50 protein-coding genes and 1 tRNA gene (2 of these 51 cut by a window edge) are annotated in these 56,082 nt (G+C 69.6%); 20 read left to right on the top strand and 31 right to left on the bottom strand.

Going from position 1 to position 56,082, the window contains the following annotated elements:
- Together VIL67_RS14860 and VIL67_RS14855 are read right to left on the bottom strand one after the other, a co-directional pair.
- Positions 1–1,947 carry the 5' portion of a translocation/assembly module TamB domain-containing protein gene (locus VIL67_RS14860; protein ID WP_332049687.1) on the bottom strand. Its footprint begins 2,172 nt before the window's first position, so the window shows 1,947 of its 4,119 coding nt (coding positions 1–1,947); the start codon lies at positions 1,945–1,947; the stop codon falls past the left edge of the window.
- A gap of 47 nt (positions 1,948–1,994) precedes the next feature.
- The gene (locus VIL67_RS14855) at positions 1,995–3,791 is read right to left on the bottom strand and encodes an autotransporter assembly complex protein TamA (RefSeq protein WP_332049686.1); all 1,797 of its coding nucleotides are present in this window, start codon (positions 3,789–3,791) and stop codon (positions 1,995–1,997) included.
- Positions 3,792–4,185: 394 nt separating this feature from the next.
- Here VIL67_RS14855 and VIL67_RS14850 point away from each other — a divergent pair, with 394 nt between their 5' ends.
- The 4 genes from VIL67_RS14850 to VIL67_RS14835 all read left to right on the top strand — a co-directional run bounded on the left by VIL67_RS14850 (position 4,186) and on the right by VIL67_RS14835 (position 9,962).
- Positions 4,186–6,429: a family 16 glycosylhydrolase gene (locus VIL67_RS14850; RefSeq protein ID WP_332049685.1), complete on the top strand. Its 2,244-nt coding sequence runs from the start codon at positions 4,186–4,188 to the stop codon at positions 6,427–6,429.
- A 178-nt stretch (positions 6,430–6,607) separates the two neighbouring features.
- Positions 6,608–8,017 (top strand): circularly permuted type 2 ATP-grasp protein, encoded by a 1,410-nt coding sequence (locus VIL67_RS14845; protein ID WP_332049706.1) that lies wholly within the window; start codon positions 6,608–6,610, stop codon positions 8,015–8,017.
- Positions 8,014–8,955: an alpha-E domain-containing protein gene (locus VIL67_RS14840; RefSeq protein ID WP_332049684.1), complete on the top strand. Its 942-nt coding sequence runs from the start codon at positions 8,014–8,016 to the stop codon at positions 8,953–8,955. The genes VIL67_RS14845 and VIL67_RS14840 overlap by 4 nt, the downstream gene beginning before the upstream one ends.
- A 14-nt stretch (positions 8,956–8,969) precedes the next feature.
- Positions 8,970–9,962 carry a transglutaminase family protein gene (locus VIL67_RS14835; protein ID WP_332049683.1) on the top strand — a complete coding sequence of 331 codons (993 nt, stop codon included), beginning with the start codon at positions 8,970–8,972 and terminating at the stop codon, positions 9,960–9,962.
- 37 nt (positions 9,963–9,999) lie between these two features.
- On the opposite strand, the gene VIL67_RS14830 is transcribed toward VIL67_RS14835, so the two are convergent.
- A complete protein-coding gene (locus VIL67_RS14830; protein ID WP_332049682.1) occupies positions 10,000–11,169 on the bottom strand; it encodes an FAD-dependent oxidoreductase in 1,170 nt (389 codons plus the stop codon).
- 158 nt (positions 11,170–11,327) lie between these two features.
- Between VIL67_RS14830 and VIL67_RS14825 the strand changes: the two genes are divergently transcribed.
- A complete protein-coding gene (locus VIL67_RS14825) occupies positions 11,328–12,413 on the top strand; it encodes a S1C family serine protease (RefSeq protein ID WP_332049681.1) in 1,086 nt (361 codons plus the stop codon).
- Between the two features lies 1 nt (position 12,414).
- Here the strand turns inward: VIL67_RS14825 and VIL67_RS14820 are convergent.
- Positions 12,415–12,489, bottom strand: a tRNA-Lys gene (locus VIL67_RS14820).
- Between the two features lie 124 nt (positions 12,490–12,613).
- Between VIL67_RS14820 and VIL67_RS14815 the strand changes: the two genes are divergently transcribed.
- Entirely contained in the window at positions 12,614–13,213 is a 600-nt protein-coding gene (locus VIL67_RS14815) for a hypothetical protein (RefSeq protein WP_332049680.1), read from the top strand.
- Here VIL67_RS14815 and tgt read toward each other — a convergent pair.
- Both tgt and queA read right to left on the bottom strand, forming a co-directional pair.
- Positions 13,182–14,303 carry a tRNA guanosine(34) transglycosylase Tgt gene (gene tgt, locus VIL67_RS14810; RefSeq protein ID WP_332049679.1) on the bottom strand — a complete coding sequence of 374 codons (1,122 nt, stop codon included), beginning with the start codon at positions 14,301–14,303 and terminating at the stop codon, positions 13,182–13,184. The genes VIL67_RS14815 and tgt overlap by 32 nt on opposite strands.
- Positions 14,303–15,376 (bottom strand): tRNA preQ1(34) S-adenosylmethionine ribosyltransferase-isomerase QueA, encoded by a 1,074-nt coding sequence (gene queA, locus VIL67_RS14805; protein WP_332049678.1) that lies wholly within the window; start codon positions 15,374–15,376, stop codon positions 14,303–14,305. The genes tgt and queA overlap by 1 nt, the downstream gene beginning before the upstream one ends.
- A 62-nt stretch (positions 15,377–15,438) precedes the next feature.
- Between queA and VIL67_RS14800 the strand changes: the two genes are divergently transcribed.
- Positions 15,439–16,395, top strand: coding sequence for an endonuclease/exonuclease/phosphatase family protein (locus tag VIL67_RS14800; protein WP_332049677.1), 957 nt, complete (start codon positions 15,439–15,441; stop codon positions 16,393–16,395).
- Here VIL67_RS14800 and VIL67_RS14795 read toward each other — a convergent pair.
- From VIL67_RS14795 to gyrA, 5 genes are all read right to left on the bottom strand, one after another.
- The gene (locus tag VIL67_RS14795) at positions 16,367–16,828 is read right to left on the bottom strand and encodes a hypothetical protein (RefSeq protein WP_332049676.1); all 462 of its coding nucleotides are present in this window, start codon (positions 16,826–16,828) and stop codon (positions 16,367–16,369) included. The genes VIL67_RS14800 and VIL67_RS14795 overlap by 29 nt on opposite strands.
- A gap of 8 nt (positions 16,829–16,836) precedes the next feature.
- Positions 16,837–17,298: a peptidylprolyl isomerase gene (locus VIL67_RS14790; protein WP_332049675.1), complete on the bottom strand. Its 462-nt coding sequence runs from the start codon at positions 17,296–17,298 to the stop codon at positions 16,837–16,839.
- Positions 17,298–18,170, bottom strand: a complete 873-nt coding sequence (locus tag VIL67_RS14785) for a peptidylprolyl isomerase (RefSeq protein WP_332049674.1) — start codon at positions 18,168–18,170, stop codon at positions 17,298–17,300. The genes VIL67_RS14790 and VIL67_RS14785 overlap by 1 nt, the downstream gene beginning before the upstream one ends.
- A gap of 34 nt (positions 18,171–18,204) precedes the next feature.
- Entirely contained in the window at positions 18,205–18,699 is a 495-nt protein-coding gene (gene coaD, locus VIL67_RS14780; RefSeq protein ID WP_332049673.1) for a pantetheine-phosphate adenylyltransferase, read from the bottom strand.
- Between the two features lie 100 nt (positions 18,700–18,799).
- Positions 18,800–21,619, bottom strand: a complete 2,820-nt coding sequence (gene gyrA, locus VIL67_RS14775) for a DNA gyrase subunit A (protein ID WP_332049672.1) — start codon at positions 21,617–21,619, stop codon at positions 18,800–18,802.
- A gap of 162 nt (positions 21,620–21,781) precedes the next feature.
- Here gyrA and VIL67_RS14770 point away from each other — a divergent pair, with 162 nt between their 5' ends.
- The 3 genes from VIL67_RS14770 to VIL67_RS14760 all read left to right on the top strand — a co-directional run bounded on the left by VIL67_RS14770 (position 21,782) and on the right by VIL67_RS14760 (position 24,391).
- Positions 21,782–22,834, top strand: coding sequence for a 2OG-Fe(II) oxygenase (locus VIL67_RS14770; RefSeq protein WP_332049671.1), 1,053 nt, complete (start codon positions 21,782–21,784; stop codon positions 22,832–22,834).
- On the top strand, positions 22,831–23,880 hold the full coding sequence (locus VIL67_RS14765; RefSeq protein ID WP_332049670.1) for a 2OG-Fe(II) oxygenase: 1,050 nt from the start codon (positions 22,831–22,833) through the stop codon (positions 23,878–23,880). The genes VIL67_RS14770 and VIL67_RS14765 overlap by 4 nt, the downstream gene beginning before the upstream one ends.
- A gap of 73 nt (positions 23,881–23,953) precedes the next feature.
- On the top strand, positions 23,954–24,391 hold the full coding sequence (locus tag VIL67_RS14760; protein WP_332049669.1) for a DUF3617 domain-containing protein: 438 nt from the start codon (positions 23,954–23,956) through the stop codon (positions 24,389–24,391).
- A gap of 1 nt (position 24,392) precedes the next feature.
- Here VIL67_RS14760 and VIL67_RS14755 read toward each other — a convergent pair whose 3' ends face one another.
- Positions 24,393–26,114: a methyl-accepting chemotaxis protein gene (locus VIL67_RS14755; RefSeq protein ID WP_332049668.1), complete on the bottom strand. Its 1,722-nt coding sequence runs from the start codon at positions 26,112–26,114 to the stop codon at positions 24,393–24,395.
- Between the two features lie 270 nt (positions 26,115–26,384).
- On the opposite strand from VIL67_RS14755, the gene VIL67_RS14750 reads away from it, so the two are divergent.
- On the top strand, positions 26,385–27,578 hold the full coding sequence (locus VIL67_RS14750; protein WP_332049667.1) for a carbohydrate porin: 1,194 nt from the start codon (positions 26,385–26,387) through the stop codon (positions 27,576–27,578).
- Between the two features lie 76 nt (positions 27,579–27,654).
- Here the strand turns inward: VIL67_RS14750 and VIL67_RS14745 are convergent, their stop codons facing one another.
- The 10 genes from VIL67_RS14745 to flbT all read right to left on the bottom strand — a co-directional run bounded on the left by VIL67_RS14745 (position 27,655) and on the right by flbT (position 36,878).
- Positions 27,655–28,137 (bottom strand): single-stranded DNA-binding protein, encoded by a 483-nt coding sequence (locus tag VIL67_RS14745; protein WP_332049666.1) that lies wholly within the window; start codon positions 28,135–28,137, stop codon positions 27,655–27,657.
- Between the two features lie 122 nt (positions 28,138–28,259).
- Positions 28,260–28,658, bottom strand: coding sequence for a hypothetical protein (locus tag VIL67_RS14740; protein WP_332049665.1), 399 nt, complete (start codon positions 28,656–28,658; stop codon positions 28,260–28,262).
- A 41-nt stretch (positions 28,659–28,699) separates the two neighbouring features.
- Entirely contained in the window at positions 28,700–29,386 is a 687-nt protein-coding gene (locus VIL67_RS14735; RefSeq protein WP_332049664.1) for a hypothetical protein, read from the bottom strand.
- A 44-nt stretch (positions 29,387–29,430) separates the two neighbouring features.
- The gene (locus VIL67_RS14730) at positions 29,431–32,160 is read right to left on the bottom strand and encodes an NHL repeat-containing protein (protein WP_332049663.1); all 2,730 of its coding nucleotides are present in this window, start codon (positions 32,158–32,160) and stop codon (positions 29,431–29,433) included.
- Positions 32,161–32,392: 232 nt separating this feature from the next.
- On the bottom strand, positions 32,393–33,226 hold the full coding sequence (locus VIL67_RS14725; RefSeq protein ID WP_332049662.1) for a flagellin N-terminal helical domain-containing protein: 834 nt from the start codon (positions 33,224–33,226) through the stop codon (positions 32,393–32,395).
- 211 nt (positions 33,227–33,437) lie between these two features.
- Positions 33,438–33,728: a flagellar protein FlaG gene (locus VIL67_RS14720; RefSeq protein WP_332049661.1), complete on the bottom strand. Its 291-nt coding sequence runs from the start codon at positions 33,726–33,728 to the stop codon at positions 33,438–33,440.
- Between the two features lie 115 nt (positions 33,729–33,843).
- On the bottom strand, positions 33,844–34,668 hold the full coding sequence (locus VIL67_RS14715; RefSeq protein WP_332049660.1) for a flagellin: 825 nt from the start codon (positions 34,666–34,668) through the stop codon (positions 33,844–33,846).
- A 296-nt stretch (positions 34,669–34,964) separates the two neighbouring features.
- Positions 34,965–35,804 (bottom strand): flagellin, encoded by an 840-nt coding sequence (locus VIL67_RS14710; RefSeq protein WP_332049659.1) that lies wholly within the window; start codon positions 35,802–35,804, stop codon positions 34,965–34,967.
- 290 nt (positions 35,805–36,094) lie between these two features.
- Positions 36,095–36,493 (bottom strand): flagellar biosynthesis regulator FlaF, encoded by a 399-nt coding sequence (gene flaF / locus VIL67_RS14705; protein WP_332049658.1) that lies wholly within the window; start codon positions 36,491–36,493, stop codon positions 36,095–36,097.
- Positions 36,459–36,878, bottom strand: a complete 420-nt coding sequence (flbT, locus tag VIL67_RS14700; protein ID WP_332049657.1) for a flagellar biosynthesis repressor FlbT — start codon at positions 36,876–36,878, stop codon at positions 36,459–36,461. Before flbT ends, flaF begins: the two co-directional genes overlap by 35 nt.
- Before the next feature lie 204 nt (positions 36,879–37,082).
- On the opposite strand from flbT, the gene VIL67_RS14695 reads away from it, so the two are divergent.
- From VIL67_RS14695 to VIL67_RS14680, 4 genes are all read left to right on the top strand, one after another.
- Positions 37,083–38,903 carry a tetratricopeptide repeat protein gene (locus VIL67_RS14695; RefSeq protein WP_332049656.1) on the top strand — a complete coding sequence of 607 codons (1,821 nt, stop codon included), beginning with the start codon at positions 37,083–37,085 and terminating at the stop codon, positions 38,901–38,903.
- A gap of 50 nt (positions 38,904–38,953) precedes the next feature.
- On the top strand, positions 38,954–39,499 hold the full coding sequence (locus tag VIL67_RS14690; RefSeq protein ID WP_332049655.1) for a hypothetical protein: 546 nt from the start codon (positions 38,954–38,956) through the stop codon (positions 39,497–39,499).
- A gap of 121 nt (positions 39,500–39,620) precedes the next feature.
- Positions 39,621–40,490, top strand: coding sequence for an AAA family ATPase (locus VIL67_RS14685; RefSeq protein ID WP_332049654.1), 870 nt, complete (start codon positions 39,621–39,623; stop codon positions 40,488–40,490).
- Between the two features lie 90 nt (positions 40,491–40,580).
- Positions 40,581–41,456: a hypothetical protein gene (locus tag VIL67_RS14680; RefSeq protein WP_332049653.1), complete on the top strand. Its 876-nt coding sequence runs from the start codon at positions 40,581–40,583 to the stop codon at positions 41,454–41,456.
- A 25-nt stretch (positions 41,457–41,481) separates the two neighbouring features.
- On the opposite strand, the gene VIL67_RS14675 is transcribed toward VIL67_RS14680, so the two are convergent.
- Entirely contained in the window at positions 41,482–41,853 is a 372-nt protein-coding gene (locus VIL67_RS14675) for a hypothetical protein (RefSeq protein WP_332049652.1), read from the bottom strand.
- A 19-nt stretch (positions 41,854–41,872) separates the two neighbouring features.
- A complete protein-coding gene (locus VIL67_RS14670; protein WP_332049651.1) occupies positions 41,873–42,685 on the bottom strand; it encodes a universal stress protein in 813 nt (270 codons plus the stop codon).
- A gap of 121 nt (positions 42,686–42,806) precedes the next feature.
- Here VIL67_RS14670 and VIL67_RS14665 point away from each other — a divergent pair, with 121 nt between their 5' ends.
- Positions 42,807–43,451, top strand: coding sequence for a YfbR-like 5'-deoxynucleotidase (locus VIL67_RS14665; protein ID WP_414696214.1), 645 nt, complete (start codon positions 42,807–42,809; stop codon positions 43,449–43,451).
- A gap of 5 nt (positions 43,452–43,456) precedes the next feature.
- Positions 43,457–44,392, top strand: coding sequence for an NUDIX hydrolase (locus tag VIL67_RS14660; protein WP_414696213.1), 936 nt, complete (start codon positions 43,457–43,459; stop codon positions 44,390–44,392).
- A gap of 27 nt (positions 44,393–44,419) precedes the next feature.
- Here VIL67_RS14660 and VIL67_RS14655 read toward each other — a convergent pair whose 3' ends face one another.
- The 3 genes from VIL67_RS14655 to VIL67_RS14645 all read right to left on the bottom strand — a co-directional run bounded on the left by VIL67_RS14655 (position 44,420) and on the right by VIL67_RS14645 (position 46,399).
- Positions 44,420–45,331, bottom strand: a complete 912-nt coding sequence (locus VIL67_RS14655) for a sterol desaturase family protein (protein ID WP_332049649.1) — start codon at positions 45,329–45,331, stop codon at positions 44,420–44,422.
- The gene (locus tag VIL67_RS14650) at positions 45,328–45,726 is read right to left on the bottom strand and encodes a hypothetical protein (protein ID WP_332049648.1); all 399 of its coding nucleotides are present in this window, start codon (positions 45,724–45,726) and stop codon (positions 45,328–45,330) included. Before VIL67_RS14650 ends, VIL67_RS14655 begins: the two co-directional genes overlap by 4 nt.
- A 130-nt stretch (positions 45,727–45,856) precedes the next feature.
- Positions 45,857–46,399, bottom strand: coding sequence for a porin family protein (locus tag VIL67_RS14645; protein ID WP_332049647.1), 543 nt, complete (start codon positions 46,397–46,399; stop codon positions 45,857–45,859).
- Positions 46,400–46,588: 189 nt separating this feature from the next.
- Between VIL67_RS14645 and VIL67_RS14640 the strand changes: the two genes are divergently transcribed.
- The 3 genes from VIL67_RS14640 to VIL67_RS14630 all read left to right on the top strand — a co-directional run bounded on the left by VIL67_RS14640 (position 46,589) and on the right by VIL67_RS14630 (position 50,160).
- Positions 46,589–47,704 (top strand): beta-ketoacyl-ACP synthase III, encoded by a 1,116-nt coding sequence (locus VIL67_RS14640; protein ID WP_332049646.1) that lies wholly within the window; start codon positions 46,589–46,591, stop codon positions 47,702–47,704.
- A gap of 81 nt (positions 47,705–47,785) precedes the next feature.
- Complete coding sequence (locus VIL67_RS14635) at positions 47,786–49,507, top strand: N-acyl-D-amino-acid deacylase family protein (protein ID WP_332049645.1); 1,722 nt, start codon at positions 47,786–47,788, stop codon at positions 49,505–49,507.
- A gap of 47 nt (positions 49,508–49,554) precedes the next feature.
- Positions 49,555–50,160 carry an exopolysaccharide biosynthesis protein gene (locus VIL67_RS14630; RefSeq protein WP_332049644.1) on the top strand — a complete coding sequence of 202 codons (606 nt, stop codon included), beginning with the start codon at positions 49,555–49,557 and terminating at the stop codon, positions 50,158–50,160.
- 21 nt (positions 50,161–50,181) lie between these two features.
- Here VIL67_RS14630 and ppdK read toward each other — a convergent pair whose 3' ends face one another.
- The 4 genes from ppdK to VIL67_RS14610 form a co-directional block, all read right to left on the bottom strand.
- Positions 50,182–52,878, bottom strand: coding sequence for a pyruvate, phosphate dikinase (gene ppdK / locus VIL67_RS14625; RefSeq protein WP_332049643.1), 2,697 nt, complete (start codon positions 52,876–52,878; stop codon positions 50,182–50,184).
- 38 nt (positions 52,879–52,916) lie between these two features.
- Positions 52,917–54,926, bottom strand: coding sequence for a glycine--tRNA ligase subunit beta (glyS, locus tag VIL67_RS14620; RefSeq protein ID WP_332049642.1), 2,010 nt, complete (start codon positions 54,924–54,926; stop codon positions 52,917–52,919).
- A 3-nt stretch (positions 54,927–54,929) separates the two neighbouring features.
- Positions 54,930–55,814 carry a glycine--tRNA ligase subunit alpha gene (locus VIL67_RS14615; protein WP_332049641.1) on the bottom strand — a complete coding sequence of 295 codons (885 nt, stop codon included), beginning with the start codon at positions 55,812–55,814 and terminating at the stop codon, positions 54,930–54,932.
- A gap of 89 nt (positions 55,815–55,903) precedes the next feature.
- Positions 55,904–56,082, bottom strand: partial view of a hypothetical protein gene (locus VIL67_RS14610; RefSeq protein ID WP_332049640.1) — the 3' end only. The gene runs 301 nt beyond the window's last position; the window shows 179 of its 480 coding nt (coding positions 302–480); the start codon falls outside the window, past its right edge — the gene reads right to left on this strand; it ends in the stop codon at positions 55,904–55,906.

Below are 56,082 nucleotides of genomic sequence, written 5' to 3'. Positions count from 1 at the left end.
GCGGGCGGGGCCGTGCTGGCTCTGGGCGGCCAGGGCGATTGCGCCGCTGGACCCGTCAGGCCGCCGCTGGAAGCTGAGGGTCACCTGCGCGTCGCGCAGCGGCAGCCGCGGCACGTCGATCTGGTCCACGCGCGCGGTCAGGTCGGCGCGGGGCTCCCGCAGCGTGCCTGCAATCGCCCCGTCCCCGCGTGCCCGGCCGGCGATCTCCACCGGCCCGGCCCGGAAGGGGCCGGCAGCCGCCCAGTCGGCTCTGAACGCCAGTCCGCCCTCGGCCGAGACAACGCCTGTGGTGGTGACATCGAGGGCGGCCCCGTCGAGCACCGCCTTGGCGACGGTGACCCGCCGGCCCTGCACGCTAGCGCCCACCGAGAGCCGCGGCTGGCCGCCGAGCAACCGGTCCAGCTCGGGGTAACCGCTGGCGAACCGCTGCCCGCGTGCGTCCACGTCGAACACCCAGGGCCGGCCCGCGCCGCCCTGGTTCGCCGACCAGCTCGCGCTCAGCGCGCCGGCGGCCCCGGGCCGGGCTGCGGCCAGGTTGGTGAGGCGCGCGTCGCCCTTGAAGTTCAGCCCGCCCAACAGGCTGCGGCCGCCGCTGGCGTCGAGGTCGAGGCCGCGTCCGTCGAGTTCGAGCCGGCGCAGCGACAGCCGTCCGTCGGCCAGCCGCGATCCGTCGAAGACCGCGCGCGGGGCGCCGCCCATGACCGCGGCGATCCAGCCGGACCCGCTGCCGCCGCGGCCGGTCAGCGTCGACTGAACGTTGACCGCCCCCGCTCGGGTCTCGACCTCGATCGGGCCGGACACCTGCGCGAGGCCGTAGGCGCCGAGGCGCAGCTGGGCCACCGATCCGGCGCCTGCGAAGCGGTAGCCGATGCGCCCGCCCGTGAGAGTCCCTTCGACCCGCGCCGGGCCAATCTGCGGCCCGCCGGTGATCCGGGAGAGATTTCGGGTGCTGGCGGTCACAGCCAGGCCACGCGGGCCGAGCTGCCGCTTGCCGAGGTCGCCGAGGCCGCGCGCCTGCAGGTCGAGGTTCTCCGCATCGACGTCGAGGGCCAGCTGGTAAAGCGCCTCGCCCGCCTTGCGCCCGGTTACGGCGAACCCGAGCTGCGGTCCAAGCCGTCCGCGCCACTGATCGGTCAGGCGCGAGGCCGAAAGCAGCAGCCGGCCGCTGGCCTGCCCGCCGGCCGGATTCCAAGCGCCCTGAGCCTCCAGGGGGCGCAGCGTTCCGGACGTTGCGAGCGCGGTGAACCGGCCTTGGGCCGTCCGGCCGTCGGCCTTGATGTCGAGGGCGAACGGCAGATCGGGGTTGAGCCCAAGCGCGCCGGCAAGGGCGCCGCCCCGCGCCTCGAGCGCGTCCACCCTGACCTTCAGCGGGCGCGCCTCCCCCATGTCGACGTCGGCGACGAGGTGGTCGCCAGGGTGCAGCACGCTCAGCGCACGCGCGCTGACTGTCCGCCCGCCCTTGCGTTCCACGTCCAGCGCCAGGCCGAGGTCGTACACCCCGCGCCGGTAGCTGAAGCCGGGTAGCATCTCCACCCGCGCGGCGGCGCGGGTGATGTGGAAGGAGACCGGCATGCCGCGGTCCTTGCCCTTCGGGGTGAGCGTCGGCCGGCGGATAAGCCGGATGGACTGGGCCTCGATCAGGTCGGCGTGGAAGCGTCGCCTGAAGAGCTCCAGGTAACGCCATGTAAGATGGACGTTGTTCGCCTCAAGCCAGACGCCCTGCTCGTCTCGGACGGTGAGCCTGCGCACGCGGACGTCACGCCAGATGTCGCCCGACAGCCCCTCCACCTTCAGGCGACCGAACCGTCCCACCTTCAGGCCATCTGTGCGCGCCTCGATCAGCAGGCGCGCTTCCGGCAGCAGCACGCCGTAGCGGGCGCCCAGAAAGATCGCGGCGATGCTGACCACCAGCGTAATGGCCAGCACCACAAGGGCGCGAGGGAGCACCTTTCGCTTCAGCGCCTCGACAGGCGCGGGGGTGTCCGCCGCCTCGCTCAAAAGCTCTGCCCGATGCTGACATAGATCTGGAACGGCGCGCCGCCGCGCCGGCGGCTGACCGGGGTGGCCACGTCGACCCGGATCGGCCCGAAGTTCAGGTGATAGCGGACGCCGACGCCTGCCCCGATGGCGAGGTCCTGGAACGAGGGGGTCTGGTCCGTCGAGACCGCGCCTGCGTCGACGAACGCGGCGAACTCCCAGCGCTCGGTGAACTGGCGCCGCAGCTCGAGCGAGGTCTCGAACAGAGCCGCGCCGCCTTGCGGCCGGCCGTCCGGAAGCCGCGGGCCGACGTCCTGGTAGCCGAAGCCTCGCACCGAGCCGCCGCCGCCGGCGTAGAACCGCCGCGAGGCCGGCAGCTGCGGAATCTGACCGTTGGCGATGGCCCCAAGCCGCAGGCGCGCAGCGGCCACGGTCCGTCCCGCTTCCATGGGCAGGTAGTAGCTGCCCTGCGCCTGCAGCCGCAGGTAAGGCAGGTTGGTCTCGCCCACGATTACCGTGGGCTCGGCGCGCGCGTTGACCCGCCAGCCGCGTCGGGGGTCCAGCGGATCGTCCGAGCGGTCCAGCGAGAAGTCGCCCAGCAAACCCAGGGTCACGAGGTCGCGGCCCAGCGGGTTGAGGGTCTCGGTGCGGAGTTCCTCCGTCCGGCTGACGTCGACGGAGGCGCCGACCGTCACATACGACCCCTGCACCAGCGAGGTGGTGCGGCCGAAGCGGCGGGTGACGTCCGCGCGAACGCCGACGCCGGTCTCGTCGTAGGCGTCGGTACGCACACGGTACGCCGCTGCGCCCGTAGTCAGGGTCTGCTGCGGGCGCCGCCAGTGCGGCAGGGTGAGGGTCGGGGCGATCCGGCTGTCGAGCTCTGAGACACGTCCCAAGACCGAGAGCGTGTCGGCCCGGCCGAGCCAGTTGTACCGTGTCCAGCGGCCCTCGACCCCCAGGCCTTCTTCCGTGGCCCAGCTCGCGCCGAGCTCCAGGGTGCGGCGGCTGCGTTCGGCCAGGCTGACGACGATCGGCCGCAGCCCCTCCGGGGTGGCGTCGGCTGCGGGCGCCAGGGCCACCGTGACGCTGTCGTAGACGCCGGCGTCCAGCAGCCGGCGCTCCAGCTCGGCGACGGCGTCAGGGTCATAGGCTTGGCCGTTACGCCAGGGCGCGAGGCGCGTGACCCAGGCCGGGTCCGTGCGTCCGTCTGTAGTCAGGCGGATGCCGTCCAGCCGCACGATCTCGCCCGCCGCGATCCGGAAGGTGGGGCGCACCGTCTGGTCAGCGTGATCGACCACCACCTCCCGGGGCTCGGTGCGGACGTCCGCGTATCCAAGCTTCTGGATCGCGGCGACCGCGCGCCCCTCCGCCGCGATGACCTCGGCGGCGCGCCCCGGCCCGCCCGGCTGCAGATCAAGCGCAGAGGCGGCGGCCTGCCCCGCCTGCGGCTCTGGCGGCCCCCCGACCCAACTGATGGATGGCTCGGCGATGCGGAAGCGCGGACCCGGGGTCACCCGCACCAACGCCGTCGGCGGTTCAACGTCCGTGACGTCCGGCTCGACCGTGTAGGCGTAATAGCCTTCCGAGCGGAGCACCGCGATGGCGTCCTCGGCGGCGGCCCGGGCGCGGCGGCGGGCCTCGAAGCGGTTCTCGATCGGGCGGTCCGTCTGGCCGATCGCGCGCAGGATCGCGGCGCGCAGTTCGGGGTCAAGCTCGCCCTCCACAGCCGCGCGTGGCTGGTCGGCCCGCGCCGGACCGGCCGCGACGGCGCAGAGGGCCGCCGAGGCGGCGACGGCATGAACCAGTCGACTCAAAGCTCAAATTTCTCCGAGCCCCCGCACCCGTTTAGCGGGGCTGTCGGCGACTGTCACGGCTGCGGCTGCGCGACCCTGGATAGAGCTTAGTCAGGTCTTCCGCTGCGACGTTGTGCGCAAGCCGCCACACAACCAGCAGATGGTAGTAAGTTCAAGTAAGTAAACAAGCTCTGCCGATGCCGATATTGGACTGGTGATTTGGGCAGAAATTGGGCTTTGCCGCTGCCACGACGCTCACGTTAGCTTGTGCCTGAAAGAACAAGCGCTGCTGCAAACAGTTGTTGCCGCACGGAAATGTGACCCCTATTTCGGGAACACCGCAGGGGGGAGCGCCGCGCGGCCAACGGGCCGGCGGGACTTCCAGACAACTCACAACAAACGCCGAGGGTTTCACGTGGCTTACCGGAACTTCGTGGGTGCGACGCTGCCCGACTCCAATCTGGCTGGCGTTCGGTACGTGAACGGCTCATGGGCCAGCGAGACGCTGAATGGCTCGTCCGGAGCCGACCAGTTCGAGGGCGGCGGCGGCCGTGACCAGTTCGTCGGCATGGGCGGCGACGACTTCTACTGGGTGCGCGACACCCGGGACACCGTGGTCGAATGGGCCGGCGGCGGCGTCGACACGATCAAGATCTGGAACTCCTATACCCTCCCCGCCAACGTCGAGAACCTGATCGTCTTCGGCCACGGCAGCTACGCCGCGGGGAACGACAGCGACAACATCATCGAGGGCCAGGACGGCGACCAGTTCATCTACGGCGGCAAGGGGTCCGACGTCCTGGTCGGCGGCGCCGGCGCCGACACCTTCCTCGTGCGGCTGGGCGAGGGGAACAAGGTCATCCAGGACTTCCAGTCGTGGAGCGACAAGATCCGGCTGATCGGCGGCGAGCTCAACACCTTCGCCGAAGTGAAGGCGGCGATGGTTCAGCAGGGCGCCGACGTCCTGCTGAACAACGGCGCCAGCCAGATCCTCTTCCGCAACGCCAGCGTTGGCCAATTCGCCGAGCGCGACTTCCAGCTGCCGCTCGAGTACCGGGCTCTGACCAATCCGACCTTCGTCGACGAGTTCAACAGCCTGCAGACCGGCAGCGTCTGGAAGACCAACTTCGGCTACGCTGGCGACGGCCTGAACAGCTTCACCCTGCCGCGCAACGGCGAGCAGCAGATCTACGTCGCACCCGAGTTCAAGGGCACAACCGGCGCGCCCATGGGTCTGAACCCCTACTCGGTCAACAACGGCGTCCTCACCATCAAGGCGCAGCCGGTGTCCGCCGACGTGTCGGGCAAGATGTGGGGCTACCAGTACAGCTCCGGCATGCTGGACTCGCACTACCAGCAAACCTACGGCTACTTCGAAATCCGCGCCGAGCTGCCGCACGGCAAGGGGCTGTGGCCGGCCTTCTGGCTGCTGGGCGAGAACAACAACGAGATCGACATCCTGGAGGGCCTCGGGTCCGACACCAAGGTGCCGTACAACGCCATCCACTCGAACGCGGTCCCGGCCGCGGGCCTGCAGAACTTCGTCCCGGACGACTCGGGCTTCCACACCTACGGCGCCTTGTGGAGCCCCAAGGACATCATCTTCTACGTGGACGGCGCCGAGGTGTGGCGCACGGCCACTCCGGTCGACATGCACAAGCCCATGCACATGATCGTCAACCTGGCGGTCGGCGGGAACTGGGCGGGCCCTCCGGACGGCACCACGCCCTGGCCGGCCGAAATGAAGATCGACTACGTGAAGGCCTGGAACCTGCCGGACCCGAATTATGTCCCGCCGGTCGGCGGCCCGGCCCCGCCGCCGCCGCCGCCCACGCCGACCCCGCCTCCTCCGCCGCCGGCTACGGGCGCAGGCGTGACCCTCACCTCGAGCGGCTACTCGGCCAACCTGACAGGAGGCGCCGGCAACGACACCCTCAACGCCGGCCAGGGTCCTGACCAGCTCATCGGCGGTGCGGGTGCGGACGCCTTCGTGTTCAAGGGGCTGCCCTGGAACGCCGGCAAGGTGAAGGACTTCGTGGTCGGCACCGATCGCCTCGACCTTTCGGCCCTGCCGAATCGCGACGCCGTCACCTTCGAGACGGACGGCGTGGGCGGGACCAAGGTGATGCTGGACGTGGACGGCGTGGGCGGCCAGTGGCCGTACCATATCGTCACCCTGGAAGGCGTCTCGCCCGCCGGACTGACCGCCGCCAAGGTGTTCGGCCAGGCCGGCACGGCTCCGCCGCCCACTCCGACGCCGCCTCCGACCACGACGGCGGGCGTCACCCTGGTGTCGAAGACCTACGGCGATGTGCTCGCCGGCGGCGCCGGCAGCGACACCCTCACCGCCGGCCAGGGCCCCGACCGGCTCACGGGCGGCGCGGGCGCCGACTATTTCGACTTCGACGCCCTGCCCTGGAACGCCGGCCGCGTGACCGACTTCCAGGCCGGCGTGGACAAGCTGGACCTGCGCGGACTGGCTCCGTTCTACACCGGTGGCGACATCGCTCGGGACGTGAAGTTCCTGGCTGACGGAGCCGGCGGCACCAAGGTCATGCTCGACGTGGATGGTCCGGGGGGCGGCCAATGGCCCTTCCACATCACCACCCTCGACGCGGTGGCGCCGTCCAGCCTCACGCGCGCCGACTGGCTGTTCTAAGGGCCAGCGGGCTGCCTGGAAAACAGGCAGCCCGCACCCCTGAGCCAGCGCAAAGGCTCCGCAACGGGGGTCCAGGCGTTAGGGTCGACAGACCTTCTACCTGGATGAGGATCGGCGGGGCGTGGCGCGGGACGAAGCGGTGCAGACATGGATCCCGGCGCTCGCCCCCTATGACGAGATGGCCGCGCCCGGGGGCGACGTGCGTCCCCACTACGCGGCGCTCGCCGCGCGCCTGAAGACCCTGAGCTCGCAGGAGCTGGCTGAGCGCCAGCGGACGCTGGAGCGCTTCTTCCTGCTGCAGGGCATCACCTTCACCGTCTATGGGGCGGAAAGCTCCACCGAGCGCATCATCCCCACCGACCTGCTGCCCCGCATCATCCCGGCGCGGGAATGGGCGACCATCGAGGCCGGCCTGACCCAGCGCCTGCGGGCGCTGAACATGTTCCTGGCGGACATCTACTCCGACCAGCAGATCCTGATGGACGGGGTGGTGCCCCGTGAACTGGTGCTGTGCGCGCCGAGCTACCGGCGCGAGATGCTGAACCTCTACGTCCCGCACCAGGCCTACGCCAACGTCTGCGGCTCGGACCTTATCCGCCAGCCCGACGGCGCCTTCGCCGTGCTGGAGGACAACCTGCGCGTCCCCTCCGGCGTCTCCTACATGCTGGCCAACCGGGAGGCCTCCAAGCGGGTCTTCCCCGGCACCTTCCGCGGGGCCGGCGTGCGGCCCATCGACCGCTACCCGGACCTCCTGCTCTCCACCTTGAAGAGCATGGCCGCCGACTGGCGACCTAACCCGCAGGTCGTGGTGCTGACCCCGGGCGTCTACAACTCGGCCTATTTCGAGCACGCCTACCTGGCCCGGCTGATGGGCGCGCCGCTGGTCGAAGGGCGCGACCTCGTGGTGCACGACAACATGGTCTACATGCGCACCACCACCGGCTTGCGGCGGATCGACGTGATCTACCGCCGGGTGGACGACGACTTCATCGATCCCCTCACCTTCCGGCGGGACTCGGGGCTCGGCGCGGCCGGTCTGTTCAACGCCTACCGGGCCGGCAATGTGGTGATCTGCAATGCGCCCGGCACGGGAGTCGCCGACGACAAGGCGGTCTACGCCTATGTGCCGGAGATCATCCGCTACTACCTCGCCGAAGAGCCGATCCTGCCGAACATCGAGACCTTCCTCTGCCGCGAGCCCGCGCAGCTCAGCCACGTGCTGGCCAACCTGGACAAACTCGTCGTGAAGGCGGTGGGCGCCTCCGGCGGCTACGGCATGCTGGTCGGCCCCCACTCCACCCGCGCTGAGCGGGAGTCCTTCGCCGAGGCCCTGCGGGCCGATCCGGCCAACTACATCGCCCAGCCGACGATCCAGCTTTCCACCGCGCCCTGTCTGATCGATTCGTCCATCGAGCCCCGGCACGTGGACCTGCGACCCTTCATCCTCTCCGGCGAGAAGATAACGGTCACCCCGGGGGCCCTCACGCGGGTGGCCCTGCGGCGCGGCTCGCTCGTCGTGAACTCCAGCCAGGGCGGCGGCTCCAAGGACACCTGGGTGCTCGCCGAGGGCCGGGAGGTGCGCGCATGATGCTCGCCAGGGTCGCCGACAGCCTCTACTGGATCGGCCGCTACGTGGAGCGGGCCGAGCACATGGCTCGCCTCTCCGACGTCCTGCTCACCGCCACTCTCGACCGCACCGACGCAGCGGCGCAGGTCGCGCGCATCGGGCTCTTGGCGGTTGGCGACGCGGATCCGGAGAAGGTGCTGAACCCCTACGAGGCCGTGCTGGCCCTGGTGCTCGACCGGGACAATCCGGGCTCTGTGGCCAGCTCCCTGTCCCAGGCTCGGGAAAATGCACGGCAGGTGCGCGACCAGATCACCTCCGAGACCTGGGAGCGGCTGAACCTGATCCACCTGCGGATGACCGACCCGGAAGCCCCGCGGGTGTTCCGAGAAGGCTTGCAGGCCTTCCTGCACGACACCATTGCCGACCTGCACCTCTTCAAAGGCGCGGCCGATGCGACCATGAGCCATGGGGAAGGTTGGCGGTTCCTGCTGCTGGGCGTCTACCTTGAGCGGGCCCAGCTGATCGGTTCGCTGCTGGAGGTCTGTTTCGGCGACGGTCGGCGGCGGGCGATCACGGACCACTTCGCACTCACCAGCCTCTTGCGCATGGCCTGCGCCCTGGAGCCCTATCTGCGGGTCTATACCGCCGACATGCAGCCACGCTTCATCCTCGAGTTCCTGCTGCTGGACGAGGACTTTCCGCGGTCGCTGCGGTTCTGCACGGCACGGATCGAGGAGCACCTGGCGGTGATCAGCCGCAACGCCGAGGCCGCCCACGCCAGCCCCGAGCGTCTGGCCGGACGACTGCGGGCGCGCCTGCAGTACGCCGACATGCAGGAGATCCAGGCCCAGGGCGCCAGCGCCTTCGTGGCCAGCGTTCTGGACGAGTGCGCCGCCATCCATCGAACGGTGTACGAGACCTTCGTCGCCTACCCGCTCGAACAGCGCCTCCCGGCCTGAGGAAGGATCATCGCATGCTGTTCGAAGTCCGCCACGTCACGAAGTACAGCTACGAGGCTCCGGTGCGGGAAAGCGTCATGGAGGTGTGGATGCAGCCCCAGCGCAGCCACAGCCAACGCCTCGTGAACTTCGATCTCGAGCTCGACCCGCCGGCGAAGCTGTTCTCCTATGCCGACGCTTTCGGCAATGCGGTCTACCACTTCGACGTACCGCAGCCGCACGATCGCCTCACCATAACGGCGCGATCAGCCGTCGAGACCGAGCCGCCTGCGCCTCTCCCCGACCACCTGGAGCTCGGCGAATGGGACCGGCTGCGCTCGGATCCGGTGCGGCGCGACAACTTCGAGTTCCTCCAACCGCACGGCTTCGCCCAGCAGACGGCGCTGTTGGACGCCTTCGTGCAGGAGCACGCGCTGGACCGGCTGCGATCAGCGTGCCCGTTGACCGCCGCGCGCGAGCTCTCGCGCGCCGTGTACGAGGCCTTCGGCTACGAGGCCGGGGTCACCCGCGCCGACAGCCCGATCGACGATGTCCTGGAGGCGGGGCGCGGCGTCTGCCAGGACTTCGTCCACGTGATGATCGCCATCTGTCGATCGTGGGGCATCCCGGCCCGCTACGTCTCAGGCTATCTCTTCACCGACCGCAAGCACGGCGACCGCTCCGACCCGGACGCCACCCACGCCTGGGTCGAGGTGTTCCTCCCCTCCACGGGCTGGATCGGCTTCGATCCGACGAACAACATCGAAGCCGGCGAGCGGCACATCGCCTGCGCCGTCGGGCGAGACTATTCCGACGTGCCGCCCACGCGGGGCGTCTTCAAGGGTCAGACGCAGAGCGAACTGACCGTCGGCGTCACCGTACGAAGGGCCAGGGCCGCGCCGCCGGAGCCGGAGTTTCTGCGGGGGTCACAGCCAAGCTCGGGCCGCAGCGGAGCCCGCCCCACGGGCGCAAGCGCCTGGGTCAAGGAACAGCAGCGCCAGCAACAGCAACAGCAACAGCAGCAGTAGGGGGGACGAGCCACGCGCTCAGCCGGGGGGCGGGATCTCAGGCGTAGACCTTGGCGATGGAGGCGACGGCGCCCAGCGCCTCCTGCCGATCCACCTGCTCATTGGCGTCTCCATAGCCCCAGGCCTCATCCGGCCCGGTCTGCTGGATGACGATGCCGTCGCGACGGGCGAGCATCGACACGTTCTCGTAGATCACACCGTAGTTGGCCTCGGGTTGCGGGATCAGCCAGGCGATCTGGCCCCGCACGGGCACCAGGCTCTCATCCTTCCAGAGCGCGCGGGCGCCATAGCCCGTGCAGTTTATCACCGCCTTCTGCTTCAGGCGGGCGAGGTCGGAAGGTGTGTGGAACTCGGCCGTCTCGATGCGCCCGCCGGCCTGCAGGAACTCGCTCATCAGCACGCGGCCGTACTCGGCGATGTTGAACATCGGCAGCGACGTACGCCGCACATGGGGCGTGGGGAACGGGTGACTGCCGGGCGGCAGGGTCTCCATGGGCGGCGTGAGGTCGGCGACGCGGCTCTGGTAGTGGGCGAAACCCACGGGGTCGGCCCGCCGCCCGGGCGGTGCGTCCGCGAGAAGGTAGCGGTCGATCCACTCGATCGGAGCGCCCGGCAGGCCGAGGTAGCTGTGGAAGGTGCGGAACGAGGCCCGCGCCATCTGCTCCCAGAGCGCAGGAAAGTTCGCGGGCGCGGCCGTCGCCGTGGCGATCCGCGAGTCGGGCGACCAGACGCCCGTGGCCCGCGCCGAGCGGACCTCCGGCATCCGCTCCTTGGCGTAGATGGTCACCGAAGCGCCGGCGCGCTGGGCTGTGATCGCGGCCGTAAGGCCAAGCGCGCCGCACCCAATGACTGCGATGTCCCGGACGCCGGCGGACAGCGCCTTGGGAACGACCACCTGGGCCGAGCCCCAGGAGAGCGACCAGCCTGCGCCGCCGTGGCCGTAGTTGTGCACCACCAGCTTGTCCGCCACCGTCTCGGCGTCGAGCCTGGGCCCGGCGGCGCGGAACGGCCGAAGGCAGACGGTGATGTTCATGATCCGCTCGGGGCGCGCGTTGATGCGCGCCAGCGGCGAGACTGGGCGGAAGGGCGGCCTGGGCGGGGCCATCAGCCTCGGTCCTGGCGCGGCGGTTGCGCAGCCGCCCAGCGCCAGCAGCCCCGCGCCGGAGGCTTGCCTGAGGAAGGTCCTTCGTCCGCTCGCCGCCTGCATGCCCGCCTCCGCGCCTCGCCTGTGCAAGGCCTAGCATGCGTCGAGCCTCCGTCCATCCCGGACCGCCGCCGGCCCCTTGCAGGCGCCGCGCGGTTCGCTAGGGATGGGCATGCACGGGCGCCGGATCCCGTCGGCGCCGCTTCCAGCGAAGAGCGATGATGATCGGCCGCAACCCTGCCCTGGCCCTCGCCGGCGCCGCCATCCTGCTGATTTCCGGTTGCGAGCGGGCGGCCCCGCCCGCCGCGCCCCAGACGTCCGGGCCGATCGTCGCCACGCCGGCAGGCGGCGCGCCAGACTCCTTCGCGCCGGTGGTGAAGCGAGTGTCGCCGGCGGTGGTGTCGGTGGACACCCTCTCCGTGGGGGCGGCGGAAGGGTTCGCAGCGGGCCTGCCGCCGGGCCTCGGCGTCGTACCCGTGCGGCGGGGGGCTGGATCGGGGTTCATCATCAGCGCCGACGGCTATGTGGTCACCAACAACCACGTGGTCGAAGGGGCGCAGGAGATCGTCGTGGCGCTCGCCGACGGGCGCCAGTTCCCGGCGCGCCTGGTCGGACGCGACCCGCCAACCGACCTGGCGGTGCTGAAGATCGGCGCCCCGGACCTCCCTTATGTCAGCTTCGCGGGTTCCGCGCTGCCGGAGGTCGGCGACTGGGTGGTGGCGGTGGGCAATCCGTTCGGCCTCGGAGGCACGGCGACGGCTGGCATCGTCTCGGCGCACGGCCGGGAGATCGGGGAGGCCTATGTGAGCTACCTGCAGATCGACGCGCCGATCAACAGCGGCAACTCGGGCGGGCCGTCCTTCGACCTGCAGGGCCGCGTGGTCGGGGTGAACACGGCGATCTTCTCACCCACCGGCGGCTCGGTCGGCATCGGCTTCGCGATTCCAGCGGACCTGGCTGAGAACGTGACCCGCCAGCTGATCCAGTCTGGCCGGGTCACCCGCGGCTACCTGGGCGTGGGGGTCGCCGACCTGACGCCAGCGCTGGCCTATCGGCTGGGCGTCGGCGGCCAGCGCGGGGCGCTGATCGCCCAGGTGGCCCCCGGGGGACCTGCGGCGCGGCAGCTCGAGGCGGGCGACGTGGTGGTGGCGGTAGGCGGCGAGGCGATCACGGGCGCGGGAGGCCTGACGCGGGCGATCGCGGGGGCGCAGCCGGGCTCGACGCTCTCGCTGAGCGTGCTGCGCGACCGGCAGCGGCGTGAGGTGCAGGTGCGGGTGGCGCGCCGGCCGGAAGGGCTGGCGCAGTAGTTGGTAGGCCGGGTGAGGTTCGAACTCACGACCATTCGATTAAAAGTCGAATGCTCTACCACTGAGCTACCGGCCCGCATCGCGGATGGGAGCCGATGGCCGCCCGGGCGAAGCGGCGCGGAACCTAGGCGGGCGGACCGGCCGGCGCAAGGGCGTCTCCCGCCTTAACTGCGCCACAGGCCACGCTAGTATGCCGCACGATGCGTAACACCGCCCCGATCGCGCTGATTCTCGCCGCCGCCTGCGGCCTCGCCGCCTGCGCCACCACCGGACCCGACGGTCGGGTGCAGACCCGCCAGGAAGCCACCCGCGAGACAATGACGGGCGCCGTGTCCGCGCCCCTGCGCGACCTGAACGTCATGCGCTCCAAGATTCCCGAGGTGCTGCTGCGCGCCATGGCCGACCCGTACGAGCGGCCGCCGAACACCCGCTGCGCGACCCTGATCGCCCTCGTTCAGCCGTTGGACCAGGCGCTCGGCGCCGACCTCGACCTGCCGCCGAGCGACGAGGACGACCTCCTCAGCCGAGAAACCGCCTATGGAGCGGTGGCGAGCGTGGCGAGCGACGCCATTCCGTTCCGGGGCTGGGTCCGCCGCCTGTCGGGCGCCGAGCGGCACGATCAGACCGTGCAGGCGGCGATCACCGCCGGCGGGGTGCGGCGGGCCTACCTCAAGGGCCTGGGCGAATCGAAGGGCTGCAAGCCGCCGGCGACGCCCAGCCACGTTCGGGCGGGCACCCCGGTGGTGAACCAGGCGGGCGGCCTGAAGCCTAGGTACCCGACGAAGAAGCCCGGCGCCTGAAGTCGGCGCGGAAGGCTTCGAGCCGCCCTTCTGCGATGGCGCCGCGGAGGCCGGCCATCAGCCGCTGGAAGAAGGCGATGTTGTGCCAGGACAGCAGCACCTGGCCGAGGATCTCGTCGGCCTTCACCAGGTGGTGCAGGTAGGCCTTCGAATAGTCGTGGCTGGCCGGCACGTCGCTGTCGGGATCGAGCGGGTGGTCGTCCTCGGCGAAGCGGGCGTTCTTCAGGTTGATCGGGCCGTCCCAGGTCCAGGCCTGGCCATGCCGGCCTGAGCGGGTCGGCAGGACGCAGTCGAACATGTCGACCCCGCGCCAGACCGCCTCGACGATGTCGATGGGCTTGCCCACGCCCATTAGGTAGCGCGGCCGCTCGGCCGGGAGCTGCCCGGGCGCGAAGTCCAGCACCTCGCACATCGCCTCGTGCCCCTCGCCCACCGCAAGCCCGCCGATGGCGTAGCCGTCGAACCCGATCTCCTGGAGGCGCTCGGCCGACTCGCGGCGCAGCGGCTCCGAAGTTCCGCCCTGCTGGATCGCGAAGAGCGCCTGGGCGTCGCGCGCGCCGAACGCGTCCTTCGACCTCTGCGCCCACCGCGCCGAGAGCCGCATGGCCTCGGCCACGGCCTCGTCGGGGGCCGGCAGGCCGACCAGCTGGTCCAGCTGCATGACGATGTCCGACCCGAGCAGGTCGGCCTGGATCTCGATGGAGCGCTCCGGGGACAGCACGTGCCGGGAGCCGTCGAGGTGGCTCTGGAACGTGACCGCCTGTTCGTTGACCTTGGCGATCTTCGACAGGCTCATCACCTGGAAGCCGCCCGAGTCCGTGAGGATCGGCTTCTCCCAGCGCATGAAGCGGTGCAGCCCGCCCAGACGCGCCACGCGCTCGGCCGTGGGCCGGAGCATCAGGTGGTAGGTGTTGCCCAGGATGATGTCCGCGCCGGTGGCGGCGACCTGATCGACCGTCAGCGCCTTCACCGTCCCGGCGGTGCCCACCGGCATGAAGGCCGGCGTGCGAATCTCGCCGCGCGGGGTCCGCAGCACGCCGGTGCGCGCCCGCCCATCGGTCGCCTGGATCTCGAAGGGAAAGGCGGCCATCAGGCTCTCCAGAGCAGGGACGCATCCCCGTACGAATAGAAGCGGTAGCCGCTGGCGATGGCGTGGGCGTAGGCCGACCGCATGGCCTCGAGCCCCGCGAACGCAGAGACCAGCATGAACAGGGTGGATTTCGGCAGGTGGAAGTTGGTCATCAGGCCATCGGCCGCCCGGAACCGGTAGCCGGGCGTGATGAAGATCGCGGTCTCGTCCATGAACGGACGGACGACACCGTCTTCGCCCGTGGCCGACTCCAGCAGCCTGAGCGACGTGGTGCCAACGCAGACGATCCGGCCCCCGGCGGCGCGAACCGCGTTCAGCCGCTCGGCGGTGGCGACATCCACCTCGCCCCACTCCGCGTGCATGCGGTGCTCGGCGAGGTTCTCGGTCTTCACCGGCAGGAAGGTGCCAGCGCCCACATGAAGCGTGACGAAGGCGGTCGAAACGCCCGCCGCCTTGAGCCTGGCGAACAGCTCCGGGGTGAAGTGCAGGCCCGCGGTGGGCGCGGCCACCGAGCCGTCCTCCTGGGCGTAGACCGTCTGGTAATCGGCCCGATCCTTGTCGTCCTCGCCGCGCTTCGCCGCGATGTAGGGCGGCAGCGGCATGGCCCCACGCTCGGCGATCGCGGCGTCCAGGTCCGGTCCGGCCAGGTCGAAGGCCAGCGTCACCTCGCCGCCCTCCCCCTTATCACGGACGGTGGCGTCGAGGGCGCCCAGAAGGCAGGCCCGGTCGCCGGTCTCGCCGAAGCTGATCCGATCGCCGGGCTGGAGCTTCTTCCCGGGCCGCATGAAGGCTGTCCAGACGCTGGGCGCTACCCGCTTGTGGAGGGTGGCCTCGCACGCGATGCGGCTCTCTCCACGCAGGCGCACGCCCTTGAGGCGTGCAGGGATCACCCGCGTGTCATTGAGCACCAGGATGTCGCCGGCGCGGAGCTCGTCCGGCAGATCGCGCACCACCCGGTCGCGCAGGGGCGCGCCGGGCTCCACCACCAGCAGGCGGGCCGAGTCGCGGGGGCTGGCCGGGCGCAGGGCGATGCGCTCGTCCGGAAGCTCGAAATCGAAGTCGGCCAGTTGCATGGAGGCGGCTCAAGGCCACGGGGCCGCAGTCGCGTCAAGCGGCGGCCGTGCTAGAGGCGGGCATGCGCTTCGTGCGACTCGCCCTGCTGGCCCTGATCGCCGCCCCCGTCTTCCTCGGCGCCGGGCTGGGCGTCATGGCGCCGCTCGCAGGCCAGTTCGGCCGCGCGAGCCTGACGGCCGACATCCTCAACCACTTCGCGCCAATCTGGCTCGCCGGGGCGCTTCTGGCCGCCGCCGCCGCGGCCCTCTTCCGCGGCGAGGCGCGGGCGCTGCTCGCCGCCGTGGGCGGACTGGGGATCGTGCTCTCGGCGACCCTGTTGCTGCCGGAGTTCCTCCGGGACGCCGGCCCGAAAGCCGCCCCCAGGGCGGCCGGCGAGATCAAGGTCGTGCAGTTCAACGTCTGGCACTACAACGAGGACCTGGGCCGGGCGGTGGACTGGCTGGTCGCCCAGGACCCGGACATCGCCATCGTCGAGGAGACCACCCCCGCCTTCCGGCGCCTGATGGCCGAGCGCACCGACTGGCGCGTGGCCTGCGCCAATTGCGAGGTGATGATCTTCAGCCAGCGCCCCTTGCGCGAGATCCGCCAGGCCCGCCCGCCCAGGCCGATTCCCGCCGCCCAGGCGATGATCGGCGACATCCCGGTGATCGGCGTGCACTACGCCTGGCCGACCGACGCCGAGGACCAGCAGTACCAGGAGGCCCGGCTCGCCAGCATGCTAGCAGGCGTGGATCGCAGCCGCGCCATCGTCGCCGGCGACCTGAACTCCACCCCATGGTCCTTCTCCCGCCGCCGCTGGGACGAGCAGTTCGGCCTGATCCGCCGCACGCGGGCCGTGTTCTCCTGGCCCGCGCGGCCGCAGGCGCGCTTCCGGTGGACAGGGCTCTTCCCCTTCCTGCCGATCGATCACGTCTACGCAGGCTCGGGCTGGGCGACTGTGAAGGTGGAGCGCGGGCCGCGGCTCGGGTCCGACCACTATCCGGTGGTGGTCACCCTAGCGCCTGTCGCGCCGCGCTGAGGGCGTCCTCGACCTTGGCGCGCTGGGCGGCGTAGTCGTTGCGCGCCGACTGCAGCTCGGCGGCAAGCCTCGCCTGTTCGCGCTCCAGGGCTTCGACCCGCTTCTGGTGCGCGGCGTCGAGCGCGGCGAGCCGCGCCTCCAGGTCGGCGATCTTCTTGAGCGCCGCCTTGGAAGGCCCGGCGGGCTTGTCCTTCTTGGGCGGCTTCAGCTTGGCGAGTTCGCCGCGCGTGCCGGCCGGCCGGCGCAGCACCTCGCCCGGCTGGGCGTTCGCGGCGGCGACCAGATCCGGGTCGTCCGTCTCCCGCGCCATGCCGGTCTTGAACAAATCCAGGTGGCTCCCCCAGGCGGCCAGCGCCTTCGCCCTCGAGCTGGTCGCCACGACGTAGTCGGTGAACCCGTCGGAGGTGACGAAGACCTTGAGCCTGGGGGCCATGCCGCGCCTCAGGCGTCCGCGGCGACCTTCATGGAGACGATCTTGCCCGGGCTGCGCGGCGGCTCGCCCTTGGGCAGCGCGTCCACGTGCTCCATGCCTTCCACAACTCCGCCCCAGACCGTGTACTGGTTGTCGAGGAAGGTGGCGTCGTCGAAGCAGATGAAGAACTGGCTGTTGGCCGAGTTCGGATTGGGCGTGCGCGCCATGGAGCAGACCCCGCGCACGTGCGGCTCGCGGCTGAACTCGGCCTGCAGGTTCGGCTTGTCCGAGCCGCCGGAGCCGGTGCCGGTGGGATCGCCGCCCTGGGCCATGAAGCCCGGGATGACGCGGTGGAAGACCACGCCGTCGTAGAAGCCCTCGCGGGCCAGTTCCTTGATCCGCGCCACGTGGCCCGGCGCCAGGTCGGGCCGCAGCTTGATGGTCACCGGGCCCGACTCCAGCGTCATGATCAGGGTGTTTTCGGGATCCATCACTTCACCTCGACAGGAATGTTGACGTCACAGGCCGAGAAATCGGCCCCCTTGGCCGCGCGCACGCGGGCGATCTCGGCCTTGAACCAGGCGCTCTTCGGGTCGATGACCCGCACCCTCGGGCGCTGGCCTTCCGGCAAATCGGCGAGCAGGCGCACACGTTCCATGCGGTCCTGCGGATCGGCCACAGGCTCGCCCACCTTGATGGCGCCGACCACGTCCTGCCCGGCGATCACACGGCCCCAGGCGGTGTAGCGCTTCTCGAGCGAGGGGTAGGGCGCGCGCATCAGGAAGAACTGGCTGTTGGCCGAGTTCTCCGCTTCCGCCCGGGCCATGCCGGCCACGCCCTGGCAGTAGAGCGCCCAGCCCGAGACCTTGCCGTCCCGCGTCATGGGGGCGAGCATCATCGACTGGGTCATGACCGGCAGCGACTTCACGAAGCCGATCTCGGCCACAGCCTGGTCGGCGGCCAGGACGAAGGGCGCGTCGGGGCCGCGACGGAACATGAACTCCGCCTGGATGTCCGGCAGGGACGAGCCGCCCTCGCCCGTGTTCTGCGGATCGCCCGTCTGGGCCATGAAGTTCTCGATCACCCGGAAGAACCGGTGGCCGTCATAGAAGCCCTGGCGGGTGAGCTCACGGATCCGCTGGACGTGGCCGGGCGCCGCCTCGGGCACCATCTCCACCAGAATCCGCCCCTTGTTGGTGTCGATCACCAGCACGTCGGCGGGATCGGGCGTGCGCCAGTCGGCGCCCGTCGGGGCGGCCGCTCGGGCCGGCGCAGCGGCGGCCTTGGGAGAGGGCTTCTTCTGGGCGGACGCAGTGGTCGCGGCGAGCGCCATGGCCGCGGCGAGCAGAACGGCTTTCTTCATGGACGGCACTGGTACCGACCCGCGCTGGAAAGCGCTAGGCCCGGCCGACCTTGGCCAGCAGCCTGTCCTTGACGCCGTCGCTGACGAATTTGGTGACGTCGCCGCCCAGCATGGCGATCTCCTTCACCAGCTTGGAGGCGATCGCCTGGTGACGCGGATCGGCCATCAGGAAGACCGTCTCGATGTCGCGGTCCAGCTGCTGGTTCATGGCGGTCATCTGGAACTCGAACTCGAAGTCGGCCACGGCGCGCAGGCCGCGGACGATGACCGTGGCGTTGCACTCGCGGGCGAAATGCATGGTCAGCCCCTCGAACGGCTGGACCACGATCTCGGCCCGGCTGCGCAGCGGCGCGACGGCCTCCTCGACGATCGCGACGCGCTCCTCGAGGGAGAACAGCGGCCCCTTGCCGGCGTTGATCGCCACACCCAGGACCAGCTTGTCCACCAGCTTCACGGCCCGGCCGATGATGTCGGTGTGACCGTTGTGGATGGGATCGAACGTGCCCGGATAGAGCCCGATGCGCGTCATGCGGCCTGGTCCCCCAACTGCCCTGCCCTTCGCCTTTCGCCGCGTAGGGCCGATCTGGCAAGCCCTAAGTTGGCCTCCGGCGCCGGGGCGTCAGCGGGCCTTAGACCTCGCCGCCGCCTTCGCCGCCCTCGCCCGCGTCGGGGTCGATCGCCCCGCCCTCACCCTCGGCCACCTGGGCCTCGCCGATGTCGGCCTCGTCCTCGCCGGTATCGGCTAGGCGTTCGACCGAGACCACGTGTTCGTCCTGGTGCTTGCGGAAGATGATCACGCCCTGGGTGTTGCGCCCGGCGAGCCGGACCTGCTTCACCGGGATCCGGATCAGCTGGCCCTGGTCGCTGACCAGCAGGATCTGGTCGGTTTCCTCCACCGGGAAGGACCCGGCGAGCTTGCCGCCGCGCTTGGTGAGATCCTGGGCGAGCAGGCCCTGGCCGCCGCGTCCGGTCCGGCGGAACTCGTAGGCGCTGGTCCGCTTGCCGAAGCCCTCGGTGGAGACGGTCAGCAGGATCTCCTCGGCGGCCCCCATCTCGGCGATCCGCTCGGGGCTGAGCGCAGCCTCCTCGCCGCCCTCGGCCTCCTCCTCGTCGACCGCGGCGCCGTTCTCCTCGACCTCATCCGCCTCACCCGTGGCGATGCGCATCAGCTTGGCGTGCTTCAGGTAGGCCGCACGTTCCGCCGCCGTGGCGGGCGCCGACCGCAGGATGGCCATCGAGATCACGCTGTCGCCGTCGGCCAGCCGGATGCCCCGCACGCCGGTGGAGTCGCGGCTGGCGAACACCCGCACCTCGTCCACCGCGAAGCGGATGCAGCGGCCAAGCGCGGTGGTCAGCAGGATATCGTTCTGCTGGGCGTTGCAGACGCCCACGCCGACGATGGCGTCGCCCTCGTCGAGCTTCATGGCGATCTTGCCGTTGCGGCGAATGTCCACGAAGTCGGAGAGCTTGTTGCGCCGCACGCTGCCGGAGCGCGTGGCGAACATCACGTCGTACTGGTCCCAGCTCGCCTCGTCCTCGGGCAGCGCCAGGATGGAGGTGATGCTCTCGCCCGGCTCGATGGGCAGCAGGTTGACGAACGCCTTGCCGCGGCTGGTCGGCGTGCCGAGCGGCAGGCGCCACACCTTGAGCTTGTAGGCCTTGCCGCCGCTGGAGAAGAACAGCATGGGCGTGTGGGTGTTGGCCGAGAAGACGCGGGTGACGGCGTCCTCTTCCTTGGTGGCCATGCCTGAGCGGCCTTTGCCGCCGCGGTGCTGGGTCCGGTAGATCGACAGCGGCGTACGCTTCACATAGCCGCCGTGGGTGACCGTGATGACCATCTCCTCGCGGGCGATGAGGTCCTCGTCCTCGACGTCGGCGTCGCCCTCCACGATCTCGGTGCGGCGCGGCACGGCGAACTGCTCGCCGATCTCCACCAGCTCCTCGCGGACGATCGCCATCACACGCTCACGCGAGGCCAGAATCTCGAGGAAGCCGCTGATCGCCGTGGCGAGCGTCTTGGCCTCGCCGAAGATCTCGTCGCGGCCAAGGCCGGTGAGGCGCGACAGGGTCAGGGCCAGGATCGCGCGCGCCTGCTCGTCGGTCAGGCGGATGCGCGAGGCCTCCACCACCACGGTCCGCGGGTCGGCGATCAGCTCGACCAGGGGCATCATGTCGCCGGCCGGCCAGTCGCGGGCCACCAGGCGCTCGCGCGCCTCGGCCGGATCCTTCGACGAGCGGATGATGTGGATGAACTCGTCGATGTTGGCGACCGCGATGGCGAGGCCGACCAGCACGTGGCCGCGGTCGCGGGCCTTGGAGAGCTCGAACTTCGTCCGCCGGACCACCACTTCTTCGCGGAAATCCACGAAGGCGGTGATCATCTCGCGCAGGCCCATCTGCTCGGGCCGGCCGCGGTTCAGCGCAAGCATGTTGACCCCGAACGAGGTCTGCAGCGGCGTGTAACGGTAGAGCTGGTTGAGGATCACCTCGGCCGAGGCGTCGCGCTTCATCTCGACGACCACGCGCATGCCGTCGCGGTCGCTCTCGTCGCGCAGGTCGGCGACGCCTTCGATGCGCTTTTCGCGGACCAGTTCGGCGATGCGCTCCACGAGCGCGGCCTTGTTCACCTGGTAGGGGATCGCCGTGATGACGATCGCCTCGCGCTCCTTGCGGACTTCCTCGATGGCGGCCTTGCCGCGCATCACCACCGAGCCGCGGCCGGTCATCAGGGCGTTTCGGGCGCCGGTCCGGCCGATGATCTCGCCGCCGGTGGGGAAGTCCGGCCCGGGAACGATGTCGAGCAGGGCGTCGAGGCTGACCTCGGGATCGTCGATGTAGGCCAGGCAGGCGTCCACCACCTCGCCGAGGTTGTGCGGCGGGATGTTGGTGGCCATGCCCACGGCGATGCCGCCGGCGCCGTTGACCAGCAGGTTGGGGATGCGCGAGGGCAGGACCACCGGCTCCTGCTCGGAGCCGTCGTAGTTGTCCTTGAAGTCGACCGTATCCTTGTCGAGGTCCGCCAGGATGGCCATGGCGGCCCGCGTCATGCGGCTTTCGGTGTAGCGCATGGCGGCCGGCGGGTCGTTGTCCACCGAGCCGAAGTTGCCCTGACCGTCGATGAGCAGCAGGTTCATTGAGAACGGCTGCGCCAGACGCACCAGGGTGTCGTAGATCGCGACGTCGCCGTGCGGGTGATACTTACCCATCACGTCACCGACGATCCGCGCCGACTTCACGTAGCCGCGGTCGGGCGTGTGCCCCTGCTCGCCCATGGAGAACAGGATGCGGCGGTGGACGGGCTTCAGGCCATCGCGGACGTCCGGCAGCGCGCGGCTGACGATCACGCTCATGGCGTAATCGAGGTAGGAGCGCTTCAGCTCGTCTTCGATGGCGATAGGGGCGATGCCCCCGCGCCGGTCGTCCGGAGGGGTGGTGTTCTGGTCGGTCAAGGGAGGGATAAAGCCGTGAGAATCGGACTGCTTAGATAGGCGTTCCTCCTAGCATTTGCGAGGCGGCCGCGCCAACTCTCGCGCGGGCGCACGCGCGAGGGCATAAGGCCGCGCCGATCAGCCGCCGTGACGCGGCGGCGGCGAGCCAGTAGGTTCGCCCCCATGCCGCTGTCGCCCGGAGATCCCGCGCCCTGGTTCAAGGCGCCGACGCCGTCTCAACCGGAGTTCGTGTTCGACACGGCGGCCGGGCGCTACGTGGTGCTGCTGTTCCTGCCGCTGGACGTGGAGGGCCGCCGCCAGGCGCTCACCCGCCTGGCCGCCGCACGCCGGCTGTTCGACGACACGCGGGTGTCCGCGTTCGTGGTGGCGCGAGACGAGGAGACGCTGGCGAGCGCCCGGGACCTTCGCGGCCTGCGCTGGTTCCTCGACGCGCAAGGTGACGTCTGCCGCCTCTACGGCGCCCTCGAGCCGAACGGCGCGGAGCGACCGCACTGGCTGCTGCTCGATCCGACGCTGCGGGTGATGGCCGCCGGCTCCCTCTCGCGGCTGGACACGCTGCTGCAGGGCCTTCCCGGCCTGCGCCCGCCGGGCGACCATGCGGGCGTGCCGGTCCGCGCGCCGGTGCTGGTCGCGCCGCGGGTGTTCGAGCCGGAGGTCTGCCGCGAGCTGGTCGCCCTGCATGGCGGGGGCGGCGCGTTCACCGGGGTGATGCGCGACCAGGGCCAGCGGACGGTGCTGGTGATGGACGAGCTGAAGCGCCGGCGAGACGTCTATGTGGAGGACGCGGAGGTCCAGGCGGCCCTGCGGGAACGGCTCGAGCGCCGGCTCTTTCCGATGATCGAACGCGCCCTGGGGGTACGGCCCACCCGGATCGAGCGCTACGTGGTCAGCTGCTACGACGCGGCTGATCAGGGGGTGTTCCACCCCCACCGCGACAACACCACCTTCGGCACCGCGCACCGCGCGTTCGCCTGTTCCATCAACCTGAACGACGATTTCGAAGGGGGAGACCTGCGGTTCCCCGAGTACGGTCCCGCCACCTACCGGCCGCCGGTGGGCGGCGCCGTGGTGTTCTCCTGCAGCCTGCTGCACGAAGCCACCCGGGTGACGCGGGGCCAGCGATACGCCTTCCTGCCGTTCTTCTACGACGAGGCCGGCGGCGAGGTGCTGGCCGCCTACCGCGCCCGCAGCGAGCAGACGGAGCCCGCCGCTTGATCGCCCGCCTTCCGCCCGGCCTGACCGTGGGTGAGCTCGCGCCCTGGTTCAAATGCCCGACCGCGAGCAAGCCGAGCTTCGCCTTCGGCACCGTCGGCGGCAGATACATCCTCCTGGGTTTCCTCCCCGCCGAGGCCGCGACGCAGCCGGCGATCACGCAGGCCTTGACTGCCCACCGCGCGCGCCTGGACGACCGCCACCTGGCCGCCTTCCTGGTGATCCGCGATCCCGACCTGATCGCGCGCGCCAAGGACCAGCCGCCGGGCCTGCGCTGGTTCCTGGACGGCGACGGGGCGGTCACGCGGCTCTATGGCGGCGAACAGGGTCTTTGGGTGTTGCTGGATCCCGCCATGCGGGTGATGCGGCTCGCCCCGCTTTCCGAGACCGAGAGCGTGTTCGCCGAGATCGCCGCGCTTCCCCCGGTCGGCGACTACGCGGGTGTCGACCTCTTCGCCCCGGTGCTGGTGGTCCCGCGCGTCTTCGAGCCCGAGTTCTGCCAGCAGCTCATCGCCCACTACGAGGCCCGCGGCGGCTCCCCCTCCGGGGTCATGCGCGACGTGGACGGCCGCACGGTCGGCGTCCTCGACCCGATGAAGAAGCGCGACGACGTGTGGATCGAGGAGGAGGAGCTCCAACGCCAGGTGATGCGCCGGATCAGCAGACGGCTGGTCCCGGAAATCCGCAAGGCCTACGGCTTCGAGGCGACACGGTTCGAGCGCTACCTGCTCGCCTGCTACGACGCCGATCAGGGCGGCTACTTCCGCCCGCACCGCGACAACGACACGCTGGGCACTGCGCACCGCCGGTTCGCCGCCTCGATCAACCTCAACGCGGAAGACTTCGAGGGCGGCGACCTGCGGTTTCCCGAGTTCGGGCCGCGGACCTACCGGCCGCCGACCGGCGGGGCGGTCGTGTTCTGCTGCAGCCTCCTGCACGAGGCGACCCCCGTCACCCGCGGCCGCCGCTACGCCTTCCTGCCGTTCCTCTACGACGAGGCGGGCGCCCAGGTGCGAGCGGCCAACCAGGCGGCGCTGCAGCCAGGGTAGCGCAGACCTCGACGGTCATCGGCAGTTCAGGCAAGAGGCGCCAGCCTCGCGCCGCAACTGAACGGAAGCCCGGATGAAACGCTTCGCCCCTGCCCTCCTCGCCGGCGCGCTCGCCCTGCCCGCGGCCGCCCAGACGCCGATCGCCCCCGGCTACTGGGAGACGACGAGCCAGATCCTCTCGCCGCTGCCCACCAAGAAGACCGAGAAGCGGTGCATCCGTGAGGAGGACGTGGAGAAGTTCATCGGCGGCTCGCCGAACCGGCACTACACCTGCACCTACCCGACGCGGGAGATCGCCGGCGGCAAGATCCGGCTGGCGGGCAGCTGCAAGACCAAGAACAGCGAGCCGGTGCCGATCACCGGAGAGGGCGTCTATACCCGCGACACCCTGCGGCTGGACGCTCGCGTGAAGGCCAAGCTGGGCGGGATCACCGTGCCGGTGCATGCCCGCACTTCGGGTCGCCGGATCGCCGACACCTGCCCTGCCCCCGCGGCGGGCGACGCCAAATAGCTTAGGCCGCGGCGCGCTGCGGCGCGTCGGACGCGGGCTCGGTCCGGAAGCGGGCGATCAGGGCGGCCAGCCGCTCGGCCTCCGTGCGGAGGCTTTCCGAGGCGGCGGAGGACTGCTCCACCATCGCCGCGTTCTGCTGGGTCATCTGGTCCATCGAGGCGACCGCGGTGTTCACCTCCGCGAGGCCGGTGGACTGTTCCGCCGCCGAGGCGGCGATCTCGGCGATCAGGGTGTTGATCTGCAGCACGTGGCCGGTGATCCGCTCCAGCGCCTGGCCGGCGTCCCCCACGAGCCCGACACCTTCGGCCACCTGCTCGCTGGACGCGCTGATCAGGCCCTTGATCTCGCGCGCCGCCTCGGCCGAGCGCTGGGCAAGCGCCCGCACCTCCATGGCGACCACGGCGAAGCCCTTGCCAGCGTCGCCGGCCCGGGCCGCTTCCACCCCGGCGTTCAGGGCCAGCAGGTTGGTCTGGAAGGCGATCTCGTCGATCACGCCGATGATCTGAGTGATCTGCCCGGCCGACTGCTCGATGGCGCTCATGGCGCGCACTGCATTGCGGACCACCTCGCCGGAGGCCTCGGCGTCGCGGGTGGAGGCGCCCACCAGTTCCTGGGTCTCGCGCGCGCCGCCGGCGGTCTTCTGCACCGTCGCGGTGATCTGCTCCATGGCCGCGGCGGTCTCTTCGAGGCTGGCCGCCTGTTGCTCGGTGCGCCGTGACAGGTTGTCCGCCGCCTGGCTGATCTCGGCCGCGCCGCGCAGCAGCTCGCCGGCGTTGACCACGATCTCGCGCATGGTGGCCTGCAGCCGGTCCACCGCGCCGTTGAAGTCGCCGCGCAGGCGTTCGTAGTCGGCGGGAAAGGCCTCTTCGATCCGGCAGGTCAGGTCGCCGCCGGACAGACGGTCGAGCCCCTCAGCCAGGGCCGAGACGACGCGCGCCAGGGTCTCGGCCTGAGCCGCGCGTTCGGCCTGCTCCCGGGCCTGGGCCTGGGCCTCGGTCTCGCGCCGCCGCATCTCTGCTTCCGCCTCGCTGGCCGCCTTGCTCTGCACGACGGCCTGGAAGGCGCGCACCGCGCGGGCGATGTCGCCGATCTCGTCGCGGCGATCGGCGGCGGCCAGTTCGATCTCGGTGTTGCCGGCCGCAAGCTCGTGCATGTCGCCGGTCAGCGCCTGGATGGGCCGCACCACGGCGCGGCGGGCGAAGAGCACGATGGCGGCGCTGATCACCAGGCCAAGCACCAGGGCGGCCGCCATGAGCGCCTTGCCGAAGGCCGCGCTCGTCGTGCCGGTGACGGCCGACGCATGGGCGGCCGCCTCGATCTTGCCGGTGGCCGCTTCCATGGCGTCTTCGAGGGTGGAGAACCGCTCCTTGAACTGCGGCAGCGCGGCCTGGGCCTGAAGCGGATCCGCCCCGGCGAGGCGGACCATCTCCTCGGCGGAGGCGATGTAATCCGCGAGCGGCGCCTCGAGCGCCTGGAGGGCGGCCTTCGAGGCCGGGTCGACGGCGATCTTCTGGTTGGTCGCCACGGCCTCCTTGAAGCTCGCCACGTGCTCGGCGAGATCCGTACGCACCTCGTCGAGCGACAGGCCGCCGACGCCGGTCGCAGCCAATTGCGCCGACAGCACGTCGCCGCGCAGCGCGTCGTGCATCATGTCCGACTGCATATGGTTGCGCAGCACCTGCCCTGAGATCTCCGCGTCGTGCAGCGCATCGCTGAGGCGCATGGCCACCCACATCCCGCCGCCGGCGCTGCTCGCCGCGAGTAGGGTGACAGCAGCGCTCGCCGCAACGACCTTGTGGTTGATAGTCCGCACGCTCGCCCCCGGGCTTAGAATGACATCGGTATGCCGTTCTTAGGGTTAAGAATGCATTGATGATAAGGTTATCTCGCTAATCTTCATCCTGCAACGCCGTGTAATATCGGCGTTCGTGCAGATTCATTACTTGTTCAAGGCCGGCATCTATCTCTCCTGTTGGAAGTACGGGAGAGCAGTATGCTCAAAGACGCGAAGAAGAGCGCGCACTCTATCGCCGGTTGCGCCGTAGCCATCTCCTTGAGCGCCGGTGCGGCGCTTGCCCAGGACATGGCGGATCCCGCCTGGACCGCTTCATCGACCTACACCGCCGACGTAACAGGCGTGGTGGATGGCGGCGCGAGCCGCGCCGGCCGTTACCTCGACAACCTTGATGTGGTGATTGACGGCGACCTGGAGGCCACGTTCGGATGGCGCGGCGCGAACCTCCACCTTTACCTGCTGAACAATTCGGGCGGACAGCCCAACGATCTGGCGGGCACCCTCCAGGGCGTGGACAACATCGAGGTCTCGCGCCAGCGGGCGCGGTTGTACGAGCTGTGGGTCGAGCAACGCTTCGCCGGCGACCGCGCCTCGCTGCTCGCGGGCCTGTACGATCTGAACAGCGAGTTCTACGCGACCGAAGCCTCCGGACTGCTGATCGCCCCGCCGTTCGGCATCGGCTCCGAGATCGCCTCGACCGGCCCGAACGGTCCTTCGATCTTCCCCTCCACGGCCCTGGCCGCCCGTTTGAAGGTCAGCGGCGCGAACGGCGCCTACCTGCAGACCGCCGTCGTCAACGCCAAGGCCAGCACCATCGGCGACCCCGACGGCCCGGACACCAACATGGACCGGGGGGCGCTGACCATCGGCGAAGCAGGGGTGGGCGACGGCTCCCGCCTGGCCGTGGGCCTATGGCGTTACACGGAGAAGCAGGACGACATCCGCGACCTGACGCCGGCCGGCAATCCGGACCGCAGCACCGCCCAGGGCGCCTACGTCCTGACCGAGCAGCCGCTGATCGACGGCGGCGACCAGGGCCGCACGGTCGCGGGCTTCCTGCGGGCCGGCGTTTCGGACGGCGACACGACGGTCTTCAAGGGCGGCTGGCAGGCCGGGCTCCTGGTCACTCGCGTGTTCGCCGGGCGGCCGGACAGCGCCTTCTCCGTGGGCCTGGAACAGGGCCTGCTCTCGTCCAAGGGACGCGCCAACCTCCGCGACGCCGGCCTGGACCCGGCCCATGCGGAGAGCAGCGTCGAGATCACCTATGCCGACAAGATCCATCCCCGCGTGACGCTCCAGCCCGACCTGCAGCTGATCAAAAACGCCGGCGGCGACCGTGACCGCGATCTGGTCGTGGTGGCCGCCCTGCGGCTGACCATCGAGCTGTTCTAGCCCCCTGTCGCACAGCAAAACGGCCAGCTCCCCGACGGAGGCTGGCCGTTCGCATGCCTGCGGGACGAACCAGGCCCTAGAACGGGATCTCGTCGTCCAGGTCGGCCGAGAAGTCCTCGCGCGGGGCGGAGGACTGGTTGCGCGGACCCGAGGAGAATCCGCCGCCGTAGCCGCCGCTGTCGCGGTCACCCGCGCCGCCGCCCTCGCCACGGCCGTCAAGCATGGTGAGCTCGCCGCGGAACTTCTGCAGGACGATCTCGGTGGAGTACTTCTCCTGGCCGGACTGGTCGCTCCACTTGCGCGTCTGGATCGAGCCCTCGATGTACACCTTGGCGCCCTTGCGCAGGTACTGCTCGCAGACCTTCACGATGTTCTCGTTGAACACCACGACCCGGTGCCACTCGGTCTTTTCCTTGCGCTCGCCGCTGGAGCGGTCGCGCCAGGTTTCCGAGGTGGCGATGCGCAGGTTCGCAACGCGCTCGCCGGAGTTGAGGCTGCGAATCTCGGGGTCCGCGCCGAGATTGCCGATGAGGATGACCTTGTTGACGCTGCCCGCCATGCGATGTCCTGAGCTTCCGTGTTTGCGGGCCCGCCAAGCGCGGGCCGAAGCGGGAAAGCTAGCGAATCCTTAACAGGACATCAACCAGATGTTCTCTATCCGTTCCGCCGCCATCCACAGGCTTATTGCGCCGGGTCCTGCGGCATGGCGCCCGGGATCGCGAGCCGCCCATCGCCCGTCCGGACCAGAGCCACGAAGCGCGGCCCTTCCAGCGAGGTGGAGGTGAAGACCCCCTCCTTCTGCAGGAACAGGAAGTTGGACTGGAAGGCGCCGTAGATCTCCTGCTGGCTGCCGCCGAGGCGCAGGAACTTGATGCGCATTGCCTCGAGGTTGGCGGCGCAGTGTTCCAGGTCCGGCGTATTCACCAGCTTGTTGTACTTCAGCGAGCCGTCCTTCTGGGGCACCACGTGGAAGCAGACGCCGGCGTCGCCGGGCGGGCGGGTCCGCTTGGCGCAGCCGGCGACGGCGGCGACCGCGACGAGAGCGAGGATCAGGGGGGCGCGGGAGAGGACGGGCGACATGGCCTGGACCCTACACGTGGATTGCGCCCGCCTCCAAGCCGTCAGAGGCTGCAGCCCGGCCCCTGCTCGACCAGCGGTCGGAAGCTGCGATTGTCGTCCGAGACCTCGACGCGCCCAGGGACGAGCCGCAGGGTCTGCTGCCCCCACCGCCCGTAGGTGGCGCCGCCGGCTTGCTCGCAGCGGCCGGCGAACAGCGTCTGGGCGCAAGCCAGACGGCTGACCTCGCCCGACAGCCGACGCCAGCGCGCCCCGGCGTAACGCCAGCAGGCGGCGACGGGCTCGCCGTCGTCGGCCGCCTCCGGCAGCGCGCTCACCGGCGGCTCCACGGGGGCTTCGATCTCCCCCTCCTCCGGCGGCAGCGGGGTCAGCATGTCGCCCGCCTGGTCGGCGGCGGCGAGCGCGCCCGTCTCGTCAACGCCCACATCAAGCGCGTCCGTGGCGACCCCGTTGCGTCGCGCGCACTCGGCGAGGGTGAATTCACCCACGAACTGCCCGCCAACGAAGCAGCGTAGCGGGCGCGCCGGATTCAGCTGGTCGTCGCCTTCCGCGGACTCAATCACCAGGCCGCCCTGCGACGCCGGCGGCGGCGGCGTCCGCTCGCCACGCCCCGACGAAAGCAGCACCCAGGCGATCGCCATCCCCGCCACCAGCGCCAGGAGGGCGCCGGCCACGATCAGCCCTGCACGGCGGGGCGCAGGTCTCGGCTCGGACGGCGGGGTGGGGCTCATGGCGCTGGCCTAGACCGGGGCGGCGGCGCTTTCAAGGCGCGCGCTCAGCCACCGCCGGTCAGGCGATCCAGAGCCGCCTGGTAGTTGGCGATCTGGTTTGTCAGATAGGCGGGCGCCTGGCCCTGCGCCCCGGCGATCTTGTCGGCGAGGGACTTCGGCGTCGCGGCGTCGCGCATGTCCTTGTAGACACTGCGGACCACGCCCATGGCCGCGGCGACCTCCGCGAGGGCATGGCTGATCTGGTCGGCGTCAGAGAGATTTAGGTCCCGCGGCAGGCCGAGGCCGTAGATCTGCGCCTTGCCGTCTCCCGGCAGGGTCTTGCCGTCCTCGGTGGTGGTCGTGCGGATGATCGTCTCGGCGATGCCCAGGGCCTCCAGCGCGTCCTTCCCGGCGCTGCCCGCCCCCACCTCCAGCACGATCCGCGGGTTCATGGGTTCGATCTTTAGGCTACGGACGCCGTTGGCGGTGGCGATCGTCACCTTCGCCTGGAAGCCGCTGGCGCGGCGGATCTTCTGCGCCAGGGTGTCGAGGGTGTCCTTCTCCTCGATGGTCACGGAGCTTGCCCGCCCCTGCCCCACCTGGATCGTGAACTGCTCGCCCGCCCGCAGCGAACTCTGCGCCGTAAGGCGTTCGGAGTCGCTGGTGTCCAGGGTTCCCGAGGGCAGGCCCAGCCGGTCGAGCACGCTGGCTCCTTTGGTGTCCAGGGCGATCGAGGTCGGGGCGGCATAGCCGTCCTTCCCCGAGAACCGCCGCGACCAGGCCACCGCGCCGCTGTCGATGTCGAGCCGGGCGAGAAAGCCGTCCTTCTTGCCCACCCGGTCGTGGTCGGGCAGGTCGCCACCGACCGAGCCGCCCAGCCACACCTGTCCTGCCGACACCGCCAGGGAGGTCGCCTTGTCGTCGCCCGCGCCGCCGTAATAGGCGATCCGGTCCGATGGGCCGCCAGCGAGGTTTGCGGACAGCCGGGCGGCGAAGGCGTCGGAGCCGCCGGCGTGATTGCGGGTCACCAACCCGGCCGAGAGGGAGCCGTTCTGGGTGGTTCCGGCGACGACCAGTTGGCCACCGTCGAGGGCGAGGCCGGCGATGTCGCCGCCCTGCAGGTCGCCGAGGTCGCGCGCCGCCCCGGCGCTTACGGTGGCGCCGGAGACCTCGAAGCGCCGCAGGACCGCGTGGCCCTGCTCCACGCTGGCCACCACCAGCGCATTGCCGTCGACCACCAGGCCCTTCGGGCTGTCAGCCCCGGCGGTGCCGAAGCTCTGGGCGAACAGGGTCTGCACCTTGCCGGCGGCGTCCGCGCGGAAGGCCTCTACGTAGCCGTCGTAGCCGCCGATGGTGGTCGTTCCGGGAAGCGCCGATTTCGATCGGCCCGCCACATAGACCGTGCCGTCGGCGCCGAACGCCACCTGGCTCGCCTCGTCATCGAGGCGAGCGCCCCGGCGCTGCGTCCAAAGCTCCTGGCCCTCAGGATCATAAAGGGTGACGAAGCTGTCGCTGTTCGCGGCATAGCTGCCGCTGGCGCCGGAGTTCAGCGCGCCTTCCGCCGCGCCGTTGAGGCCGCCCGTCACGGCTCCGGCCACCGCCACCTTGCCGTCAGCGGACACCGCAAGCCCGAGGCCCGTCGCCGAGGATGAGGCGCCGAGGGTGCGTGCGAAGATCAGCTTGCCGGCCGAGTCGTATTTGAGCAGGGCCACGTCCTGCTCGCCCTTGATCGCCTGGCCGCCTGTGGCCGCCGTCACGTCGGCCAGCATGTAGAGACCGCCGTCGGGCCCGACCTGCTGGGCGCGCACCGTCTTGACCTCGGGCCCCAGGGTCTCGGCGAAGACCCGCCCGTCCACCCAGCCGGTCTCGCCCTCCCCCTGCAGCGGCGGCGGGACCGTGCTGACGTCGGTCTGGAACTTGACCAGCTGGCGTTCCACGCGGCCATCCTTGGTGGCGGCCTTGCCGTCGGGATCGGGGTCACCGACCTCCTGGGCCATGTAGATCGCCGGCGCCGTGGCGGCCGCCGCGAAACTGACCGTCTCCCCGGTGCCCATCTTGACCTTCAGGGCCCATTGGTCGGGGCCAGGAGGCAGATTCACCGCCTTGCCCGCCACGGTGACCTGACGCGCCTGACCCGGGATCCGCTGCGTCTGGATCCGCGTCTCGACGCCGGCGGACTGCAGCTTGTCGTTGATGAAGTTGATGACGTTGCCGAGCGTGCGCGGCGTCGAGCCCATCTCGCCCAGCTCGATCGCCACGTCCTGCGTGGTGTTGTTGAGCTTCTTCACCGAGATGGAGAAACTGACCGCGCCTTCGAAAGCCGGCACCGGGTCGGCGGTCGAGCTGGTCAGCGGCTGGGTGACGTATTCGGTGAGCGCCTTGGGCGTGGTCACCTTGCTCTTGACGTTAAGCGCCGCCTCGCCGCCGGACAGGCGGGCGTTCTCGAGCTTCGCCTGGTCGATGTAGCCGGTGACCTCGGCCAGCCCCTTGGCGAAGGCGCCCTGCACGCGTGTCCGCTCGATCGAGGTCAGCCCCTTGCCCTTCACGTACTCGGCCAGGTCGTTGAGCGTCTGCAGGCCCTGATAGAGGGCGAAGAGCTTCCTGTAGTCGGAACTGGCCCCCGGTAGGTCGAGCTGGGCGGCGTTCTCCTCGACGAGCTTGCGCCCCGCCAGCGCCCGCCGGACGGCCTCGCTCGCCTTGGCCTTCGTCTCGCCGTCCGAATAGATCACCGACCAGGGCGCTGTCGGCGCGTACTTGCGGGTCGGCGCGGCCGTCGGCCCCGCGGCCGCCCCCACGCCGGCGGCAGCGCCAAGCAGCCCCGCGGAAGACGACGAATCGGTCGTTCCGAAGAGCGAGAGCAGTGCGCTGCCGGTGACGGGGTTTATAGCCATGCGGAACGAGGCGCGGCGTCAGGCGACCGCCCCTGCAGCCTAGAGGAACAGGGTGGCCAGGCCGTTAAGGGACGGCAAGAAACCCGGGCGGCCGGCGCCCGGGTTTTCGCTACGCCCCAACGAAAATCCAAGATCCTCAGCCCTTGAACAAGGAGAGGATGATCTGCGGCGCCTGGTTGGCGATGGAGAGCGCCTGGGCGCCCAGCTGCTGCTGGACCTGCAAGGCCTGCAATCGTGCGCTTTCCTTGGCGAGATCCGCATCCACCAGGTTGCCGACCCCGGTCTCCAGCACGTCCGTGAGCTTGGAAACGAAGTTGGCGTGGGCGCTGATCTGTTTCGCCTGGGAGCCCAGGTTGCCCAGCGCCTGGTTCACATTGGCGATCGAGGCGTTCAGGGTGCCCAGCACTTGCGAAGCCAGGCTGGATGTGGACAGCGAGGAGTTCGGCGGGATCGTGACGATCAGGTTGCCGAGCGTCATGTCCTGGCCGGTGAGCGTGATGTAGGAATTGGCTTCGGCGTTGGCCAGGAACTGGATGTCCGGGTTGATTGACCCGTTCAGCATGTTCGCACCGTCGAAGCTGGCGTTGTCCGTCACCTGCTTGATCTGGCGAAGGATGGCCTTGAAGTCGGCGTCCAGCGCCAGCCGGGAGTTGCTGTCGAGCGACGGGTCCATCGCCGCGACGACCTTCTCCTTCAGCTCGACGAGCAGGTCGGAGACCGATTCGCCGGCGGTCATCGAGACCTCCGCAATGGAGTTGGCGCGATCCAGGCTCAACTTGACGGCGGCGAGCGCTCCGATGTCGGCTCGCTGCCCCTGCGCGATCGACCAGATGGCGGCGTTGTCCCGCGCGTTGGCGATCTTCAGGCCGGTGTTGATCCTGTTCTGGGTCTCACCGAGCTTGTCATTGGTCGTGTTAAGGTTCTGGAGCGCGACCAGCGCAGACTTGTTCGTATGCACGCTGATCGACATCGCGGATTCTCCTCAGTCGTCCTGCCCCCCGGGGACCCGCTTTGGCGAGTCGCTTGGGTGTTCATGAGGAGAGTTCGAGGATTATGGTATCCAGAAGGTTAACGGTTAACCATGTCCGCGAGCTTTCGCTTAACCACGTTTGCCGCCGCCGGCAGGGGCCGGGGCGGTTGTCAGGTGCAGACGCCAGCCTCTTCAGGCGCGGCGTGGAAGATCAGGCCCTGGTGCGGATCACCACACCGGCGACGTAGTCGGCCTCCTCCCGCATCTTCAGGACTTCTTCCCTGGGAAGCTGGAGGATGACCTCGCCGGTCCGACGGTTAACCGTCTTGTAGACATAGGCGCCGGTGGCAGGGTCCTCTTCGATGATCAATCGCAGGTCGGCCTGGTCCTGGGCCGGGGTCGCGCTCTCCGTGGGGGCCCCATGTTCGGGGTTCTGCGACGGTGCGTGCCGACCGAAGGTTGGATCAGGCGTGGCTGCGTAGGGCGCAACCTTGCTCTGCATGTCTCCTGTCGCCGCCTCTAGCGGCGCTCCGGGCTGAGCGTGAGCGGCGGGGAGGTCGCCCTCCCCGCCGCCACGTCAGGACGGGGAGCCCGAAGGCTCCACGTCCAGCGGGTCCTTAGCGGAAGAGGCCAAGGAGGATCGACGACGACTGGTTCGCGATCGAAAGGGCCTGAATGCCCAGCTGCTGCTTGGTCTGCAGAGCCTGGAGGCGGGCGCTTTCCTTCGCGAGGTCCGCGTCGACGAGGTTACCCACCCCGGCGTCCAGCGTGTCCTGGAGCTTCATGACGAAGTTCAGGTGCGACTGCAGCGACTTGGAGCCGGTGCCCAGCTTGGACAGCTTGCTCGACACGTTGGTGATCGCGGTGTTGAGCGTGCCGATCATCGCCGAAGCGGTCGACTGGGTGCCGATCGACGAGCCGGTCGTCAGACCGATCCCCCCGAGCGACAGGTCCTGGGCCGCCACAGTGATCACCGAGCTGGCGTCCGCGTTGGCCAGGGCCTCCACGGTCGCGCCGCCGGACTGGACCATGTTGGCGCCGTTGAACACGGCGTTTTCCACGGCCTTGGTGATCTGGTCGCGCAACGAACCGAAATCGTCGTTGAGCGCCGTGCGGCTGTTGGCGTCGAGCGTCGAGTCCGACGCGGCGAGCGCCTTTTCCTTCATCTGCAGGAGCAGCTCGGAAATGGTCTCACCCGCCGAAATGGCCACATCCACGGTCGACTGGCCGCGCTGAAGCGATTCCTTGACGGCGTTCAGCGAGTTGGACGTCGCGCGCTGGTTCTGGGCGATGGCCCAGATGGCGCCGTTGTCCTTGGCGGAGGCGACGCGCTTGCCCGTGTTGATCCGGGCTTGCGTGGTCTGCAGGTCGGTGTTGGTCGAGTTCAGGTTCTGAAGCGCGACCATCGCGCCGGTGTTGGTATTGACGCTGTTAAAAGGCATCTACTGGTTCCTTGTTTCAAGGTAACCGGCGCTCGTTTCGGATTGCCGGGGGCATTTTGCCCGGCAACATCTGCAGCAAAGGGCGGGCCAACCCGGCAAAATTGGCCGAGCCGCCACAAGGCGCTGATTTTTATCGAGTTATGGGTCTGTTAGGCATGCCGCGAATCGGCAAAAAGTGCCGCTTCTGAATTGGCAATGGGCAAGATCTGCCGGGCCTGCGCGGCAATTTCTGCCGAGGCCGCGAAAAAGAGTCCGCCGGGCGGGCGGCGGTGTCGCCTGCCCGCCCGGCGTTGCGACTATCGGCCGAAGAGCGACAGCAACGACGAGGACGACTGGTTGGCGATTGAGAGCGCCTGGACCCCGAGCTGCTGCTTTGTCTGCAGCGCCTGAAGTTTCGCGCTTTCCTTCGCCAGGTCGGCGTCGACGAGGTTCCCAATCCCCACATCAACCGTGTCCTGAAGTTTGCCAATAAACGACAGGTGCGAGGCGAGGGCCTTGGAGCCCGTGCCCAGCTTGGAAAGCGCGCTCGAGACGTTGATGATGGCCGTGTTGAGCGTGCCGATCATCGCAGAGGCTGCGGACTGCGTGTTGATGGACGCGTCCACGGCCAGGCCTGCCAGAGCGCCCGTCGCCAAATCCATGGGCTGTGCCAGCACGGTGATGGTGGAGCTCCCGTCGGCGTTGGCGAGGGCCGCGACCGTCGTGGGGCTCACCCCCTTCAGCATGTTGGCGCCGTTAAACTCGGCGTTCTTCACAGCCTTCGCGATCTGGTCGCGCAACGAGATGAAATCGTCGTTGAGCGCCGAGCGACTGTTCGTGTCGAGCGTGGTGTCGGCCGCCGCCAGGGCCTTCTCCTTCATGAGAACGAGAAGATCCGAGACGGATTCGCCTGCAGAGATCGCCACATCGACGGTCGATTGACCGCGCGAGAGCGATTCCTTCACGGCGTTGAGCGAGTTGGACGTCGCGCGCTGGTTCTGGGCGATGGCCCAGATAGCGCCGTTGTCCTTCACGCTGCCGACCCGCTTTCCGGTGTTGATACGTGACTGAGTGGTTGCCAGCTCCGCGTTGGTCGCATTGAGGTTCTGGAGCGCCACCATGGCGCCCACGTTCGTATTCACCGAATTGTACGGCATCTCTCGTCCATCCATTCTGGAGGTAATGACCGGCTTTTGCCGGGCGGGCGATTTTTCGCCCGCAGAGACATCCGCAAGCCGCGGGCCAGTTTGGTAACCTTCTATGTCGCTGTAATCGTTGGGCTTTCCGATCGCCCTCCACAGGCTCGGTAACCATACCGGCGGAAACTACCCGGCGCCCGGCAGCTCCTGCCGCGCACACGCAGAGGTGGCGAAACGAGTCGGCCGCGCGTCAATGAAAAAGGCCGCGGGCGAGCCGCGGCCTCGAAAACTTCGCCTGGGCGTGCGGATCAGGCCGCGACCGCCCCTGCCCCGGCCGGGCCTGGGGCGCCGGCGGCGGGTCCGCCCGACAGGCCCTGCATGATGATCCGGTTCACGTCGATCAGCGGCTCGATCTCCTCCTGACGACGGATCACGGCGCTGGTGTGCTTGCCCACCCAGATGGCCAGCGAGATGATCGCGGCGCGCAGCTCGGGGGGCAGCTTGTTGTCGGGATGCGAGCAGTCGTCGGACAGGAAACTCCACACACGACGGTTCCAGTCGAGCGCGTCGATGCGCCCGCCGATGTCCATCGGGTCCTTCTTGGCGGCCTCCATCAGCGCGAGCGTGACCTGCGCGAAGAGACGGTATTCCGTCTCGCGCGGGCTCTCGGCGCTAACCGCCGTGCGCTGGTACGCCTGAAGGGACATTGCCCAACCTCTCGTCTTCGTACTCGATGAGCTTCCGGCAGAGCATGAGCGCCTTGTACCACTCGCGCTCCATGCAGAACTTCGAGATCTGGACGCATTCGGCCAGGACCTCGGGATTGCGGATCACCCCCATGAACTCGGTCAGCCGCACGACGAACTCGTCGTAGTAGCGGGCCACGCCGGGCTCATCGAGGTACATCATCATGACCGGGAAATAGATGCGGCGGGCGGGCGTGTTCGCCTCTTCCTGCTGCATGATGTCCTTCTCCCGCAGCACCGAGGCCTTGTTCTGAAGGACCAGCACGCCCCGCCGGTCGCCGTTCTGGACGACCGCGCCGTTGAGGACGAACTTCTCCCCGGGCTTCAGCGACAATTTTAGCGGCAAGACCGCCTCCCGATCACAGCGTCCACGAATCTACCGTCTCGATTCGAATGAGCCATTGTCGCCTTGTGCCGGCCCGAACGCATCATCAGGGTTAGGCTTGACCGGTTAACGGGGCCTTGCAGCGGGTGTGGCCCAAAGCCGCGGTTAAGGTCTGGGTAACCATAAAAGCGCGATCTCAGCCCTGTCCTTAGAGGGGGAAGCTCCATGCTGCGCCAGACTGCGCCGAGCGCCGCGTCGGCCATCGCCCTGCAAGCCGCCCAGGCGCCGGCCCAGGTGGCGGCGGCCACCCGCCCCGGCCTGGTCACCGAAGCGCTGGGCCAGGCGGGGTCCAAGGACGCCCTGGCGCGCCTCAACGCCGCCATCCACGAACTCAAGGCGGTGGCGGTGCAGCCTATGCTGCAACGCGCCGTCACCGCCCTGCAGGCCGACGACTTCGTCAATGGCCGCAAGTGGGCGATCAAGGCGCTGGAGCGTGACGAACGCAGCGGCCCGGGCTGGTACCTGCTGGCGATCGCCATGGAGCGGGGCGGCGACTTCGCCACCTCCATCAAGGCCTATGAGTCGGCGCTGAGGCTGCTGCCCGACCAGGCGGAGGTGGCCAACGACCTGGGCCGGCTGGCCTTCCGCATGGGCATGGCGTCCACCGCCGAGAAGCTGTTCCGGCACTTCCTGGCGCGCTACCCCGACCACCCGGAGGGCGCCAACAACCTCGCCTGCGCCCTGCGCGACCAGAGCCTGCTCGACGAGGCGATCGAGGTTCTGAAGCCCTCGATCCTGCTGCATCCCGAGGTGGCGATGCTGTGGAACACCATGGGGACGGTGATGGGCGAGAAGGGCGACTTCGAGAGCGCCCACCTGTTCTTCGCCGAGGCCATGCGGCTCGACCCGATGCTGGCCAAGGCGCAATACAACTATGGGAACAGCCTGCTGGCCCTGGGCGACCCCGTCGGCGCCCTTGAGGCCTGCGAGGCGGCCATGGAGAAGGTCACCGCCGAGGACGAGCGCCAGATGATGCGCCTGGCCCGCTCGACGATCCTCATCGCGCTGGGCCGGGTCGGGGAAGGCTTCGACGAGTACGAGGCGCGCCTGAACCGCCACTATGCCGACGTCACCCACTTCCTGATCAAGGCGCCGCTGTGGACGCCGGGGGCGGACATCGCGGGCAAGCGGCTGCTGGTGGTGGCCGAACAGGGCCTGGGGGACGAGGTCCTGTTCGCCAACCTGATGCCGGACGTGATGGCGCGGGTCGGCCCGGGCGGCCACACCACCTTGGCGGTGGAGCGCCGGCTGGTCAGCCTTTTCCAGCGCAGTTTCCCGGAAGCGACGGTCACGGCCCACGCCACCGGCTCGCTGCAGGGCCGCCCGGCGCGGCACATCCCGCTCCTCAACGGCCCCGACGCGCCCGCGGTGGACCTGTTCGCCCCCATGGGCTCGATGCTGCGCGAGTTCCGCCGCAGCCCCGAGGCCTTCCCGCAGGACCGCCCGCGGTTCCTGGCTGCCGATCCGGAGCGGGTCGCCTACTGGCGCGAGCAGCTGCCCGCCGCCGGCCCAGGCCGCAAGGTCGGCCTCCTCTGGAAGAGCGCGCTCAAGCGCTCCACCCGCCAACGCTACTTCTCGCCGTTCGAGGCCTGGGCGCCGGTCCTGCGCCAGGAGGGTATCACCTTCGTGAACCTGCAGTACGGCGACTGCGCCGAGGAGCTGGCCTGGGTCGCGCGCGAACTGGGCGTGCAGGTGTGGCAGCCGCCGGGCATCGACCTGAAGCAGGACCTGGACGACGTCGCCGCCCTCGCCTGCGCCCTGGACCTGACCCTCGGCTTCTCCAACGCCACCTTCAACCTTGCGGCCGCCTGCGGCGCCCCGGCGTGGCTGATCTCGACGCCGGCCGCCTGGACCCTGCTCGGGACGGACCGCTACCCTTGGTACCCGCAGGCCCGAGTGTTCGTGCCGAAGGGCTTCGGGGCGTGGGACGAACTGATGGCCGACATCGGTCAGGCGCTCGGCGACTGGGCGGCTTCGGAACACTGACGCCGCCCGGGGATTTCTGAAGCATCGGCGCAGATGCGAAGGAGTCTCCCATGCCCGGAACCAGCTTCGAGAGCGATTCCGACTTCGATCCCCAGGATCAGGCGGAGGCCTTCGACGAGAGCATGACCGTCGGCGGCGAAGGCTCGGTCGCCCTGGGCGACGACAGCCCGGCCGGCATCGGCGAGGACATGCGCACCTTCGAGGAGATGCCCGACGTCCTCGACATGATGCAGAAGGTCGGCGACCGCTCGGACGAGGAAGCGCTCGCCCTCGACGCGGACGAGTTCGACGAGGACGCCATCGACGAGGACGACGGCGAGGAGGACAACGAGCTCGACTACGGCGCGGTCGACGACGACCGGGAGGACGAGCTGGACGGCCTGGGCGCCGAGGCGGGCTCCGAGAGCATGGACGAGGCCTACATCGACCCCGAGGAGATCGAAGGGTTGGAGGTGGTGATGGACGCCGACTCCGTCTCGGGCGGCGAGGACGACTTCACCAACTTCCAGTCTCGCAACGTCTCGGACGAGGACCTCAAGCGCATGGGCTACTCCGAGGACCGCGGCGGGGAGACCCGAGCCAAACCCGACGAGTAGGCTTCCCCGAGGTCAGCCAGCCTCCGGCGCAATCTGCCCTTGCCTGCGGCTCCCCGCCCACTAGTCTGGCGGCAGTTGAAACAACTGTTCGAATGCGGGCGCGGCCCGCCGGGGAGCCGGAATGAGCCAGCGGTTTGAGGGCACCGAGAATTACGTCGCCACCGAGGACCTCAAGGTCGCGGTGAACGCGGCCATCGCTTTGGAGCGTCCGCTGCTCATCAAGGGCGAGCCCGGGACCGGCAAGACGGTGCTGGCCTACGAGATCGCCGAGGCGCTCAAGGCGCCCTTGATCACCTGGCACATCAAGTCGACCACCAAGGCCCACCAGGGGCTCTACGAGTACGACGCGGTCACCCGCCTGCGCGACAGCCAACTCGGCGACGAGCGGGTCAAGGACGTCAAGAACTACATCAAGAAGGGCAAGCTTTGGGAAGCCTTCGAGGCCCCGCAGCGCCCGGTCTTGCTGATCGACGAGATCGACAAGGCGGACATCGAGTTCCCGAACGACCTCCTGCAGGAGCTCGATCGGATGGAGTTCTACGTCTACGAGACCAACGAGACCATCAAGGCGGCCGTCCGCCCGGTGGTGATCATCACCTCCAACAACGAGAAGGAGCTGCCGGACGCCTTCCTGCGCCGTTGCTTCTTCCACTACATCCGCTTCCCGGAAGCCGAGACGATGAACCAGATCGTCGAGGTCCACTATCCGAACATCAAGCAGAAGCTGGTCGCCGAGGCCCTGCGCATCTTCTACGACATGCGCAAGGTGCCGGGCCTGAAGAAGAAGCCTTCCACGTCGGAGCTGCTCGACTGGCTGAAGCTGCTGATGGTCGAGGATATCGACGAGAACGCGCTGAAGGAAAAGGACCCGACCAAGCTGATCCCGCCGCTGCACGGCGCCCTGCTGAAGAACGAGCAGGACGTGCACCTGTTCGAGCGGCTCGCCTTCCTGGCGCGCCGCGAGGGGGCCGGGTCGCGCCCCGGACAGTAGGGCCTAAGCCGTAACCGGTTACGGCGAATTCACTCGATTTTCGAAAGGGCTCCAGCCACCCTCGCAGGGAACGGACTGGAGCCCTTTCTCATGACGCGCCTGCTTTTCCTGGCCGCATCGACCCTCGCCCTGACCGGCCTTTCCGCCTGTGCGCCCGGCAAGCTGCAGACCCGCGCCGCCCTCGACTGCCCGCAAACAGAGGGTGAGCTCACCCGCACCGGCGTCTCGCCCGACGGCAAGCGCTGCACCTACACCACCAGCGGCGGGGCCGAAGTGACCCTGCAGCTGGTTTCGACGGCCGGCGACCCCGCGCAGGCCCTCCAGCAGATCGAGGACGGCCTCCTGCCGCCGGCGAGCCCGGAGCAACTGGCGGCCGACGCCGCCGGGCGCGAGCGGGCGGCGGCGAGCGCCACCGCCCAGGCCGCTGGCGCCCCCAGCAGCGCGGCCGACGCGGAGGCGGCGGCCCGACAGGCCGAAGCCGACGCCGCCCGGCCGAGCCAGAGCGCCGCCGCCGAGCCTGAAAAGCGGCGCGGCGCTACGGCGCGGGTGGAGGTGATGGTGGACGACGACGGCCACGTGGACGCCAAGGACACGCACGGGGACGACGTCACCCGGGTGCGACTGCCGGGCGTCAGCATCACGGCCGGTGACGAATCGGCCAAGGTCCAAGTGGGCGGGATCACCATCGACGCGGATGGCGACGCCGACCAGGTGACGATCCGCAGCTATGACCAGGTGCGCCTGAAGGGCGAGGCCCTGGCGCGCGAGAAGCGCGGCGTGCGGGCGACGCTGGTGCGCAAGGGCGAGTTCCCGGGCGGCTACCGGGTGGTTGGCTACGAGGCGGGCGGGCCGAAGCTCGGTCCGATCACCGTGGCCACGGTGCGCGCCAAGTCCGAGCTCGATGAGCACGGCGGCGACGTCTACGACGACGTCAAGCGGCTGGTCCGCCGGAACGGCGGGGTCTGAGGACCCCGCCCCTCCATGCGCCGGCTCAGGCCGGCTGCACCTCCACGACCTTGTAGGTCAGCGGCCGGCCGTCCTCGTCCGAGACCGTGACGTACTCGCCCACGGCGAAACGGTGCTCGCCCAGGCGGTGGACCGGCTCGTCGTCGGCCGCGTCGTCCTCGTCATAGTCGAAGAACCAGCGGCTGCCGCGGCGGTTCAGGCGGCCGTCCACCGGATCCTCGTCCGGCGCGAAGCGGCGCACGGCGCACTTGTCGCGCGCCTTCGAGAACTCCGCCTCGTCCAGCATGCCGTCAGCGGTCAGCGGCGCCGTGAGCGCATAGCCGCGGTGGTCGTCGCCGCCGGCGAACTCGGTGCCAGGGTTGCGGGCAAGCCGCATGACGATGCGCGACAGGGGCATGGGTTTCACCTTCTTGGACCTAGTGAGACAAGAACAATGATGGCTGGGCGGAGTTCAACAGCGTGCGCGTTGCGCCGCCGAAGATGAACTCCTGCAGCCGCGGATGGCCGAAGGCGCCGGCCACGAGGATCTCTGCGCCGGCCGCTTTGGCCGCCGACAGCAGCGCCGGCGCCGCCTCGCCGGTGGCGGGCAGGACCTCCAGCTCGGCGCTGACGCCGCGCGCCGCGTAATAGGCCTGGAGGCGGCCGGGATCGAAGGTGCGCGCGCTGGCCTTCGGCGCCGCCAGCACCACGACCCGCTGGGCCTTCTCGAGCAGCGGCAGGGCCAGGCGCGCCGCGCGGCTGGCTTCCTTGCCCCCGTCCCAGGCCACGGCCACCACGCCGCCGACCTTCAGGCCCTCGCGGGCGATCAGCACGGGCCGCTGTTCGTCGGCGACCATCTGCTGGAAGGCCTCCGCCAGCGGGCCACGGCCGCGCGCCGGATCGGAATTGAACACCACCACGTCCGAAAGCCGGCTTTCCGCAGAGAGCCCGGCCCAGACCGGCGTCTGCAGCGCAGTGAAGCGCAGCTTGGGATAGGCCGCCGCTTCCATGGCGGCGCGGGCGTTCTTCTCCCCGGCGGCTGCGGCTTCCTTGAGGCTCTCAAGCGCGGTGGTCTGCACCCCGCCCAGGAAGCCCTCGCCCATCCACGGCATGACGTCGGCCACGTCGGCGGGGGTGTAGACGCAGGCCACTTCCGCGCCGAACGGCTCGGCCAACATGACCGCCGCGGCCACCGCCGCCCGGTCGCCCTGCCCGCCCGACAGCGGGGCCATGATGCGCGCCCAACTCATCGGTCCTGCCTCATCTTGCCCATTCATCCAGTGCAGCTTGAACCCTCGGGCCCAAGGCTCGCATTGATCTTTCTCAGGGTCTGGGCCAGTTCACCAGCCTGACCATGGAGGGAATGCGCCGGTGAGAAAAGGGCTGCGTCGAGCCAAGCAGGAGCCCCGGGCCTGGCAGCGCATGCTGTCTGGCCGCCGGCTGGACCTTCTCGACCCCTCGCCCATGGACATCGAGATCGAGGACATCGCCCACGGCCTGGCCCGGGTCGCCCGCTGGAACGGCCAGACGGTGGGCGAGCACGCCTTCTCGGTGGCGCAGCACTCCGTCGTGGTCGAGGACATCATGGCCCACATCCAGCCGGACCTGGAACCGCGCTGGCGCCTGGTCGGCCTGCTGCACGACGCCTCCGAGTATGTGATCGGCGACATGATTTCGCCGTTCAAGGCGGCGCTCGGCATGAACTACAAGGCCTTCGAGGAGCGGCTGGAGAACGCCATCCACATCCGTTTCGGCCTGCCGGCCAGGACGCCGCTGGCCATCAAGAAGCTGATCAAGCAGGCCGACCGCGCCTGCGCCTGGTTCGAAGCCACCCAGCTGGCCGGCTTCAGCCGCGAGGAGGCCAACGACTTCTTCGACGAGCCGCCCGTCGGCTACGAACTGCACATCGAGCCCTGGCCGGCGAACGTGGCCCAGCAACGTTACGTCCAGCGTTTCCACATCCTATCCGAGGCGGCGGGCTACACGCCCTCGCCCGCGGCCTTCGACACGGAGTGACCGGCGTGCCGACCTCCGTCGTTATCGGTCTGTCGGCGGTGGTGGTGGCCATCTGCGACGGCGACGCGGTGGTGCTGACGCTGCGCTTCCCGAACGAGGAGCTGCAGGGCCTGCCCTTCGGTCCCTTCGACCCGGAGGGGCATCGCACCTTCGAGCTCGCGCTGCGCGCCTTCGTGAAGGCGCAGACGCGGTTCGACCTCGGCTATGTGGAGCAGCTCTACACCTTTGGCGACAAGGGGCGGGACGCGCCCCTTGCGGACATGGGCGCCGGCGCGGCGCGGGTGATCTCCGTCGGCTATCTGGGGCTGGCCCCGGCCGCCCTGGACGGCCACTCGGCCGCCTCGGGCTGGCAAGCCTGGAACCGCTTCTTCCCCTACGAGGACTGGCGCGAAGGCCGTCCCGGCTCGCTCGTCGCCATCGAGGCGGCGCTGCGCGCTTGGGCGACGACGCCGGAGCAGCTGGCCCGCGCCCGCCTCCTGTTCGCCCTGGACGGCGCCCCCTGGAACGAGGAGCGTGTGCTGGAGCGGTACGAGCTGCTCTACGAGGCGGGGTTAGTGCACGAGGCGGCCCGCGACCGCGGCGAGGCCCAGCCCGTGAGCCTGCCGCCAACCGGCGAGCCGATGATCTCCGACCACCGCCGGATCCTCGGGACCGCCCTGTCGCGGCTGCGGGGCAAGCTGAAGTACCGCCCGGTGGTGTTCGAACTGATGCCCGAGGCCTTCACGCTGTCCGCCTTGCAGCGGGCGGTCGAGGCGATCGCCGGCGTGCCCCTGCACAAGCAGAACTTCCGCCGCGCCTTGGAGCGCGCCGAGCTGGTCGAGGGCCTGGGCCGCATGGACGCAGAGACGGGCGGCCGCCCCGCCGAGCTGTTCCGGTTCCGCCGCGAGATCCTGGCCGCGCGCCCGGTGAGCGGGCTCAGCCTGCCGCTGCTGCGGGACTGACACTCCCTCGCCGCTCAGGGGGAGGGTTCAAGCCGCAAGGTCGAGATCCGTCTTGGCCCTGCCCGCTTCCCATTCCGCCTTCAGCATGGCGCTGGTCTCCCGGCTGCCGTCGGGGCTCCAGCCCGGAGGGCCGAAGAGCCAGCCGAGCGCGTGCCGGGGCTGGCGCACGATGTCCGCGGCGATGCCGATCCATTCGTGGAAGGCCACTCGGACGATGTTGAAGGTGCCGAGGTTCTTCACCAGGCCATAGCGGCAGGGCTCCTCGTCGAGCTCCGGCTGGAAGGTGCCGAACAGACGGTCCCAGACAATCAGGACGCCGGCGTAGTTGCGGTCGAGGTAGCGCGGATTGCGGGCGTGGTGCACCCGGTGGTGCGAGGGGGTGTTGAACACCGCCTCGAACCAGGCGGGCATCCGGCGGATCGCCTCGGTGTGGATCCAGTACTGGTAGACCAGGCTGATCCCCTTCTGGATCGCGATCATCGCCGGGTGGAAGCCAAGGAAGGCGAGCGGCAGCCAGAGCAGCCAGGTTCCGGCCACGCCGCCGGTCCAGGTCTGCCGCAGGGCCGTGGAGAGGTTGTAGTGCTGGCTGGAGTGGTGGTTCACGTGACTGGCCCACCAGAACCGCCGCTCGTGCGCCAGGCGATGGAACCAGTAGTAGGTCAGGTCTTCCAGGAGGAAGATCGCCACCCAGGCCCAGACCGCGGTCATCGGGACGGTGAAAAGCCGATGCTCGTAGGCCCACACACTGGCCCCGAAGGTGACGGTCGCAAACAGCACGCCGGCCACGGTGGATCCAAGGCCCATGCCCAGGGAGACGGCGGTGTCGCGCCACTCGTAACGCGCCTGCGCCTTGCCGAGTCGAGCGAGGCCGATCTCCAGGATGATGCTGAGGATGAAGAACGGCGTGGCGAGGGTCACCGGGTCGAAGGCCGGCTTCATGCGGCGAGATCCTTGCTGTCGCTCGGCGGCCAGGAGCGCAGGGAGAGCACAGCGCGCGGAGCGGCGATGTCGGCGAGGTCGATGCAGAGCTCACCCTTGCGGAAGGCCGCAGACAGAGCCTGCCCCCAGGGGATCTGCCGGGCCACGAAGCCATCGCCGAACCGGCAGAGCACCAGGGCGGCCGCGCCCGACTTGGCGAGCGCCCCCTTGCCATCCTCGGCCACCCACAGGCCGTCGAGCGGCTTGCCGGGGAACTCCTCGGCGAACAGGGCCCGCGCCTTGGCGTCGGTCAGGGGCTGGTTCGGCCGGGCGATGCTCGCCCAGGCCGCGAAGCCGACCAGCAAGGCCACGGCGACGCCGGAGCCGGCTAGCTGAATGAAGAACGCCTGGCCCAATCTGCTTCCTCCCCGCCCGGGAAGCTGCGCGCGAACGGGCGCCGGGGTCAAGAAAAAGGCCCCTCGTGCGACACGAGGGGCCCTTCTCGGCCGAACGGGAGGGACCGGAGCCCCTCCCCTGGCGTACGCCTTAGAAGCGGCGGGTGTAGGCGATCGACCAGACGTCGGCATGGCCGGCGCCGTCGTCGCGGAAGTCGTGGCGGGTCCAGTCGATGCGGACGCCATTCACGCCATCGAAGTGGTGCTGGGCGCCGACGCCGAAGTTGAACGAGTCGCCGTCGTCGGAACCGGACACGCCGGCGGCCGAGGCCTTGATCTTGGTGTTGCCATAGCCGATCCGGGCGATCAGGTCGGTGTTGGCCGACAGCGGGGCGAAGCCCACGGCGTAGATGCCCAGCTGGCGCTTCACCTCGACGTCGGCGTCGATGCCGCCGCCCAGGTCGACGCTGTCGTCCTTCACGCCGAAGGCGGCTTCGCCTTCCACGCCGAACCAGGTGCCGCCGCGCCAGCCGAGCCGGCCCTGAATGGCGCCGAGGTCGACGTCGTCGAAGTCAGTTTGGGCGTAACCGATGGAGCCGTAGACGCCGGTCGTCGGCGCGGTCTGGGCTTGCGCGATCGCAGGCGCGACCATGGCGATGGCGGCGGCGGACGCCGCGGCGAGTAGTGCTTTCATCGGAAGTAACTCCACTTGTGGGTGCGAACAGCCCCTGCCATCCCTAGTGGGCGCCTAACTCGGACCACAACGTGTGGGTTCTACGGCTTGACTATGGCGGACCGTGGAGTGTGGCGCTGCGGCCACAATGGCGGCTGACGCCGGGGCCCGGCGTGCTATCAAGCCGCGTTTCGGATTCCGGAGGCTTCCTTGCCCGACGCCGTGATCGCCGCCACCGGCCTCTTCACCCCACCCAATACGCTGACCAACGCCGAGCTGGTGGAGACCTTCAACGCCTGGGTCGAGCGCGAGAACGCGCGCAACGCCGAGGCCATCGCCGCCGGCGAGATGCAGCCGCTCGCCCCCTCCTCGCCCGAGTTCATCGAGAAGGCGTCGGGGATCAAATCCCGCTACGTCATGGACAAGACGGGCCTCGTCGACCCCGAGGTGATGCGCCCGATCATCCCCGAGCGACCGAACGACCAGATCTCGATCCTGGCCGAGATCGCCGTGGAGGCGGCCATGGACGCCCTGGTCAGCTGGGACAAGCCGGCCAGCGAGATCGACGCGGTGATCTGCGCGGCGTCGAACATGCAGCGCGCCTATCCGGCCATGGCCATCGAGATCCAGCAGGCGCTGGGGATCGAAGGCTTCGGGTTCGACATGAACGTCGCCTGCTCGTCGGCCACCTTCGGCATCAAGACGGCCGCCGACTACATCGCCACGGGCTCGGCCAAGGCGGTGCTGGTGGTCAATCCGGAGATCACCTCCGGCCACCTGAACTTCCGGGATCGCGACAGCCACTTCATCTTCGGGGATGTGGCCACCGCCGTCATCGTCGAGTCCTCCGACCAGGCCGTGGGCGGCTGGGACATACTGGGCACGCGGCTGAAGACCCAGTTTTCCAACAACATCCGCAACAACTACGGCTTCCTGAACCGGGCCGACCCCGACGGCGTCGGCAAGCCCGACAAGCTGTTCGTGCAGGAGGGCCGCAAGGTGTTCCGCGAAGTCGTGCCGATGGTCTCGGACATGATCGTCCAGCACGCCGAAGACCTGGGGATCGACCCGGCCACCCTGAAGCGGCTGTGGCTGCACCAGGCCAACATCAACATGAACGAGCTGATCGGCCGGCGCGTGCTCGGCCGCGAGCCGACGCCGGAAGAGAACGTCATCATCCTCGACGAGTACGCCAACACCTCCTCGGCCGGCTCGATCATCGCCTTCCACAAGCACAACCGTGACTTCCAGCGGGGCGACCTGGGCCTGATCTGCTCGTTCGGCGCGGGCTACTCGGCGGGCACGGTGTTCGTCCGGAAACGCTGACCCTTCTCTGGGAAGAACGGAGGGAGGTAGCGGCGCGCCGCGATGCATGGCTAGGCTCCACCCACGCCAGGGGAGCCCTCCATGAGAACCGCCGTCGCCGTCGTTTGCGCCGCCCTGCTGGCCGGGTCGTGCGCCAGCCTGCCCGCCGAGCGCTATGACCTCTTGGTGCGGGGCGGGACGGTCTACGACGGGTCAGGCGGCGCGCCGTTCGCCGGCGACGTCGCCATCGCCGGCGACCGCATCGTCTATGTGGGCCCGCGTGCGCCGGGGACCGCGGCGCGGGAGGTCGACGCCCGCGGCCAGGCCGTCTCGCCCGGCTTCATCAACATGCTGTCCTGGTCCAACGAGAGCCTGCTCCACGACGGGCGCGGCCAGTCCGAGCTTCGCCAGGGCGTGACCCTGGAGGTCATGGGCGAAGGCAACTCCATGGGCCCGTGGAACGAAGCCCAGAAGGCGAATGAGGTCCGCCGCCAGGGGGACATCAAGTACGACATCGCCTGGTCTTCGCTGGACCAATACCTGCGCCACCTCGAAGCCAGGGGCGTGTCGATGAACGTGGCGTCCTTCGTCGGCGCGACGACTGTCCGGACGCACATCCTGGGTGAAGGCGACGTGGACCCGTCGCCTGAGCAGCTGGCGCAGATGCGGGCGCTGGTGGTCCAGGCGATGGAGGACGGGGCGCTGGGCGTCGGCTCCAGCCTGATCTACGCACCGGCCTCGTTTGCCGAGACCGATGAGCTGGTGGCGCTCGCCTCGGAGGCAGGCCGCTGCGGCGGCATCTACATCAGCCACATCCGCTCGGAAGGCGCCCGACTGCTGGAGGCGATCGACGAGCTGATCGAGATCTCGCGCCGCTCCGGGGCGCCGGCCGAGATCTACCACCTCAAGGCGTCCGGCCGGGCGCACTGGGACAAGCTGGACGCGGCCCTGGCGCGGATCGAGGCTGCCCGCGCCCAGGGTCTGCGGATCACGGCCGACATGTACACCTATCCCGCCTCCTCCACCGGCCTGGACGCGGCCATGCCGACCTGGGTGCAGGCCGGCGGCGTGGAGCAGTGGATCGCGCGGCTGAAGGACCCGGCCACCCGCGCCGGGGTGATCGCCGAGATGCGCTCGGGCACGCCGACCTTCGAGAACTTGCAGCGGGGCGCCGGCCCCGAGGGCACCCTGCTGGTGGGCTTCAAGAACCCGAAGCTGAAGCCGCTGACCGGCAAGACCCTGGCGCAAGTGGCCAAGGACCGCGGCGTCAGCCCCGAAGACGCGGCGATCGACCTTGTCATCGAGGACGGCAGCCGGGTGCAGGTGGTCTACTTCTCGATGCTGGAGGCCAATGTGGCCCGCCAGACGGCGCTGCCCTGGATGAGCTTCGGCTCGGACGCCGAGGCCCAGGCGCCGGAGGGCCCGTTCCTGCTGTCGTCCACACACCCGCGCGCCTACGGCAACTTCTCGCGCCTGCTGGCGAAGTACGTCCGTGACGAGAAGCGGCTGACCCTGGCCGAGGCGGTGCGCAAGCTCTCGGCCCAGCCGGCCCACAATCTCGGCCTCACGGACCGCGGCCGGCTGCGCGCCGGCTACATGGCCGACGTGGTGATCTTCGACCCGGCGCGCATCCAGGACCACGCCACCTTCGAAAAACCGCAGCAGTTCGCCACCGGCGTCAGCCACGTGGTGGTCAATGGCCAGCTGGCCCTGGAGAACGGCGAACCCACCGCCGCGCGACCCGGGCGCGTGGTCCGCGGCCGGGCGTGGACGGGCTGGAAGAACGGCGGCTGCCGGGGCACGGCCGCCGACTGGAGCTGGTGACCGAACGGCTGCTCGCGCGTTGAGGCCTCCGCAGACGGAGGCTTCAGATGGCCGAACACGCCGCCCAGGACCTGGAAGACCTGATCCACGAACTGGACAAGGCCGCGGAGGATTGCGGACCGAAGGTCTCGGTGGGCGAGATCATCGACACCATCGGCAAACGCTCCTTCGGGCCGCTGCTTCTCCTCGGCGGCCTGCTGGGAATGACGCCGGTGGCGGCGGTGCCTTCGGTGCCCAGCATCATCGCCCTGATCACCATCCTGGTGTCGGTGCAGCTGCTGTTCGGCCGCAAGACCATCTGGATCCCGCGCTTCCTCGAGAAGCTGTCCGTGAAGGCGGAGCGGGTGAAGAAGACCGTCCAGGTGACTGAGAAGCCTGCGCGCGCGGTGGACCGGCTGGTGAAGCCGCGGCTTCAGGGCCTGACCAAGCCCTTCGCCGATCGCATCGTGGCCCTGGTCTGCGTGCTGGTCGCGCTGTGCGTGCCGCCGCTCGAGCTCTTGCCCTTCGCAGCCTTCATCCCCAGCCTGGCCATCGCCACCTTCGGCCTGGGCCTGATCGCCCGCGACGGCCTGCTGGTGCTGATCGCCTTCGCGATCAGCACCTCGGCGCTGAGCCTGATCGTCTGGAAGCTGTTCCTCGGCGGCGGCGGCTAGGCGCCGAGCTGAGGCCCTGCCCTAACGGTCCTTCTCGCGCTCGCCGATAGCCGCCTGGGCGGCCGCCAGCCGGGCGATCGGCACGCGGTAGGCCGAGCAGCTGACGTAGTCGAGCCCGACCGCCTCGCAGAACTGGATCGAGGCCGGGTCGCCGCCGTGCTCGCCGCAGATGCCGAGCTTGACGTTGGGACGCTGGGCCCGGCCGCGTTCGGCGGCGATGCGGATCAGGTCGCCGACGCCTTCCTGGTCGAGGCTCACGAAGGGGTCTTTCTCGAAGATGCCCTTCTCGATGTAGGCGTTGAGGAAACGCCCCGAGTCGTCGCGGCTGATGCCGAAGGTGGTCTGGGTCAGGTCGTTGGTGCCGAAGGAGAAGAACTCGGCATGCTCGGCCAGATCCCCCGCGCGGATCGCGGCGCGCGGCAGCTCGACCATGGTGCCCACCATGTACTCGATCTCGCAGCCCTGCTCGGCGATCACCTTCCGGGCGGTGCGGTCGGTGAGCTCGCGGAGGAACTTCATCTCCTCCCCCTTGGCCACCAGCGGGTGCATGATCTCGGGGATCGGCGCAGGCTTGCCGGACTTGGCGACCTCGCAGGCGGCCTCGACGATGGCGCGCACCTGCATCTCGTAGATCTCGGGATAGGCGACGCCGAGGCGGCAGCCGCGGTGGCCCAGCATCGGGTTCACCTCGTGCAGCTCCTTGGCCCGTCGCAGCAGCTTCTTGGGGTCCAGCCCCGTCGCCTCGGCGACCGAGGCCACGTCCTCCTCGGTGTGCGGCAGGAACTCGTGCAGCGGCGGGTCGAGCAGGCGGATGGTGACCGGCAGGCCCTCCATGATGCCGAACAGCTCGACAAAGTCGCGCCGCTGCATGGGCAGGATCTTCTCGAGCGCGGCCCGGCGGCCGGCCTCGTCATCGGCCAGGATCATCTCGCGGACGGCGGCGATCCGGTCCGGGTCGAAGAACATGTGCTCGGTGCGGCAGAGGCCGATGCCCTCCGCGCCGAACTCGCGTGCGGTGCGCGCGTCGAGCGCCGTCTCGGCGTTGGCCCGCACCTTCAGCCGGCGGACGCTGTCGGCCCAGGTCATCAGGGTGGCGAAGTCGCCGGAGAGCTCTGGCTGGACCATCTTCACTGCGCCCGCCAGCACCTCGCCGGTGGAGCCGTCGATGGTGATGACGTCATAGGCCTTGAAGGTCTTGCCGCGGCAGTGGAACTCGCCCGCCTTGGCGTCGATGCGGATTTCGCCCGCGCCGGAGACGCAGGGGCGGCCCATGCCGCGGGCGACCACGGCCGCGTGGCTGGTCATGCCGCCGCGCGCGGTGACGATGCCGCGGGCCGCGTCCATGCCGCGGATGTCCTCGGGGCTGGTCTCCTCGCGCAGCAGGATCACCGCCTCGCCGGCGCCGCCGAGCTTCTCGGCCTCCTCCGCGGTGAACACCACCTTGCCGGTGGCCGCGCCGGGCGAGGCCGGCAGGCCGTTGGCGATGACGTCCCGCGCGCTGCCGGGGTCGATGGTCGGGTGCAGCAGCTGGTCGAGGCTTTGCGGCTCCACCCGCATGACCGCCTCTTCCTTGCTGATCAGGCCCTCGGAGGCGAGGTCCACCGCAACCTTCAGCGCGGCCTTCGCCGTGCGCTTCCCGTTGCGCGTCTGCAGCATGTACAGACGGCCCTTCTCCACCGTGAACTCGATGTCCTGCATGTCGCGGTAGTGGGTCTCGAGCTTGCCCACGACTTCCCGGAACTGCGCGAACACCTCCGGCATGGCCTCTTCCATGGAGGCCTGCTTCTCGCCCATCTCCTCGCGAGCGGCGCGGGTCAGGGCCTGCGGCGTGCGGATGCCCGCCACCACGTCCTCGCCCTGGGCGTTGATCAGGAACTCCCCGTAGAGCTTGTTCTCGCCCGTAGACGGATTGCGGGTGAACGCGACCCCGGTGGCCGAGGTCTCGCCCATGTTGCCGAACACCATCGACTGGACATTCACCGCCGTGCCCCAGCTCTCGGGGATGTCATGCATGCGGCGGTAGAACTTGGCCCGGTCGTTCATCCAGCTGGCGAACACCGCGCCGATGGCGCCCCAGAGCTGCGCCTGCGGGTCCTGCGGGAAGGGCTGGCCGAGCTCGCGTTGGACGGCGACCTTGTAGTCGGCCACCACCGATTCCCAATCCTCGGCCGTGAGCGCCGTGTCCACGGAGGCGTCCAGGCGGTCCTTATGCTCGTCGAGGATCTCCTCGAACATGTGGTGGTCGAGGCCCAGCACGACGTTCGAGTACATCTGGATGAAGCGGCGGTAGCTGTCGAAGGCGAAGCGGCGGTCGCCGGCGAGCTTGGCGAGCCCCTCGGCGGTCTCGTCGTTCAGGCCGAGGTTGAGCACCGTGTCCATCATGCCCGGCATGGAGGCCCGTGCGCCGGAGCGCACCGAGACCAGCAGCGGATTGCCCGCGTCGCCGAACCGCTTGCCGGTCAGCTCCTCGACGCGCTTGAGGCCAGCGGCGACCTGTTCCTTCAGGTCGGCCGGGTACTGCCGCTCGTTCTGATAGTAGAAGGTGCAGGCCTCGGTGGTGATGGTGAAGCCCGGCGGCACCGGCAGGCCGAGCGACGACATCTCGGCCAGGTTGGCGCCCTTGCCGCCCAGCAGGTTCTTCATCGAGGCGTCGCCGTCGGCGCCGCCGCCGCCGAAGGCATAGACCCAGCGCGTCTTCACCATCGTGTCGGCCACCATCGAATAACCTCCGTCCGTCCCGGCGCCTCGCGCCGGGATCAACCCGTAACCTGTGAGAAGTCCGCGACCCGCCCCATGGCGTCGCGAACCTTCACCAGAAGCCGCAAGCGGTTATCTCGTTCCGCCGCGACCTCAGAGTTCACCAGCACCTTGTCGAAGAACGCATCGACCGGCCCACGGAGCCCGGCGAGCTCGCGCATGGCGCGCTCGAAGTCCTCGCGCTCCAGCGCGTCCGCCAGGCGGCCCTCGACGCCCGCAAGCGCCGCGATCAACGCTGCTTCCTCGGCCGGCGCGCCGGGCACGGCCTGCGGGTCGCCGCTGGGCAACGCACCCTTCTTCTCCTCGGCCTTGAGGATGTTCACCGCCCGCTTGTAGCCCGCCAGCAGGTTCCGGCCATCATCGGTACCGAGGAAGCCTGCCAGGGCCTCGACCCGCGCCACGATGCGGACCAGGTCGTCGTCGCCGAGCGCGAACACCGCCGCCACCAAGTCGTGGCGCTGCCCCTGCTCACGCAGCAGCACGGTCAGGCGGTCGGCGAAGAAGGCGAGCAGGTCGTCCGAGCAGAACCGGCGCAGCGGCAGGCGCGTCTTGGTCTGCAGCAGGATCCGGATCACGCCCAGCGCCGCGCGGCGCAGCGCGAACGGGTCCCGGCTGCCGGTGGGCTTCTCGTCGATGCCGAAGAAGCTCACCAGGGTGTCGAGCTTGTCGGCCAGCGCCACGGTGGCGGCAACCGCCTGCACCGGCACGGCGTCGTTGGGCCCCTGCGGGCGGTAGTGCTGGCGGATGGCGTCGACGATCTCGGGGTCGAGGCCTTCCTTCTCGGCGTAGTAGCCGCCCATCACGCCCTGCAGCTCGGGGAACTCGCCCACCATGCCGGAGCCCAGGTCGGCCTTGGCCAGGCGGGCGGCCTCGACGGCCTTGGCGCGGGTGCCCTCGTCGTCGCGAACATAGGGCGCAAGTTCGCCGGTCAGGGCCGCGATGCGCTCCACGCGCTCGTACATGGTGCCGAGCTTGGCGTGGAAGGTGACGCCCTTCAGCTTCTCCAGCCGGTCAGCCAGTTTCGTCCGCTGGTCCTCGGTCCAGAAGAACCGGGCGTCGGACAGCCGTGCCGAAAGCACCTTGGCGTTGCCCGCCGCGATCGTGGCACCGCCGTCCTTGGCCGCGATGTTGGCCACGGTGATGAAGTTCGGCGCGAGCTGGCCGGTCGCCGGGTTGCGGACCGCAAAATAGCGCTGGTGGACGCGCATGGAGGTGCGGATCACCTCGGGCGGGAGCTCGAGGAACACCGGGTCCATCTCGCCCATCACCGGAACGGGCCATTCGGCCAGGCCGGCGACCTCCTCCAGCAGGCCTTCGTCCTCCACGAGCTCGAGGTTGCGGGCGAAGCAGAGGGTGCGCGCCGCGTCGAGGATGCGCTCTTTCCGTTCCGCCGGGTCGAGCACCACGGAGTTCCTGGCCAGCCCCGCCTGGTACTCGTCGAAGTCGCGGGCGCGGAACGGCTGCTTCGAGCCCATGAACCGGTGGCCTTCGGTGAGGTCGCCCGCGACGATGCCGTCGATATTCAGCGGCACGATCTCACGGTCGAAGACGCAGAGGATGCGCTTCAGCGGCCGCACCCAGCGCAACCGGCTGACGCCCGAGATCATCGACTTGGGCCAAGGGAAGCCGCGGACGATGGCGTCCAGCATCTCGGCGACGATCTCCGCGGTCTGGCGGCCGGGCCGGTGCAGGTGGGCGAAGTAGACGCCGTCCTTTTCGGTGAGCTGCTCGCGCGTCAGGCCGTTCTTGCGCAGGAAGCCGTCCAGCGCCTGCTCCGGCGCCGAGGTGCGCGGACCCTTCACCTCTTCGTGGCGGTCGGGCTGAGCGGCCGGCAGCCCCTCGGCCACCAGGGTCAGCCGGCGCGGGCCGGCGAAGGCGGTCAGCGCCTCGGGCAGCAGCCCAGCGGCGGCCAGCTTCTCGCGCGCCATGCGCTCGAGGTCGCGCGCGGCGTTCGCCTGCATGCGCGCCGGGATCTCTTCCGAGAACAGTTCGATCAGCAGTTGAGGCATGACTCAGCCGTTCCCGCCCTGGCTCTCGACCCAGGCTTCGGCGCACATCTTGGTCAGGTCGCGGATGCGGCCGATGTAGCTCTGGCGCTCGGCGACGGCGATGGCGCCGCGGGCATCCATGATGTTGAACAGGTGGCTGGCCTTCAGCACGTGGTCGTAGGCCGGCAGCGCCAGCGGCTGGCCCTGCCGGCCGCGCTGGGCGAGGATCCGCGGCACCTGGCGCTCCATGTCCTCGAACTGGCGCTTGCAGGTCTCCACGTCGGCTGCCTCCAGCTCGAAGGCGGAGAACTGCTGCTCGTTGGCCAGGAAGATGTCGCCGTACTTGAATTCCTCATTGAATTCCAGGTCGTAGACGTTTTCCTTGTCCTGGAGATAGAGGCTCAGCCGCTCCAGGCCGATGGTCAGCTCGCCGGCCACCGGGAACACGTCGAGCCCGCCCACCTGCTGGAAGTAGGTGTACTGGGTGATCTCCATGCCGTCGCACCAGACCTCCCAGCCGAGGCCCCATGCGCCGACCGTCGGGTTCTCCCAGTCATCCTCGACGAAGCGGATGTCGTGCACCAACGGGTCGATGCCGATCGCCTCCAGGCAGCCCAGGTAGAGCTCCTGCAGGTTCTCGGGGTTCGGCTTCAGGATCACCTGGTACTGGTGGTGCTGGTGCAGCCGGTTGGGGTTTTCGCCATAACGCCCGTCGGCCGGACGGCGCGAGGGCTGCACATAGGCCACCTTCCACGGCTTGGGGCCGAGCGTGCGCAGCACGGTCATGGGCGACAGGGTGCCGGCCCCGACCTCGACGTCGTACGGCTGCAGGATCACGCAGCCCTGCCGGCTCCAATATTCGTGCAGTTTCAGGATCAGGCCCTGAAACGAAAGCGGCTTCTCAGGCATCGGGGAAAGGGGCCGTTCGCAGGCGCAAAAAAAGTCGGCGGACCATAGGGCCCGCCGACCTCGGCTTCAAGCGGCGTGGCCGCTTCTTCTTAGTTGCCGCGCGCGGCGGTCCGCTTGCCCGCGCGGGACATCGGCTGGCCGTACTTGCGGCGGTTCTCGGCGGTGTCCGGCACCGGCCCGTTCGTGGTGGTGGAGGTGGTCACCGTGGCGCCCGTGGAGGCGTCTGCGCCGGTGGTGACGGCGCTGGCCGACACATCGGCGGTGGTCG

This window comes from Phenylobacterium sp., assembly GCF_036563385.1.
GTDB lineage: Bacteria > Pseudomonadota > Alphaproteobacteria > Caulobacterales > Caulobacteraceae > Phenylobacterium.
The sequence above is the reverse complement of the archived record's forward strand: the minus strand, read 5'-3'. Positions and strand labels throughout refer to the sequence as shown.

What these genes read in the sequence shown, in the direction of transcription:
- ppdK (WP_332049643.1), bottom strand. Translation starts at nt 52,878, where the DNA reads ATGGTGGCCGACACGATGGTGAAGACGCGCTGGGTCTATGCCTTCGGC.
- VIL67_RS14840 (WP_332049684.1), top strand. Translation starts at nt 8,014, where the DNA reads ATGATGCTCGCCAGGGTCGCCGACAGCCTCTACTGGATCGGCCGCTAC.
- VIL67_RS14750 (WP_332049667.1), top strand. Translation starts at nt 26,385, where the DNA reads ATGCTCAAAGACGCGAAGAAGAGCGCGCACTCTATCGCCGGTTGCGCC.
- VIL67_RS14755 (WP_332049668.1), bottom strand. Translation starts at nt 26,114, where the DNA reads ATGCGCCTCAGCGATGCGCTGCACGACGCGGAGATCTCAGGGCAGGTG.
- VIL67_RS14695 (WP_332049656.1), top strand. Translation starts at nt 37,083, where the DNA reads ATGCTGCGCCAGACTGCGCCGAGCGCCGCGTCGGCCATCGCCCTGCAA.
- VIL67_RS14685 (WP_332049654.1), top strand. Translation starts at nt 39,621, where the DNA reads ATGAGCCAGCGGTTTGAGGGCACCGAGAATTACGTCGCCACCGAGGAC.
- VIL67_RS14670 (WP_332049651.1), bottom strand. Translation starts at nt 42,685, where the DNA reads ATGAGTTGGGCGCGCATCATGGCCCCGCTGTCGGGCGGGCAGGGCGAC.
- VIL67_RS14740 (WP_332049665.1), bottom strand. Translation starts at nt 28,658, where the DNA reads ATGTCGCCCGTCCTCTCCCGCGCCCCCCTGATCCTCGCTCTCGTCGCG.
- VIL67_RS14770 (WP_332049671.1), top strand. Translation starts at nt 21,782, where the DNA reads ATGCCGCTGTCGCCCGGAGATCCCGCGCCCTGGTTCAAGGCGCCGACG.
- VIL67_RS14760 (WP_332049669.1), top strand. Translation starts at nt 23,954, where the DNA reads ATGAAACGCTTCGCCCCTGCCCTCCTCGCCGGCGCGCTCGCCCTGCCC.
- glyS (WP_332049642.1), bottom strand. Translation starts at nt 54,926, where the DNA reads ATGCCTCAACTGCTGATCGAACTGTTCTCGGAAGAGATCCCGGCGCGC.
- VIL67_RS14630 (WP_332049644.1), top strand. Translation starts at nt 49,555, where the DNA reads ATGGCCGAACACGCCGCCCAGGACCTGGAAGACCTGATCCACGAACTG.
- VIL67_RS14720 (WP_332049661.1), bottom strand. Translation starts at nt 33,728, where the DNA reads ATGCAGAGCAAGGTTGCGCCCTACGCAGCCACGCCTGATCCAACCTTC.
- VIL67_RS14675 (WP_332049652.1), bottom strand. Translation starts at nt 41,853, where the DNA reads ATGCCCCTGTCGCGCATCGTCATGCGGCTTGCCCGCAACCCTGGCACC.
- VIL67_RS14710 (WP_332049659.1), bottom strand. Translation starts at nt 35,804, where the DNA reads ATGCCGTACAATTCGGTGAATACGAACGTGGGCGCCATGGTGGCGCTC.
- VIL67_RS14815 (WP_332049680.1), top strand. Translation starts at nt 12,614, where the DNA reads ATGCGTAACACCGCCCCGATCGCGCTGATTCTCGCCGCCGCCTGCGGC.
- VIL67_RS14845 (WP_332049706.1), top strand. Translation starts at nt 6,608, where the DNA reads ATGGCCGCGCCCGGGGGCGACGTGCGTCCCCACTACGCGGCGCTCGCC.
- VIL67_RS14745 (WP_332049666.1), bottom strand. Translation starts at nt 28,137, where the DNA reads ATGGCGGGCAGCGTCAACAAGGTCATCCTCATCGGCAATCTCGGCGCG.
- VIL67_RS14800 (WP_332049677.1), top strand. Translation starts at nt 15,439, where the DNA reads ATGCGCTTCGTGCGACTCGCCCTGCTGGCCCTGATCGCCGCCCCCGTC.
- VIL67_RS14830 (WP_332049682.1), bottom strand. Translation starts at nt 11,169, where the DNA reads ATGCAGGCGGCGAGCGGACGAAGGACCTTCCTCAGGCAAGCCTCCGGC.
- VIL67_RS14655 (WP_332049649.1), bottom strand. Translation starts at nt 45,331, where the DNA reads ATGAAGCCGGCCTTCGACCCGGTGACCCTCGCCACGCCGTTCTTCATC.
- VIL67_RS14680 (WP_332049653.1), top strand. Translation starts at nt 40,581, where the DNA reads ATGACGCGCCTGCTTTTCCTGGCCGCATCGACCCTCGCCCTGACCGGC.
- flaF (WP_332049658.1), bottom strand. Translation starts at nt 36,493, where the DNA reads ATGTCCCTTCAGGCGTACCAGCGCACGGCGGTTAGCGCCGAGAGCCCG.
- queA (WP_332049678.1), bottom strand. Translation starts at nt 15,376, where the DNA reads ATGCAACTGGCCGACTTCGATTTCGAGCTTCCGGACGAGCGCATCGCC.
- coaD (WP_332049673.1), bottom strand. Translation starts at nt 18,699, where the DNA reads ATGACGCGCATCGGGCTCTATCCGGGCACGTTCGATCCCATCCACAAC.
- VIL67_RS14735 (WP_332049664.1), bottom strand. Translation starts at nt 29,386, where the DNA reads ATGAGCCCCACCCCGCCGTCCGAGCCGAGACCTGCGCCCCGCCGTGCA.
- VIL67_RS14790 (WP_332049675.1), bottom strand. Translation starts at nt 17,298, where the DNA reads ATGGATCCCGAAAACACCCTGATCATGACGCTGGAGTCGGGCCCGGTG.
- VIL67_RS14615 (WP_332049641.1), bottom strand. Translation starts at nt 55,814, where the DNA reads ATGCCTGAGAAGCCGCTTTCGTTTCAGGGCCTGATCCTGAAACTGCAC.
- VIL67_RS14645 (WP_332049647.1), bottom strand. Translation starts at nt 46,399, where the DNA reads ATGAAAGCACTACTCGCCGCGGCGTCCGCCGCCGCCATCGCCATGGTC.
- VIL67_RS14785 (WP_332049674.1), bottom strand. Translation starts at nt 18,170, where the DNA reads ATGAAGAAAGCCGTTCTGCTCGCCGCGGCCATGGCGCTCGCCGCGACC.
- tgt (WP_332049679.1), bottom strand. Translation starts at nt 14,303, where the DNA reads ATGGCCGCCTTTCCCTTCGAGATCCAGGCGACCGATGGGCGGGCGCGC.
- VIL67_RS14825 (WP_332049681.1), top strand. Translation starts at nt 11,328, where the DNA reads ATGATCGGCCGCAACCCTGCCCTGGCCCTCGCCGGCGCCGCCATCCTG.
- VIL67_RS14635 (WP_332049645.1), top strand. Translation starts at nt 47,786, where the DNA reads ATGAGAACCGCCGTCGCCGTCGTTTGCGCCGCCCTGCTGGCCGGGTCG.
- VIL67_RS14835 (WP_332049683.1), top strand. Translation starts at nt 8,970, where the DNA reads ATGCTGTTCGAAGTCCGCCACGTCACGAAGTACAGCTACGAGGCTCCG.
- VIL67_RS14715 (WP_332049660.1), bottom strand. Translation starts at nt 34,668, where the DNA reads ATGCCTTTTAACAGCGTCAATACCAACACCGGCGCGATGGTCGCGCTT.
- VIL67_RS14690 (WP_332049655.1), top strand. Translation starts at nt 38,954, where the DNA reads ATGCCCGGAACCAGCTTCGAGAGCGATTCCGACTTCGATCCCCAGGAT.
- VIL67_RS14795 (WP_332049676.1), bottom strand. Translation starts at nt 16,828, where the DNA reads ATGGCCCCCAGGCTCAAGGTCTTCGTCACCTCCGACGGGTTCACCGAC.
- VIL67_RS14725 (WP_332049662.1), bottom strand. Translation starts at nt 33,226, where the DNA reads ATGTCGATCAGCGTGCATACGAACAAGTCTGCGCTGGTCGCGCTCCAG.